At 66.7% G+C, this 57088-nt stretch carries 52 protein-coding genes and 1 pseudogene (1 of these 53 cut by a window edge); 22 read left to right on the top strand and 31 right to left on the bottom strand.

Annotation, left to right across the window (positions count from 1 at the left end; all coding sequences use genetic code 11):
- A protein-coding gene (locus ACQP0C_RS03705) for a VOC family protein (RefSeq protein ID WP_433730546.1) crosses the window boundary here: on the bottom strand, positions 1-466 show its 5' portion. It extends 17 nt beyond the left edge of the window; 466 of the gene's 483 nt are visible here — the first part of the coding sequence; it begins with the start codon at positions 464-466; its stop codon lies off the left edge, out of view.
- Positions 467-576: 110 nt separating this feature from the next.
- Positions 577-984 (bottom strand): VOC family protein, encoded by a 408-nt coding sequence (locus tag ACQP0C_RS03700; protein WP_433730544.1) that lies wholly within the window; start codon positions 982-984, stop codon positions 577-579.
- Between the two features lie 58 nt (positions 985-1042).
- On the opposite strand from ACQP0C_RS03700, the gene ACQP0C_RS03695 reads away from it, so the two are divergent.
- The gene (locus tag ACQP0C_RS03695) at positions 1043-1504 is read left to right on the top strand and encodes a MarR family winged helix-turn-helix transcriptional regulator (protein WP_433730542.1); all 462 of its coding nucleotides are present in this window, start codon (positions 1043-1045) and stop codon (positions 1502-1504) included.
- A gap of 180 nt (positions 1505-1684) precedes the next feature.
- On the opposite strand, the gene ACQP0C_RS03690 is transcribed toward ACQP0C_RS03695, so the two are convergent.
- Positions 1685-3175 (bottom strand): MDR family MFS transporter, encoded by a 1491-nt coding sequence (locus ACQP0C_RS03690; protein ID WP_433730540.1) that lies wholly within the window; start codon positions 3173-3175, stop codon positions 1685-1687.
- A 132-nt stretch (positions 3176-3307) separates the two neighbouring features.
- Here ACQP0C_RS03690 and ACQP0C_RS03685 point away from each other — a divergent pair, with 132 nt between their 5' ends.
- On the top strand, positions 3308-3892 hold the full coding sequence (locus ACQP0C_RS03685; RefSeq protein WP_433730538.1) for a TetR/AcrR family transcriptional regulator: 585 nt from the start codon (positions 3308-3310) through the stop codon (positions 3890-3892).
- Positions 3893-4592: 700 nt separating this feature from the next.
- A complete protein-coding gene (locus ACQP0C_RS03680; RefSeq protein WP_433730536.1) occupies positions 4593-5069 on the top strand; it encodes a DUF1772 domain-containing protein in 477 nt (158 codons plus the stop codon).
- 167 nt (positions 5070-5236) lie between these two features.
- On the opposite strand, the gene ACQP0C_RS03675 is transcribed toward ACQP0C_RS03680, so the two are convergent.
- Positions 5237-5794 (bottom strand): TetR/AcrR family transcriptional regulator, encoded by a 558-nt coding sequence (locus tag ACQP0C_RS03675; protein ID WP_433730534.1) that lies wholly within the window; start codon positions 5792-5794, stop codon positions 5237-5239.
- 39 nt (positions 5795-5833) lie between these two features.
- Between ACQP0C_RS03675 and ACQP0C_RS03670 the strand changes: the two genes are divergently transcribed.
- The 3 genes from ACQP0C_RS03670 (at position 5834) to ACQP0C_RS03660 (ending at position 9885) form a co-directional block, all read left to right on the top strand.
- Positions 5834-7078: a KasA/KasB family beta-ketoacyl-ACP synthase gene (locus tag ACQP0C_RS03670; RefSeq protein WP_433730532.1), complete on the top strand. Its 1245-nt coding sequence runs from the start codon at positions 5834-5836 to the stop codon at positions 7076-7078.
- A 91-nt stretch (positions 7079-7169) separates the two neighbouring features.
- Complete coding sequence (locus ACQP0C_RS03665; RefSeq protein WP_433730530.1) at positions 7170-7961, top strand: thioesterase family protein; 792 nt, start codon at positions 7170-7172, stop codon at positions 7959-7961.
- Between the two features lie 412 nt (positions 7962-8373).
- A complete protein-coding gene (locus ACQP0C_RS03660; RefSeq protein WP_433730528.1) occupies positions 8374-9885 on the top strand; it encodes an SH3 domain-containing protein in 1512 nt (503 codons plus the stop codon).
- Positions 9886-9933: 48 nt separating this feature from the next.
- On the opposite strand, the gene ACQP0C_RS03655 is transcribed toward ACQP0C_RS03660, so the two are convergent.
- Together ACQP0C_RS03655 and ACQP0C_RS03650 are read right to left on the bottom strand one after the other, a co-directional pair.
- Complete coding sequence (locus ACQP0C_RS03655; RefSeq protein WP_433730526.1) at positions 9934-10341, bottom strand: VOC family protein; 408 nt, start codon at positions 10339-10341, stop codon at positions 9934-9936.
- A 76-nt stretch (positions 10342-10417) separates the two neighbouring features.
- A complete protein-coding gene (locus ACQP0C_RS03650) occupies positions 10418-11065 on the bottom strand; it encodes a TetR/AcrR family transcriptional regulator (RefSeq protein ID WP_433730524.1) in 648 nt (215 codons plus the stop codon).
- Between the two features lie 85 nt (positions 11066-11150).
- Between ACQP0C_RS03650 and ACQP0C_RS03645 the strand changes: the two genes are divergently transcribed.
- The 3 genes from ACQP0C_RS03645 to ACQP0C_RS03635 all read left to right on the top strand — a co-directional run bounded on the left by ACQP0C_RS03645 (position 11151) and on the right by ACQP0C_RS03635 (position 14301).
- Positions 11151-12290, top strand: coding sequence for an epoxide hydrolase family protein (locus ACQP0C_RS03645; protein WP_433730522.1), 1140 nt, complete (start codon positions 11151-11153; stop codon positions 12288-12290).
- A gap of 83 nt (positions 12291-12373) precedes the next feature.
- Positions 12374-13510, top strand: a complete 1137-nt coding sequence (locus ACQP0C_RS03640; RefSeq protein WP_433730520.1) for an epoxide hydrolase family protein — start codon at positions 12374-12376, stop codon at positions 13508-13510.
- A gap of 167 nt (positions 13511-13677) precedes the next feature.
- A complete protein-coding gene (locus ACQP0C_RS03635; protein WP_433730518.1) occupies positions 13678-14301 on the top strand; it encodes an NAD(P)-dependent oxidoreductase in 624 nt (207 codons plus the stop codon).
- 123 nt (positions 14302-14424) lie between these two features.
- Here ACQP0C_RS03635 and ACQP0C_RS03630 read toward each other — a convergent pair.
- Positions 14425-14679, bottom strand: a pseudogene (locus tag ACQP0C_RS03630) (GTP-binding protein); the annotation flags it as partial.
- A gap of 161 nt (positions 14680-14840) precedes the next feature.
- On the opposite strand from ACQP0C_RS03630, the gene thiD reads away from it, so the two are divergent.
- Positions 14841-15683: a bifunctional hydroxymethylpyrimidine kinase/phosphomethylpyrimidine kinase gene (thiD, locus tag ACQP0C_RS03625; protein WP_433730516.1), complete on the top strand. Its 843-nt coding sequence runs from the start codon at positions 14841-14843 to the stop codon at positions 15681-15683.
- Between the two features lie 188 nt (positions 15684-15871).
- On the opposite strand, the gene ACQP0C_RS03620 is transcribed toward thiD, so the two are convergent.
- Entirely contained in the window at positions 15872-16594 is a 723-nt protein-coding gene (locus ACQP0C_RS03620; protein ID WP_433730514.1) for a TetR/AcrR family transcriptional regulator, read from the bottom strand.
- 264 nt (positions 16595-16858) lie between these two features.
- On the opposite strand from ACQP0C_RS03620, the gene ACQP0C_RS03615 reads away from it, so the two are divergent.
- Positions 16859-18166: a glycosyltransferase gene (locus tag ACQP0C_RS03615; protein ID WP_433730512.1), complete on the top strand. Its 1308-nt coding sequence runs from the start codon at positions 16859-16861 to the stop codon at positions 18164-18166.
- On the top strand, positions 18163-20250 hold the full coding sequence (locus tag ACQP0C_RS03610; protein ID WP_433730510.1) for a glycosyltransferase family 39 protein: 2088 nt from the start codon (positions 18163-18165) through the stop codon (positions 20248-20250). The genes ACQP0C_RS03615 and ACQP0C_RS03610 overlap by 4 nt, the downstream gene beginning before the upstream one ends.
- Positions 20251-20343: 93 nt before the next feature.
- On the opposite strand, the gene ACQP0C_RS03605 is transcribed toward ACQP0C_RS03610, so the two are convergent.
- Positions 20344-21126: an SDR family oxidoreductase gene (locus ACQP0C_RS03605; RefSeq protein WP_433730508.1), complete on the bottom strand. Its 783-nt coding sequence runs from the start codon at positions 21124-21126 to the stop codon at positions 20344-20346.
- Between the two features lie 189 nt (positions 21127-21315).
- Between ACQP0C_RS03605 and ACQP0C_RS03600 the strand changes: the two genes are divergently transcribed.
- Both ACQP0C_RS03600 and ACQP0C_RS03595 read left to right on the top strand, forming a co-directional pair.
- Positions 21316-21777, top strand: coding sequence for a hypothetical protein (locus tag ACQP0C_RS03600; RefSeq protein WP_433730506.1), 462 nt, complete (start codon positions 21316-21318; stop codon positions 21775-21777).
- A gap of 40 nt (positions 21778-21817) precedes the next feature.
- A complete protein-coding gene (locus ACQP0C_RS03595) occupies positions 21818-22849 on the top strand; it encodes a hypothetical protein (RefSeq protein ID WP_433730504.1) in 1032 nt (343 codons plus the stop codon).
- 188 nt (positions 22850-23037) lie between these two features.
- Here the strand turns inward: ACQP0C_RS03595 and ACQP0C_RS03590 are convergent, their stop codons facing one another.
- The 7 genes from ACQP0C_RS03590 to ACQP0C_RS03560 form a co-directional block, all read right to left on the bottom strand.
- Complete coding sequence (locus ACQP0C_RS03590) at positions 23038-23652, bottom strand: TetR/AcrR family transcriptional regulator (RefSeq protein WP_433730502.1); 615 nt, start codon at positions 23650-23652, stop codon at positions 23038-23040.
- A 4-nt stretch (positions 23653-23656) separates the two neighbouring features.
- Positions 23657-24466: an enoyl-CoA hydratase family protein gene (locus tag ACQP0C_RS03585; protein ID WP_433734423.1), complete on the bottom strand. Its 810-nt coding sequence runs from the start codon at positions 24464-24466 to the stop codon at positions 23657-23659.
- Positions 24467-24557: 91 nt separating this feature from the next.
- A complete protein-coding gene (locus ACQP0C_RS03580) occupies positions 24558-25718 on the bottom strand; it encodes an acyl-CoA dehydrogenase family protein (protein ID WP_433730500.1) in 1161 nt (386 codons plus the stop codon).
- Positions 25715-27943, bottom strand: a complete 2229-nt coding sequence (locus ACQP0C_RS03575; protein ID WP_433730498.1) for a biotin carboxylase N-terminal domain-containing protein — start codon at positions 27941-27943, stop codon at positions 25715-25717. Before ACQP0C_RS03575 ends, ACQP0C_RS03580 begins: the two co-directional genes overlap by 4 nt.
- Positions 27944-28046: 103 nt before the next feature.
- Complete coding sequence (locus ACQP0C_RS03570) at positions 28047-29645, bottom strand: acyl-CoA carboxylase subunit beta (RefSeq protein ID WP_433730496.1); 1599 nt, start codon at positions 29643-29645, stop codon at positions 28047-28049.
- Positions 29642-30844, bottom strand: a complete 1203-nt coding sequence (locus ACQP0C_RS03565; RefSeq protein ID WP_433730494.1) for an acyl-CoA dehydrogenase family protein — start codon at positions 30842-30844, stop codon at positions 29642-29644. Before ACQP0C_RS03565 ends, ACQP0C_RS03570 begins: the two co-directional genes overlap by 4 nt.
- Positions 30841-32553, bottom strand: a complete 1713-nt coding sequence (locus ACQP0C_RS03560) for an acyclic terpene utilization AtuA family protein (protein WP_433730492.1) — start codon at positions 32551-32553, stop codon at positions 30841-30843. The genes ACQP0C_RS03565 and ACQP0C_RS03560 overlap by 4 nt, the downstream gene beginning before the upstream one ends.
- Positions 32554-32710: 157 nt before the next feature.
- On the opposite strand from ACQP0C_RS03560, the gene ACQP0C_RS03555 reads away from it, so the two are divergent.
- Positions 32711-32854 (top strand): hypothetical protein, encoded by a 144-nt coding sequence (locus ACQP0C_RS03555; RefSeq protein ID WP_433730490.1) that lies wholly within the window; start codon positions 32711-32713, stop codon positions 32852-32854.
- A 324-nt stretch (positions 32855-33178) separates the two neighbouring features.
- On the opposite strand, the gene ACQP0C_RS03550 is transcribed toward ACQP0C_RS03555, so the two are convergent.
- From ACQP0C_RS03550 to ACQP0C_RS03535, 4 genes are all read right to left on the bottom strand, one after another.
- On the bottom strand, positions 33179-33943 hold the full coding sequence (locus tag ACQP0C_RS03550) for an adenylate/guanylate cyclase domain-containing protein (protein WP_433734422.1): 765 nt from the start codon (positions 33941-33943) through the stop codon (positions 33179-33181).
- 526 nt (positions 33944-34469) lie between these two features.
- Positions 34470-35228 carry an ABC transporter permease gene (locus ACQP0C_RS03545; protein WP_433730488.1) on the bottom strand — a complete coding sequence of 253 codons (759 nt, stop codon included), beginning with the start codon at positions 35226-35228 and terminating at the stop codon, positions 34470-34472.
- Positions 35228-36172 carry an ABC transporter ATP-binding protein gene (locus ACQP0C_RS03540; protein WP_433730486.1) on the bottom strand — a complete coding sequence of 315 codons (945 nt, stop codon included), beginning with the start codon at positions 36170-36172 and terminating at the stop codon, positions 35228-35230. The genes ACQP0C_RS03545 and ACQP0C_RS03540 overlap by 1 nt, the downstream gene beginning before the upstream one ends.
- Positions 36173-36454: 282 nt before the next feature.
- Positions 36455-36790, bottom strand: coding sequence for a hypothetical protein (locus ACQP0C_RS03535; protein ID WP_433730484.1), 336 nt, complete (start codon positions 36788-36790; stop codon positions 36455-36457).
- Between the two features lie 348 nt (positions 36791-37138).
- Between ACQP0C_RS03535 and ACQP0C_RS03530 the strand changes: the two genes are divergently transcribed.
- On the top strand, positions 37139-37690 hold the full coding sequence (locus ACQP0C_RS03530) for an XRE family transcriptional regulator (protein ID WP_433730482.1): 552 nt from the start codon (positions 37139-37141) through the stop codon (positions 37688-37690).
- Positions 37691-37883: 193 nt separating this feature from the next.
- On the opposite strand, the gene ACQP0C_RS03525 is transcribed toward ACQP0C_RS03530, so the two are convergent.
- The 4 genes from ACQP0C_RS03525 to thiO form a co-directional block, all read right to left on the bottom strand.
- Positions 37884-38141, bottom strand: a complete 258-nt coding sequence (locus ACQP0C_RS03525) for a hypothetical protein (RefSeq protein ID WP_433730480.1) — start codon at positions 38139-38141, stop codon at positions 37884-37886.
- A gap of 354 nt (positions 38142-38495) precedes the next feature.
- Positions 38496-39248 carry a thiazole synthase gene (locus ACQP0C_RS03520; protein WP_433734421.1) on the bottom strand — a complete coding sequence of 251 codons (753 nt, stop codon included), beginning with the start codon at positions 39246-39248 and terminating at the stop codon, positions 38496-38498.
- A gap of 31 nt (positions 39249-39279) precedes the next feature.
- Entirely contained in the window at positions 39280-39498 is a 219-nt protein-coding gene (gene thiS, locus ACQP0C_RS03515; protein WP_355189674.1) for a sulfur carrier protein ThiS, read from the bottom strand.
- Positions 39495-40592: a glycine oxidase ThiO gene (gene thiO / locus ACQP0C_RS03510; RefSeq protein ID WP_433730478.1), complete on the bottom strand. Its 1098-nt coding sequence runs from the start codon at positions 40590-40592 to the stop codon at positions 39495-39497. Before thiO ends, thiS begins: the two co-directional genes overlap by 4 nt.
- 56 nt (positions 40593-40648) lie before the next feature.
- Between thiO and thiE the strand changes: the two genes are divergently transcribed.
- Entirely contained in the window at positions 40649-41356 is a 708-nt protein-coding gene (thiE, locus tag ACQP0C_RS03505; protein WP_433730476.1) for a thiamine phosphate synthase, read from the top strand.
- 562 nt (positions 41357-41918) lie between these two features.
- On the opposite strand, the gene ACQP0C_RS03500 is transcribed toward thiE, so the two are convergent.
- The gene (locus ACQP0C_RS03500) at positions 41919-42626 is read right to left on the bottom strand and encodes an NUDIX hydrolase (protein WP_433730474.1); all 708 of its coding nucleotides are present in this window, start codon (positions 42624-42626) and stop codon (positions 41919-41921) included.
- A gap of 114 nt (positions 42627-42740) precedes the next feature.
- Here ACQP0C_RS03500 and ACQP0C_RS03495 point away from each other — a divergent pair, with 114 nt between their 5' ends.
- The 3 genes from ACQP0C_RS03495 to ACQP0C_RS03485 are packed head-to-tail and all read left to right on the top strand — an operon-like array spanning position 42741 to position 47484.
- Positions 42741-44123, top strand: a complete 1383-nt coding sequence (locus tag ACQP0C_RS03495) for a hypothetical protein (RefSeq protein WP_433730472.1) — start codon at positions 42741-42743, stop codon at positions 44121-44123.
- Complete coding sequence (locus tag ACQP0C_RS03490) at positions 44120-45100, top strand: glutamate ABC transporter substrate-binding protein (protein WP_433730470.1); 981 nt, start codon at positions 44120-44122, stop codon at positions 45098-45100. The genes ACQP0C_RS03495 and ACQP0C_RS03490 overlap by 4 nt, the downstream gene beginning before the upstream one ends.
- 5 nt (positions 45101-45105) lie before the next feature.
- A complete protein-coding gene (locus ACQP0C_RS03485) occupies positions 45106-47484 on the top strand; it encodes a serine/threonine-protein kinase PknG (RefSeq protein WP_433730468.1) in 2379 nt (792 codons plus the stop codon).
- Positions 47485-47769: 285 nt separating this feature from the next.
- On the opposite strand, the gene ACQP0C_RS03480 is transcribed toward ACQP0C_RS03485, so the two are convergent.
- The gene (locus ACQP0C_RS03480; protein WP_433730466.1) at positions 47770-48987 is read right to left on the bottom strand and encodes an acetate kinase; all 1218 of its coding nucleotides are present in this window, start codon (positions 48985-48987) and stop codon (positions 47770-47772) included.
- Positions 48988-49137: 150 nt separating this feature from the next.
- Positions 49138-51210 carry a phosphate acetyltransferase gene (gene pta / locus ACQP0C_RS03475; RefSeq protein WP_433730464.1) on the bottom strand — a complete coding sequence of 691 codons (2073 nt, stop codon included), beginning with the start codon at positions 51208-51210 and terminating at the stop codon, positions 49138-49140.
- Between the two features lie 94 nt (positions 51211-51304).
- Between pta and ACQP0C_RS03470 the strand changes: the two genes are divergently transcribed.
- Positions 51305-51808, top strand: a complete 504-nt coding sequence (locus tag ACQP0C_RS03470) for a nitroreductase family deazaflavin-dependent oxidoreductase (RefSeq protein WP_433730462.1) — start codon at positions 51305-51307, stop codon at positions 51806-51808.
- A 616-nt stretch (positions 51809-52424) separates the two neighbouring features.
- On the opposite strand, the gene fgd is transcribed toward ACQP0C_RS03470, so the two are convergent.
- Positions 52425-53435, bottom strand: coding sequence for a glucose-6-phosphate dehydrogenase (coenzyme-F420) (fgd, locus tag ACQP0C_RS03465; protein WP_433730461.1), 1011 nt, complete (start codon positions 53433-53435; stop codon positions 52425-52427).
- Positions 53436-53941: 506 nt separating this feature from the next.
- Between fgd and ACQP0C_RS03460 the strand changes: the two genes are divergently transcribed.
- On the top strand, positions 53942-54697 hold the full coding sequence (locus ACQP0C_RS03460) for an HAD-IIA family hydrolase (protein WP_433734420.1): 756 nt from the start codon (positions 53942-53944) through the stop codon (positions 54695-54697).
- 32 nt (positions 54698-54729) lie between these two features.
- Here the strand turns inward: ACQP0C_RS03460 and ACQP0C_RS03455 are convergent, their stop codons facing one another.
- From ACQP0C_RS03455 to ACQP0C_RS03445, 3 genes are all read right to left on the bottom strand, one after another.
- Positions 54730-55182, bottom strand: a complete 453-nt coding sequence (locus ACQP0C_RS03455) for a MarR family winged helix-turn-helix transcriptional regulator (protein WP_433730459.1) — start codon at positions 55180-55182, stop codon at positions 54730-54732.
- Positions 55179-55811, bottom strand: a complete 633-nt coding sequence (locus tag ACQP0C_RS03450) for a DJ-1/PfpI family protein (protein WP_433730457.1) — start codon at positions 55809-55811, stop codon at positions 55179-55181. Before ACQP0C_RS03450 ends, ACQP0C_RS03455 begins: the two co-directional genes overlap by 4 nt.
- A 255-nt stretch (positions 55812-56066) precedes the next feature.
- Positions 56067-56513: an RpiB/LacA/LacB family sugar-phosphate isomerase gene (locus ACQP0C_RS03445; RefSeq protein ID WP_433730455.1), complete on the bottom strand. Its 447-nt coding sequence runs from the start codon at positions 56511-56513 to the stop codon at positions 56067-56069.
- Between the last annotated feature and the right edge of the window lie 575 nt (positions 56514-57088).

Genomic DNA, 57088 nt, shown 5'->3' with positions numbered 1-57088 from the left:
CGTAGGCCTCGCGCATGCCCTGCAGGTCGATCTTCTTCATCCCGAGCATGGCCTGCATGGCGCGGTTCGCCGCCGCCCGATCGCTACTCGCGAGCAGGGCATCGGCTGCCACGGGCCAGATCTGCCATGGCACGCCGTATTTGTCATTGAGCCAACCGCATTCGATCTCCTGGCCGCCGTCGGCCAGCAGCGCCGCCCAGAGCCGGTCGATCTCCTCCTGGCTGTCACAGTTGACCAGCAGCGACATGGCGTGGGTGTAGCGGAAGTCGCCGCCGCCGTTGATCGCGGTGAACTTTTGGCCGTTGAGTTCGAAATCGACGAGCATGGTGAGTCCGGCTTCGCGTGGCCCGACTTCGCCGTAGGGCAGCACCTTGGTGATCTTCGAATCCTCGAATAGCGAACAGTAGAATTCGGCGGCCTCCTCGGCCTGGGTGTCATACCAGAGATTGGTGACGATTTTCTGCATGACGGTCCTCCCGATCGGTGTGGGTACCTGCACAGGTGCAGACGTTCGAGGGAGCATGGATTCATCGCCGGGCGGCGAGGTGTTTCGGGAGAAAGTCTCCCACCGCAGGGTCAGTAGGACTGGAGTTCGATCAATGTGCCTTCCGGATCGCGCAGATGCGCGGTCCGCAGCTTCGGCCCCCACTCCGGACGATCCACCGCCCCGGCGACCAGCGTCGCGCCGTTGCGCAGGCACAGTGCGACACCCGCGTCGACATCGGCGACCCGGCACACGAACATCACCGCGTCTTGGGCGGGTGCCGTGGTCACCGGCAGGTCGGTGGTGCCGGCGACCTGGGCCATGGCAGCGCGGTCGAAGAGCACCAGCACTGCCTGGTCGTCCACATCCCAGTTCGCGTACGGGCCCGCCGCGGTGCCCTTGATCAGCTTCGCGTCGACCAGCTCCGGGAGGACGGCGCGGTAGAACTCGAAGCATTCGGCGAAGCGGGTGACGAGCAGTCTCGGGTACAGGGCGTCCACGACATCTCCTATTTAGTAGGTGCGAACCTATCGTAGGACTGGCCCTATAATTTGTCGCATGGAATCCGCGCGGACCCTGCCGCCGAGCCTGCTCGGGCTCGACACCTACCTGCTGTCACGTGTCGGCAAGGTCGCGCGCGGCAGATTCGCCGATCGGCTCGCGGCGCGCGGACTTCGGTTGTGGCATATGGCCGTACTCGCCGCGCTGGCCGATTTCGGCCCGCACGTGCAGCGCGATCTCGGGATCCGACTCGATATCCACCCCAGCGATGTGGCGAAGATCGTCGATGAACTGGCCGGCGCCGGTCAGGTGGAACGCACCCGCGACCCCGCCGATCGCCGCCGCATGTCGGTGCGGATCACCAGGTCCGGTCGGGCGGCGCTGCGGGCGCTCGACAAGGAGGCCCGCCAAGTGCGCGAGGAGATTCTCGCACCGCTCAGCCGGGACGAACGAATCGCCTTGTCGGACATGATGCGTCGACTGTTCGAGCACACCCACCCGGACGCCGTCACGGACTGACACTGGGCGCGGGGTCCGGCGACAGTGGTTTCAACCGGGGATCGCGCCGTGGCACACGCGCCACCGCAGCCGACGGGTACGACGCCCTACCGCACCCGACGGACACTACGCCCACACACCGCAACCGACGAGCACTACGCCCGCCCGATCCCGGTGTGATCGAGCGGGCGTCGCACCGCATCAGGCCGCGGTCTGCTTCTCCGACCCAACCTGCGCCGGCCCGCCTTGCGCAGCCGGTTCAGAAGCCTTGCCGCGCAACGGAACTTCCTCGATGAACCAAGCGATCACGAAACCGAGCGCACAGATCACCGAGGCGGCCAGGAAGACCTGCCCGACGCCAGCAGCGAAGGCGTCCAGATACCCGGGCCCGTCAGCGGGCGCATGTCCGTGCAAGGCCCTGGTGAACAGGGATCCGAAGGCCGCGACGCCGATTGATCCGCCGAGGGTGCGGAACAGGGTGACCGCGCCGGATGCCGCGCCGATATGCGATATCTCCACGCTGTTCTGCGCGACGGCGGTGGACAGCTGCATCGAGAAGCCGAGTCCGGCTCCCATCAGCGCCATCGCGAATCCCGTTGCCAACCACCCGGTTTCGGCATCGACGGTGGCCAGTAGTACGGCACCCGCGGTGAGGAACACGCCGCCGAGAATGAAGAAGATCTTGTACTTTCCGGTGGCGGTCATCCGCTTGCCGACGAGCTGGGACACGATGAGCAAGGGGATCATCATCGGCAGCAACAGCAATCCGGAGTTGGCCGCCGAGGCACCCTGCACGGTCTGCTGGAACAGCGGCAGATACAGCACCGATCCGAACATGATCACGCCACCGACCAGCGCCGTCAGCGCGGCCAGGGGCAGATTGCGAGTACGGAAGATCCCCAGCGGAATCACCGGATCGACGGCTCGCCGCTCGATGACGAGGAAGGCGGCAAGAGCGGCCACCGCGAGCACGGCGAGTCCGATGATCCGGGCCGAGAGCCAGGCGTAGTCGACACCGCCCCAGGTCGCGATCAGCACCAGCGCGGCGATCGCGGTAGCGAGCGTGAGGATGCCCGCGTAGTCGATGGTCACCTTCCTGCGCGCGACCGGAAGCTCGAGCCGCCACCACGACCAGGCGAAGGCCACCAGGCCCAGCGGGATATTGATGTAAAAGGCCCACCGCCAGTCGAGTCCGTCGGTGATCACACCGCCGAGCAGCGGTCCGCCGATGGTGCCGACGGCCATCGTGGTGGCGGTCATGCCCTGGTACTTTCCGCGTTCGCGCGGCGGGACCAGCGCGCCGATGATGGCGAACGCGGTGACGGCGATGCCGCCCGCGCCGAGACCCTGCAGTGCGCGGAATCCGATCAGCGCCGACATCGACCACGATGCGCCCGCCAGCACGGAACCGATCAGGAATACGCCGATGGCGCTGAGGAATACGGTCTTTCGGCGGTACAGGTCGCCGAGTTTCGCCCATACCGGCGTCGAGATCGCCGATAGCAGGGTGTATGCGGTCACCACCCAGGCGACCTGGGACAGTCCGCCCAATTCACGCACGATCGTCGGCATCGCGGTGCCGACGATCGCGTTGTCCAACATTGCCAGCAGCATCGCCAGCAGCACCCCGGCCAGCACCGGTCGGATCGATCGCGTGGGCGCGGTTCTCATTTCGGTCATTTCTGCGGACATGGCCGCTCACCTCCTTCGGGGCTTGTCATCGGCAATCCGGACCGCCGACCGATCCAGAAAAGCACAGTCGCTACAAAAGTACAACTGCTCCGACTTTGGTACCGATAGCCTAATAGGGGTAGAGTCGCCGATATGACCGCGACGACCGGACGCCGTGAGCGCAAGAAGGCCCAGACGCGACAGGCCCTGGCCGACGCCGCGCTGCAGCTGTTCACCGAACGCGGCTATGACAATGTCGGCGTCCGGGAGGTCGCCGAGGCGGCAGACGTATCACTGAGCACGCTGTTCAAACATTTCCCCAGCAAGGAATCACTGGTCTTCGATCTGGACGCGGATATCGAGGCCGACCTGGTCGCGGCCGTCCGTGATCGGCCCTCGGGACAACCGGTCATGCACGCGCTGCGCGACTATCTGATGCGAACCCGCACCACGCGCAGTGATGATCCCGGCATCGCCGCCTTCCATCGCCTCGTCGACTCGACGCCAGCACTGCGCGAGTACGCGCACCAGATGCTGCTGCGGCACGAGTCCGCACTCGCGTCCGCGATCGCGGCGGCGAGCGGCAAACCGGAGGGTGATCTCGCGGCCGCAGGTCTGGCGCACTTCGCGCTGGAAAGCTCCAAACTCGCCAGCGCGCAGGAGGATCCGCCGCGGGCGCTCGCGGAGCTGTTCGACCTGCTCGAAAACGGCTGGGGAGCAGACACCGCCGGTCGGTGACCTGCTGCGGCACGAGTCCGCACTGACGTCCGCGATCGCGGCGGCGAGCGGCAAATCGGAGATGGTCGCGCGGCCGCAGGTCTGGCGCACTTCGCCTTGGAAAGTTCCAAAGTCGCCAGCGCGCAGGAGGATCCGCGCCGGGCGCTCGCGGAGCTGTTCGACCTGCTCGAAAGCGGCTGAGGAGCAGCGTTGGCATCCAGTGGCCCGAGATACCTTGGGCACCAACCAGGCTGCGAGCACGCCGCCCGTCGCGACAATGCCCGCCGAGAGGCGTGGCGTGGCCCGTCAGTGCCCACATCGAAGGTGCGCCTCGCGCTGCGGAGGATTTGATCGCGCATCGAATCATCCGGGTCAAGGGCGTTTCCGCCGCACCTTCAGGCTCCGCGCGTCCAGACGCCGGCACCCAGACTCCGCACCTCCGGATTCCGCGCCATCAGACTCCCCGCCTCCGGCTTCCCGCATCCAGACTCCCCGCCTTCAGGCTCCGCGCCGACGCACTGCACCCCCTCACAAGGCAGCAACTCCACAGACATCGACCCGCGCCCGCCCTCGGCGTCCAGCCAGCATTCACCGGACGATCAGCTAACAAGCGACCGAGTTGGGGTGTGACATGAGCACGCATCGACGGCGACCGGTTGACCTACAGATCTAGCGCTGCTAGATTCTCTAACAACGCTACGAGAACAGAACGGAAGCCATCATGATCACCACCGCCATTCAGGTCATCGCCATCGCCTCGGTCCTCGCGAACGCCGTCGTCTACGGCACCGATGCCTGCTTCGCGCTGATCACGCGTTCGGTGTACGACAAGCTGGACGACCGGACCGTGACCATTTCGGCGGGCTGGGGCCACTACTACGGCGATCGCCGGATGCCGATCGTCGGCATCGGCGGCGTGGTAACCGCCGTTGCGGCAACGGTTCTCGCGGCCATCGGCGGTCACGCCGCAGCGGCGATCGCGGCGGGTATCGCCGTCATCGCGCTGGTGACCTGGCTCGGGATCTACGTTCGGGTCGCGAAGCCGGTGAACACCCAGCAGACCGCCGCAGCGCAGTCCGGCGTCATTCCGTCGAATGCGCGCGCGCTGCAGGAGAAGTGGAACAGCGTCATCAACGGCCGAGTCGCCCTCCAGTTCATCGCCGTCGCCGCACTCTGCGCCGCTATCGCCCTCGCCTGATACGCCTTATCGAAGCCCTGTGTGGGCCGCACATCCAAATGTGCGGCCCACACAGGGCTTTCGCTGATGTATGGCCCGACGATGACCTCGGCGGCCCAGCCGGACCCGAGGCATTTCGACTTCGATTGCACGGTCGGCCGGGCTGCCGCCATCTCGAAATGCGTTGCCTAGCGTATGGTTTGGTCGATCAACAAGCGCGCGGCCCGGTCCGTTCGCTCGATATCACCGGTGATCAGCCGATCCTGAATAATGCCGCGCAGACCCGAAACCAACAGTGTGGCAACGGCTTCCGGGTCATCAATGGTCTCGATCCGGCACAGCGCATCGGTGAGCGTGCCGATAAAGGTCGCGATCGCGGCATTCGCGTATTCGCCATAGGGACTTCCGGGCGCACACGCCGCGCCGAGTACCTGCAGCAGCACGCGCACACTCGTCGTGGCCTCCCCCGCGATATTCACCGAGCAGAATGCGCCGAGCCGCTCGCGCAGCGCAGCCGCATCGGTGACATCGGCGAAGACGGCGGCGATATCGGGGCGCTGCGTGGTGAGCGCTTGGACCAGCAGCTCCTCCTTGGTGTTGAAGTAGTGGATCAGCATGCGGGAGCTGGTGCCGAGTTCGGCGGCGAGCGGGCGCAGCGACAGATCGCCGAGACCGCGTTCGGCGATGTACTCGACGACACCGGCCAGCAGGTCGGCGCGTTTCGCGTGGTCGAGGGGGCGAGCCATGAGTTGACTGTAGCGATTGGTACAGGTATTCATGACATCGTGACTGTAACAATCGCTTCAGAAACTCGGCCATCGGTCGTGGTCACCGCGGTCGCCGCGACCACATCGCTGGCCGATGACATCGACGCGACCTGGTCCGGCCTGCTCGCCGGACGCAGCGGTATCGGCAGGCTCACCGACGATTTCGTCGCCGAATACGACCTGCCGGTCCGCATCGGCGGCAAGTTGACCTCACATCCGGGTGCGCAACTGACCCGGGTCGAACAGCGACGCCACTCCTATGTCGAGCAAATGGCCCTGGTGCTCGGCCGCCAAGTGTGGCGCAGTGCGGGCACACCCGAGGTCGAGGGCGAACGGCTCGCGGTGGTCATCGGCACCGGCCTCGGCGGCGGCGATGCGCTGATCAATGCCGTCGACTCGATGCGCGACGGCGGCTACCGCAAGGTGTCGCCGATGTCGGTGCCGATGGTGATGCCGAACGGCCCGGCCGCCACGGTCGGACTTGAAATCGGTGCCAAGGCCGGGGTTTTCGCGCCGGTATCGGCCTGTTCGTCCGGTTCGGAGGCGATCGCGCACGCATGGCGGCTGATCACCACCGGCGAGGCCGATGTCGTGGTCGCGGGCGGCGTCGAGGGTCATATCGATGCGGTGCCGATCGCGAGCTTCGCGATGATGCGCGCGATGAGCACCCGCAATGACGAACCGGAGCGGGCATCGCGGCCGTTCGATCGGGATCGGGACGGCTTCGTCTTCGGCGAGGCCGGCGCGCTGCTGGTGCTGGAATCCGAGCGGCATGCGCGGGCGCGCGGCGTGCGGATCCATGGGCGCGTGCTCGGCGCGGGGATCACCTCCGACGCCTACCACATCGTCGCCTCGGAACCGGACGGCATCGGCGCCGCCCGTGCCATGCGCAAGGCAATAAGCACTGCCGGACTTCAGGTTTCGGATATCCAGCACGTCAACGCGCATGCCACCTCGACATCGATCGGCGATGCGTCGGAGGCCAATGCCATCACCGCCGTCACGCCCGAGGCATCGGTCTACGCACCCAAATCCGCACTCGGCCATTCGATCGGCGCGGTCGGGGCGCTCGAATCCATCCTCACCCTGCTGACGCTGCGCGACCAGATCGTCCCGCCCACACTGAATCTCGACAATCGCGATCTGGCGATCGACCTCGATATCGTCGCGGGCGCACCCCGCGCGCAACACATCGACTTCGCACTCAACAACTCCTTCGGCTTCGGCGGCCACAATGTCGCCCTCGCCTTCGGCCGGGCATAGCGAGCGCCCGGCCGGTTACCGTGGAGTAGCGTCGAAGCAAATCGTTAACCGGACGAACAACCCGGGCAGCTTCGATGGACGGGACAACGACGTGGCCGACGCCTTCTACACCCCAGATCCGACGGATCCGAATCGGTTCGTCTCGACCGAGCTGACCCGCGGCCCGTGGTCACCGGACGCCCAGCACGCCGGACCGCCCTCCGCGCTGCTCGGGTACGCGATCGAGCGTTGTGAGCCACGGGCCGGATTCCAGGTCGGGCGGGTTGCGGTGGAGATTCTCGGGCCGGTTCCGCTGGAACCGCTGACGGTGGCGACGCGGGTGGCCCGCCCCGGCCGCAGCGTCGAGCTGATCGAGGCGACGCTGTCCACCGATCGCGGGCCGGTGCTGCGGGCGAATGCCTGGCGCTTCAAACTCGCCGAGCCGGAACTCGAACTGCCCGAACAGATTCGGCCGACCGGCGCGCGTCCCGGCCCCGATCAGGGTGTGTCGTCTCCGTTTCCCTCCGATCAGCCGGTCGGCTTCCACAGCGGCATCGATTACCGCTTCGTGACCGGCTCATTCGCCGAACCCGGCCCGGCGATCTGCTGGATCCGGCTGCGGTATCCGATCGTCGCCGGAACCACCCCGAGCCCACTGGAACGCACACTCGCGGCGGCGGATTCGGGCAACGGCGTCAGTTCGGTGCTGGACTGGTCCCGATACCTGTTCATCAATACCGATCTCACGGTCACGCTGCACCGACAGCCGGTCGGCGAATGGGTCTGCCTCGACGCCGCCACCTATCCGCAACCGCACGGCATCGGCTTGGCGGAGTCGGCACTCTTCGATGAAAAGGGCCCACTCGGCCGCAGCACCCAAACCCTGTTCCTCGGACCGCGCTAGCGTCTGCGCGGGCCGAAGTCCGCGGCCGACGCCGACGCTCGGCGCACGCCGTCGAATCGGATTGCGCGGCAGCCGAGAGTGCGGCGATGTGGCACGAACTTCGCAGGTCGAGACCGCCGGTCGGCCTGTTGCTGAGCAATCGCCGCATGTGAAACCATAAATGTGATTCGGTCGACCCGAGAACTCTGATGACTGGACACCCGGCAGCAAACCGCGCACCGCGGACACCGGGCCCGGCGACCGACACCACTCGCGCAATGGTTTCCGGTCCGGGTCTTGCTGGCTTATGTGCCCTACTCGGGCTGCTTCCGGCCGCGCCACTGCTGGCCTGGGCGTACACGCTGGGACCTTTCCGAATCTGGTTCTGGACGCCTTCGCGCAGCGCCCCGGACGCGGGAAGGAGTTGAATCCGATGCGTTTGCGGCTGACCCAGGACCAACTCGCCGCGGCCTTGTCCATCGCCGGGCTGCAGCCAGGGCCGCGTTCCGCGCTGCCGCCGACGACCCTCCCGCACGACCCGGCGGCGGAGCTGCGGGACACCGGACTGCTCGAGGAAGACGGCCGACTCATCGAATCGGCGACGGCAGCGTTGCGAATCGCCGCCGATCCCGCCCGCACCGTTGTCATCACCGCCAACCGCGCCGGGCAGGCCGGCTGGAAGTCGGTGCTGCTGCTACACGGGGACGAGGACGACACCTTCGTCATGCAGGCCGGGATCGGCGACGACGGCTTCGAATTCGCCGTCGTGCCCGGGCTCGCCCAGGCCACCGCACAGGTGGACGAACTGCTCGATCTCACCTCCTACGGCCCCGGAGCCTTATCGCCCCCCATCGACCTCGATCTCATCGCGTTCGCCGCCCTGCTCGCCGCCACCGACACGGCCCAGGAGGCCCGCCTGGCCGGGGTCGTGGGTCGAAAGGTCACGCCCGGACCGCCCGAGCTGCGGGCGCTCGAGCTGGAGGAGCAACTCGCCAAGGGACTTGCCGGCGACGACACCCGCTGGGCCCTGCCCGCCGCCCAGGGAGCCGCACCGGTGTCACTCACGGCGGCGGCCGGTCGGATGACGGAGGGGCTGGCCCGGCTGGCATTGCTCGGTCTGGTCCGACTGGAGGCGCTCGGTAGCTACCGATTCACCGATGCCGGGACCGCAGTGGCGCGGACGTTCGGTCAGCTATTGACGACGGGCAGCATTGCCGTGTTCACCGGTGCGGCATCGGAAGCGGCCGCACTCGCCCACTTCACGGTGTTCCGTTCGACCTTCACGACGCGGTTCGCGTTCTGGAGCGAGCTGGCGACGCGAAACCCGCGCGTGGAATTGTTCGAGACCACAGTGGATGTCGCACTCCGCGTGGTGCACGACGTGCTCGACCCTGCGGTGGTCACGTTCGCCGGTGGCACAGCGGCATTCGACGCGGCCTGCGCACCCACCGAGGCCGTGCCGGTGGTCGAGCGCGGCGGCGAAGCGGCGTGGCATCCGACCCACCAGGTGCCCGGCAACGGCATGCCGGCGTGGGGCACACCCGATCCGTCCCGGCCACCCGTCGCCCACATCGACCCCTACGTCGAACTCGCGATCCTCGAACGCGCCGGGGACTGGGCACATATCGCCTGCAACAACGGCTGGACCGGCTGGGTCGACGGGCGCGCCATCGAACCCCTCACGGCCCCCGCCGCGGCACCCTGGTACCCCACCCACCAGGTACCCGAGGGCGGAATGGCCGCGTGGGCTTCGCCGGATCCGAGATTCGGACCCATCACCAGTATCGATCCCGGCGTCGAACTCCAGATCCTCGAACGCGCCGGGGACTGGGCACATATCGCCTGCAACAACGGCTGGACCGCCTGGGTCGACGGCCGCGCGATGCAACCCCTTACACTGCCCCGCGCCGCGCCAAGGACACCCACCGACAACAGGCGCGTCTGATGTCTCGGTCGTCAGGACAAGCCGTGAAAGAGCAAGGGGCCGAACGCGTCAGGGGCGAGTCGAGATCTGCTGGACGGCCCAGCCGTTGCCGTCCGGATCGCTGAAGAAGCAGAAGCCGACATTGTCGAGCGGGTCGGGCATCGGGGTCGGGTTCGTGCCGAGGACCTGGACATCGCTGACCTCGACACCGCGTTCGACCAATTCGGCGTGGGCTTTACGAATATCGGGAACGACGAGTTGCATGCCCTGTATCGAGCCCGGTTCCATCTGCGGGACCGCGCCTTTGCCGATCACGATGGAGCAGCCGGAGCCGGGCGGGGTCAGCTGGACGATACGGACGTCATCGCCGATTTCGATGTCGTGGTCGAGGGCGAAACCCAGTTTGTTCGAATAGAAGTCCTTGGCCCGGTCGATATCGGAGACCGGCACGATCACGACCTCGAGCGTCCAGTTCATTGCACATCCCTTCGCTGTGGTGGACAGGGGTATTCGTAACAGTGCAGACGGCGCGCCAGGGCCGAATTCATCGGCACTACTTGCGCGGTCGCCAGCGCCAGGCGAATTCACCCGGCTGCGGTGGTGGACCGGGCAGCTCGCCCTTTTCCGAAAGGCCCGCGATCAGCATGGCCAGTACCCGCCTGCGCAGCTGTGCGGTTCGGACCTGATCCGGCAGGGCGATGGCCGCGCACGATTCCAGGATGAGACCCAGATCGCTGGCATTGGCATCCTTGCGCAGCCGACCGGAGGCATGCGCGCGACGCACCAGTTCCTCGGTGACCGCACCCGAATGCGTGATGTCCGGAAGTATCGAGTCGTCCGGGGTGAAGGTGCCGGCCAGATGCACGGCCAGCGAGTGCACGTCGGCATCGACCACGCGTTCCAGGAATCCGACCAAACCGCGCCAGCCATCCGAATCCTCCAGTGCGGCATCGGCTTCCGCGTTGTAGCGGCGCAGGCCCTCGTGGCAGAGGGTGCGCAGCAGCACCTCCTTGCTCGGATAGCGGCGATAGAGGGCGCTGATTCCGACACCAGCGCGTTCGGCGACGGCGGCGATCGGCGCGTTGGCATCAGCCAGGAAGACCGCGCGGGCGGTCTCCAGGATGAGTCCGTCATTGCGGGCGGCCTGGGCCTTGCGGCCCGGCAGACCCTTCTGAGCTGGGGCGTCGGTTGTTTTCGGCATGGGTTCAGACTAGCACTTGAAACGGAATGATCCGTTCTGCTAGTCTTCAAACAGAACGAAACATTCCGTTTCACAAGGAGTAGCGATGACCCACTCGGCACCCACCACCACCGCCCTCGACGGAGGCGCTGCGCGCCGCTCGTCCCAAATCACCCCCTTCACCATCAACATCGACCAGGCCGACCTGGACGACCTGCAGGACCGGCTGGCCCGCACCCGCTGGGCGGATCAGATCCCCGGGTCGGATGACACCTACGGGGTGAGCGTCGAGCGCGTGCGGCATCTGGTGAACTACTGGCGCGACGGATTCGACTGGCGCGAGGTCGAGGCGAAGCTCAATGCGTACCCGCAGTTCACCACCGAGATCGATGGCCAGAACATTCACTTCCTGCACATCGAGTCGCAGCGGGACAACAGCTTTGCGCTGATCCTGACCCACGGCTGGCCGGGCACCTTCGTCGAATTCCTCGGCGTCATCGAGCCGTTGACGGCGGCCGGATTCGATCTGGTTATCCCGTCGGTGCCGGGTTACGGATTCTCCGGTCCGACAACCGAATCCGGTTGGAACGATCAGCGCATCGCCAAGGCCTGGGCCGAGCTGATGCGGCGGCTCGGGTACACCAACTACGGTGCGGTCGGCAATGACGGGGGCGCGCAGATCTCGCCGGAACTCGGTCGAGTCGCGCCGGACAATGTTGTCGCCATTCAGGTTTCGCAGGTGTACTCGTTCCCGTCGGGTGATCCGGCGGAACTGGCCGACCTCACCGAGGATGAGCAGCAATCACTGGCGACGCTGGATTGGTTCGTCAAGAACAAGATGGGCTTCAATATCCTGCAGTCGCAGCAGCCGCAGACGCTGGCGCACGCGCTGATGGATTCGCCGACCGGTCTGGTCGGCTGGAACAGCCAGCTGCTGGGCCCGGATCTGGACGATGAGTTCGTGCTGACCAATATCGCGATCCACTGGCTCACCGGCACCGCGGGTTCGGCCATCCGGCACTATTTCGAGAAGGCCAAGGCCCAGCAGCCGACCGAGCCGACCACGGTGCCGCTCGGGCTGTCGGGATCCAACGGCGACTTCCACGGAATCCGCCGGTTCGCCGACCGCGATCACACCAACATCGTGTCGTGGCGCACCCACGACGTGTACACCCACTACCTGCACCACGTCGCCCCCGCGCTGATGGCCGGTGAGATCACCGAATTCTTCGCGCAGTACCGCTGACGCCCGATGCCGTTCCGTGCGGCACCGCATCGCCGATGCGGTGCCGCACGGATATCGCCTTCCCATCGACCGAGGAGATTGCCGTGACTGCTATCCGTCCCTTTACCATCGACATTCCCCAAGCCCAGCTCGACGACCTGAACGACCGACTCCGCCGCACGCTGTGGCCGGACGAGCTGCCGGGAGTCGGTGATTCGTACGGCGTGCCCAAGGATCGGGTTCGCGGCCTCGCCCAGTACTGGCTGGAGCACTTCGACTGGCGGGCGCTCGAGGCGAAGCTGAACGCCTACCCGCAGTTCACCACCGAGATCGATGGCGAGAACATCTATTTTCTGCACATCCGGTCGTCCCGCGAGGATGCGCTGCCGGTGATCCTGACGCACGGCTGGCCGGGCTCGGTGCTCGAATATCTCGACATCATCGAACTGCTGACCGAGCCGGCATCGGCCGACGACCCCGCCTTCCATGTGGTGATCCCCGCACTGCCCGGCATGGGCCTGTCCGGGCCGACGCACAGCACCGGTTGGACCATGCGCCGGGTCGCACGGGCCTGGGTCGAGCTCATGGATCGACTCGGATACCAGCGCTTCGGCGCAATCGGCAACGACGGCGGCTCGATGGTTTCACCGGAGATCGGCCGACTCGTCCCCGATCGGGTAATGGGTGTGCATGTGACACAGCTGTTTTCGTTCCCGTCGGGCGATCCGGCCGAGTTCGAGAACATCTCGACCGAGGACCTCGCGGCGCTGGCGCACCTGAAGTGGTTCCAGGACAACAAGATGGCCTTCAACCTCTTCTGCGCGCAGCAGCCGCAGACCTTGGCGTATGCGATTTCTGATTCGCCGGTGGGTCTGTTGGGTTGGAACGCACAGCTTTTCGGCGAAAGCCTGGATGCCGAATTCGTGGTCGGCAATGTCGCCCTGTACTGGTTGACCGGCACCGCGGGATCGTCGGTGCGGTTCTACTACGAACAGGCGCACAGCACCGAGCGGCCGTCCGAGCCGACGACGGCGCCGACCGCGCTGGCGATGTTCAGGGGCGATTTCCAGTCGATGCGGCGCTTCGCGGAGCGTGATCACAGCAATATCGTCAGTTGGAACTCCTACGATTCGGGCTCGGTGGTCGGCGGCCCGAACGATGCCGCGGGCCATTTCGCCGCGCATGAGGCGCCCGAGCTGCTGGTCGGCGATATCCGCCAGTTCTTTGCGAAGCTCAGCTGACCGGAAACCGCTGCTCATCGGCCCGCGTTCCCCGTACCGGAACGCGGGCCGCGCCGCGTAGACCCACTCTTATGTCTGCGAGACTCACGACCATGGTTCGTCTCACTCTCCGTTGATGTACTGGATTCACCAACAGCTGAACAGCTTTCAGAGTCAAGGAGAGAACAATGCGGATTGCAGTCTTCGGAGCCACCAGCACCGTCGGTCGTCTGGTCGTCGAGCAGGCGCTCGCACAGGGGCATGAGGTCACCGCCTTCACCCGCAATGCGGCCAGCGTCGGGCAGCGGCACGAGCGGCTGCACATTGTCGAGGGCAATGTGCTGGACACGAATTCGGTCGAACGGGCGGTCGTCGGCCAGGACGCGGTGCTCATCTCGCTCGGCGCGGGCCGCAAGGGCGTCATCCGGGCCGAGGGCACCCGCGCGGTCATCGAGGCGATGAACCGGACCGGCGTCGAGCGCCTCATCTGCCAGACCACCCTCGGCGTCGGCGACAGCCAAGGAAACCTGAACTTCCTCTGGAAGTACGTGATGTTCGGCATGCTGCTGCGCCAGGCCTATGCCGACCATGTCGAGCAGGAGGAATGCGTCCGCGCCAGCAACCTGGACTGGACCATCGTCCGCCCGAGCGCCTTCACCGACGGCCCCCGCACCGACGCCTTCCGTCGCGGCTTCGGCGCCGACGAAAAGGGCCTGTCGCTCAAGATCGCCCGAGCCGATATCGCCGCGTTCATGCTCGAACAGCTCACCGATGCCACCTACACCCACCGGGCCGCCGGCATCTCCAACTGAGCCGACATTGCCGGTCGAACTCGGCGGGTTCCGCGCAACCGACCAGAAACCCACGCCCCGATCCGGTGCGTGGGTTTCTGCCGCTCAGTGGTGGTCGTGGCGATTGCCCCAGGTGGGGAACGGGTCGAGGAGGGCGGTGGATCTCGTGCGCGTATCACCGTCGCCGGCTTGCAGATTCCGCTCGGCGAGCGCCTGGTCGCGGGCGATCTCGGCGAGGAAGGTCGAGGCGTCCACCACCGTGACCATGGTGTCGAGGCGGGCGATATCGCCGAGTTTGTAGCCATCGTCGAATTCCCAGTCGAAGGTCGCGGCCACCGGCATCGGCTCGGAGATTCCGGTGGATTCGATGACCAGTTGATCGAAGCGACCCGCCCTTGAAGTGGTCACACATTAATGATAATGGTTTTCATTTAGAGGTTGGCGGAACCAGTGGAAGGTGAGGGGCATTCGAACGATCGGCATCGGCCATGCACCGCAACGCTGGGGCAGCCCGCACCGGAATGGCGAGGTCGGTGCGGCCGCTGAGTAGGGTCTGGGATGTGAAATTCCTGCCGCTCGTGCCCGACGGGCAGACTCCGGTTCGTGTCCTCACCATCGCCGGAACCGACTCCGGGGGCGGCGCGGGTATCCAGGCCGATTCGCGGACCATGGCCCTGTGCGGCGTGCACGCGTGTGTGGCGGTGGCCGCGGTGACGGTGCAGAACTCGGTCGGGGTGAGCGGGTTCCATGAGATTCCGCCGCAGATCGTGGCCGATCAGGTGCGCTCGGTGGTCGGGGACATCGGGGTCGGGGCGGCCAAGACCGGGATGTTGGCCTCGACCGCCATTATCGAATCCGTCGCGGCGGTCTGCCAGGAGGTGGGGATCGGACGGGACCGGACGCCCCTGGTGGTCGATCCCGTCGCGGCGTCCATGCACGGCGATGCGCTGCTGCACGCGGAGGCGCTGGACGCGGTGCGGCATACGCTGATTCCGCTGGCCACGGTGGTGACACCGAATCTCGACGAGGTGCGGCTGATCACCGGCATCGAGGTCACCGATGACAGCTCCGCGCGGCGGGCGGCGCAGGCGCTGCACAAACTCGGGGCGCAATGGGCGGTCGTCAAGGGAGGACATCTGCGGTCCTCCGAGGTCAGCACCGATCTGCTCTTCGATGGCGATCGGTTCCTGGAGTTCACCGCGCCGCGGATCAGCACCGGGAACGACCACGGCGGTGGTGACACCCTCGCCGCGGCCATCGCGTGCGCGCTCGCCAATGGTTACTCGGTGCCCGATGCGGTCGAGTTCGCCAAGGATTGGACCTACCGCTGCTTGGCCGCGTCCTATGACCTCGGTGCAGGTCATGGACCGGTTTCCCCACTCTGGCGGCTCTCTGCGAGTTAGCTGTCCACCCGTCGTGTCAGTGGACGGATTCGCGTCCGAAACCTGTCGGTGGGTGGGTACATACTGGGGGCATCGCAGGCACCGTTGGCCTCAACGAAGCGGTCGACGAGAACAATGTCGTTCGACGTGGCTGCGGAAGCCGACCGCCACTGGCGCGCCCGCGGTCGGCACCGCCGGTGGTGTGCAAGTCACTCGCTGGAAAACGCATGGTGCAGCGGCAGATCCGGGTCCATGCTGATGCCGTTCAGCCGCGCATTGGCCTCGGCCAATGCGGAGATGATCTCGGCCAGGTAGGCGACGAACTTCTCGATCGGCATGGTATGCGCCTGGAGCCGGTTCGCGCCCAGCCACCAGTCGGTGGCCGAGGCCACCGCGCCGAAGATGGAATAGTTGACCAGCTCGACACTGGACACCTCGACGGAGCTGTCGGTGAACAGTCCGGCGAACAGATCGGCCGCCCGCTTGGCCGATTGCCGAGCCGACTGCAGCGCGCGCTCGGAGTCATCGGCCCGCCGGGTGAAGTGGCTGTGCAGCATGAAGCGGAAGACATTCGGATGCTCGGTCACCACGAGCACATATTCGGCCGCACCACGCCGGATCACCTCGCGCGCCGAATCATTGGCCAGATCGACGCTGGCAACGATCCGCTCCCACAGCATGTCGCGGACCCGGTCGACAATGGCGTTGTAGAGATCGGTCTTATCCTCGAAGTGCCGATACAGCTTGGGTTTGGCCGCACCGGCCTCCTTCGCGATATCGCCCATACTGACCTCGGGCCCGAACCTGTCGAGCGCCCGGAACGCCGCATCGACGAACTCCGCCCGAACCTTGCGCCGATGCTCCCGCCACCGCTCGGTCCGAGCATCCACCCGCTCAGGCGGCACCTCACCCACGCCCCGCCCACTACGCATCACACCCCCGACGGTACCAACACCCCACCCCACCTCGACCAACCCTGCCTCAACGGTCGACCGAGCAACCTCGACGAATGATCACCATGCACGCACGCTGGCAAACGTCGAGAGCACCCTTGCACCAGCGCATTCTCGAGAATGGGTAGGTGGGGGCTGCTGCGGCTTGGGCTTGGGGGTGTGGGCTCGGGTAGGCAACAGTCCCCAGGAATCTCACAGCCAGGGCCCAGCTGGGCTCCAGCGCGGTTGGCGAGGGTGGTCACCATGACCGAATCGACGACCGCCGCGCACCGGGCGGATATGACCGAAACGGTGATCACGCCCGTGCTGGACGTCGTGATCCCCGTCTACAACGAAGAGGCCGACCTGGGCATATGCGTGCGGCGGCTGCACGCCTACCTGCGAGACGGGTTTCCGTTCCCGACCCGGATCACCGTTGCCGACAATGCGAGCACCGATGACACCATGCAGGTCGCGCAACTGCTCGCCGATGAGCTCGACGATGTGCGAGTGGTGCATCTGGACGCGAAGGGGCGGGGCCGCGCACTGCGCGCGGTGTGGGAGCACTCCGACGCACAGGTCGTCGCGTATATGGATGTGGATCTGTCCACGGATCTGAATGCGCTGCTGCCGCTGGTGGCTCCGCTGATCTCGCGGCATTCGGATCTGGCGATCGGCACCCGGCTCGACGCGTCGTCGCGGGTGGTTCGCGGACCGAAGCGGGAGTTCATCTCGCGGTGCTACAACCTGATCCTGAAAGCCTCACTGCAGGCGCGGTTTTCGGATGCGCAGTGCGGATTCAAGGCGATGCGCACCGATGTCGCGCGCCAGCTGCTGCCGCTGGTGCAGGACGGTGAATGGTTCTTCGATACCGAACTCCTGGTGCTCGCCGAGCGCGCGGGCCTGCGCATCCACGAGGTGCCGGTCGATTGGATCGATGATCCGGACAGCCGCGTGGATATCGTCGATACGGCCCGCAAGGATCTGCTCGGGGTGTGGCGCTTGCTGCGCGGTCTGACGACCGGTGCACTGCCGCTGGAGGAGCTGCGGCGCGCGGTCGGACGCGAACCACTGGTTCCGGGTGTGCCTTTGGGGATGGTCGGGCAGGTGGTGCGGTTCGCGATAGTCGGCGTGATTTCCACGCTCGCCTATATGCTGCTGTACCTGGTGTTGCAGCCCATGACCGGTGCCCAGGTCGCGAACTTCCTCGCGCTGCTCAGCACCGCGATCGGCAATACCGCCGCCAATCGCGCCTTCACCTTCGGGGTGCGCGGGTCGACCGGCGTCGTCTCGCATCAATTCCAAGGGTTGCTGATATTCGGCTTCGGCCTGCTGATCACCAGTGGATCGCTGTTCGCCCTGCATCGCTGGGCCCCGGGCGCGGCCGTCCACCTCGAACTGTTCGTCCTAGTGGTGGCCAATCTGATCGCAACCCTCATCCGGTTCGTCGGTCTGCGTTGGGTATTCCGAAACCCCACCGGCGCAGTCGACAACCGATCGACCGCGCCGGATGCGGTCACGGAGCCGATGCTGCGCGCCACGAAGGCGACGATCGATGGAGTTCGCCGATGACAGCGACGCTGACGCCACCGGCTACCACGCCCCTGCCCGAACCACCGCCGAAGCAGCAGATCCGCTGGGAATACCCGGCATTGGCCGCGCTCCTGATCGGCACCGGTATCGCCTACCTGTGCAATCTCAGCGCCAACGGCTATGCGAATTCCTTCTATTCCGCTGCGGTACAGGCGGGCTCGAAGTCCTGGAAGGCCTTCTTCTTCGGCTCCTCGGACGCGGCCAACTCGATCACCGTCGACAAACCACCGGCCTCACTCTGGCTGATGGAGCTTTCGGTGCGGGTCTTCGGGCTGAATTCCTGGAGCATCCTGGTACCGGAGGTGCTGCTCGCCATCGCCTCGGTGGCACTGGTGTGGGCGACGGTGCGCAGGCCCTTCGGCCCGGCGGCCGGGCTCATCGCCGGACTCGTGCTCGCGGTGACTCCCGTCGCGGTGCTGATGTTCCGGTTCAACAACCCGGATGCGCTGCTGGTATTCCTGATGGTTGCGGCGGCCTGGGCGATGACGAGGGCAATCGAGGACGGGCGCATCCGCTGGCTGGTGCTCACCGGTGTGTTCATCGGCGTCGGATTCCTGACCAAGCAATTGCAGGTGCTGCTGGTGGTGCCCGCGCTGGCGCTGACCTATCTCATCGCCGGTCCGCCCAAACTCGGCAAACGCATTCTGCACCTGCTCGCGGCGGGCGCGGCCATGCTCGTCTCGGCCGGCTGGTGGCTGCTCGCGGTCGAGCTGTGGCCGGCATCGTCACGGCCGTGGATCGGTGGGTCGCAACATAATTCGATCCTCGAACTCACCCTCGGCTACAACGGGCTCGGCCGGTTGAACGGCAACGAGCACGGCAGCGTCACCCCTGGCCGGGGCGATATGCCGCCCGGTGGCGGTGGCGGCGGCGGGGGCATGTGGGGCAGCACCGGGATCACCCGGCTGTTCGAACCCGCACAGGGCGGTCAGATCGCCTGGCTGATCCCGGCCGCGCTGGTCGCGCTGGTCGCGGGAATCCTGTTGCGCGGCAAGGCCGCTCGCACCGATGGGCAGCGCGCTTCGCTGATCCTGTGGGGCGGCTGGCTGCTGGTGACCGGACTGACCTTCAGCTTCATGGCGGGCATCTTCCACCAGTACTACACGGTGGCGCTGACCCCGGCGGTCGCGGCATTGGTGGGCATCGGCGCGGTGCAGCTGTGGCAGCAGCGGCATCGACTGTGGGTCCGGCTGTTCGCGGCACTCGCGGTCGGCTCGACCACCGCGACCTCCTGGATGTTGTTGTCGCGCGACTCGAACTTCGTGCCGTGGTTGCGCTGGACGATGCTGGTGGTCGGCGCGCTCGCGACCATCGCGGTGCTGTTGCCCGCACCGCGCAAGCTGGCGTTGGTCGCGGCGCTGGCCGCCGCCTTCGCCGGATTGTCCGGACCCGTCGCGTATTCCGCCCAGACCATCGCGACCTCGCATGAAGGCGCGATCCCGTCGGCGGGACCGAACGTCGCGATGATGTTCGGTCACCGACCCGGCGATGCCGGATTCGGCGGGCCCGGCGGCATGCCCGACGGACGAAATGCTGGCGGACGCAATGCGAATGGCGCACGCGGCACCGCACCGGGCATGAACGGCACCATGGGCATGCAACCCGGCGGCCACCCGGGCCAGCTGCCCGGCGGCGCGAACGACACTGCGGGCCAAGGTAATCCGATGATGGGCGGCCCGGCGGGTGGATTGCTCGGCGCGAGCAGGCCGAGCGATAAGGTCGTCGCACTACTGGAAAACAATGGCACCGACTACACCTGGGTCGCCGCCGCCGTCGGCTCCAATAGCGCCGCCGGATTCCAGCTGGCCACCGAACTGCCCGTCATGCCCGTCGGCGGCTTCAATGGCAGCGATCCGTCGCCGACGCTGGATCAGTTCAAAGAATTTGTCGCCGACGGGAGGATCCACTACTTCATCGGCAGCGGCAACCGCGGCGGCGAGGAAGGCGGTTTCGGTCCCGGTCGCTCCGGCACCGGAGCCGAGATCAGCAAGTGGGTCCAGGAGCATTACACCGCGACGGAGGTCGACGGCGTCACCCTCTACGACCTGACGACCGCCCACTGATCCACTGCGGAAAAGTGATCCGCCCGGTGCACACGCACCGGGCGGATCGTTTTCGGCGGCTCGGACACCACATCGGAGTCGCCGAAGCTCAGGCTACTTCGCCGCGGGCTCGGTCGCGTCGACCCATTCCGCGAAGGTCGGGCCCGCGAGGACCGCGTGCGGGCTGGCGAGCAGGGTGCCGTTCTCGAAGATCTCACGGTCGGCGTTGTCCGGGTCGCTCACCTCGCGGATCTCGGCCGGAGTGCCCCGGCGCGCGGCCAGCAGCGCAGCCGCGCTCGCCATCGTCTCCGCACGTGGACCAGCGATTTCCGGGAACGGGCCAGCCGAAGACTCCGGCAGCGGGTGCACGGCGAGATCGACCAGCGCCTCGGCAACCGAACGGGCCGCAACCAGTTGGGTTTTCATATTCGCGACGTAGGACACCTCCCCCTGGGTGCCCCACTGCATCATCACCTCGACCAGTTCATGGAACTGGGCGGCGCGCAGGATCTGTACCGGCAGTGGACCTTCGAGCAGCGCCTGCTCGTGGACGAGCTTGGCGGCGTTGTAACCGGCCACGGTGTTGTCGATGCCGATGATGGAGACCACGACCAGACGCTCGACACCGGCCTTGTGGCCCGCCTCGTGCAGGTTCTTCGCCGAAGCGGTGAAGAATTCGGTGGCGATGTCCTTGTCGGCGGACGGCGTGCTCGACGCGTCGATCACGACATCCACCCCTTCGAGCGCGTCCAGCAGACCCGCCCCGGTCTCGATATCGACACCGTTGGCCCGGGAGAATGCCACGACCTCGTGTCCCTGCTCGTTCAGCACATCCACCACATGACGGCCCAGCCGTCCGGTCGCTCCGGCCACTGCGATCTTCTTGGTGTTCGACATGATCCCTACTCCTGATTCGCTGCGTTGTCCGCGTTCACAGAGACGACGACGCAGGGTGGACGGGTGTGACATGCCATGGTGGAGCCGCGGCTCGAGATACCTTGACCGGTTTCCTCGAAATCCTCTTAATGCGGCATTCATCCGAAACTCTTTCGCGCACCGCGAACTCCGGGAATGATGGTCCAGCGCGTGACGACTCCGTCGGGCCACGGCCGCCATCAGGTCATGCGCCAACTCCTAGCCATCAGGACAACTGTGAGAAGTATTTCGAGATTCGCCGTCACCGTCATCGGCACGTTGGTCGCGATCGCGCTCGCCGTCGGATTCGTGTCCACCGCATCGGCCGCACCGGTCGAATCGCCCGAACCGGCCGCTCCGGTGACCGTGACCGCACCGATCGCCGCGGCAGCCGAACCAACCCCGCAGGCCACCCTCATCGACGGGTGCCCCCTGCCGCCCGGCGATACCATCGAGGTCCGGACGCTGGTCGGCGGCCTGCTCGGCGCCACCATCGGAGGCATCGCCGGTCTGCCCATCTTCATCGTCGGCGCGATCCCCGGACTGGTCATCGGTGGACTCCTCGGCGTCCTCATCGGTTCCACCTCCTACGCGGTGGACGAGAGTCACATGCAGCAGGCGGGGCTGTGCTGACAGCGAATTCCCGTTGACGGCAAGCTGTTAGCTTGCGGGTATGAGTTCGACCACCGATCGATTCATCGACGCCGTCTTCGATTTCGAGCGCGCGGTGCACGCGCAGGACCCGCAGGAACAGCAAGAAGCTCATATGGAGATGCATCGCCTGTACCAATCGGCGACTCCACAAGAGCTCGCACAGGGCGGAAAGCGGCTCGCCGACCTGCTGTCCGATGTGCAGTCGGGACCGCGGGCGAGTATCGCGGTCCTCATCGGCGCGTGCGTCGAGGGTGGCGCAGACCCGGTCGCATGTGCGCCTCGTGTACTCGGCAACCTCGCGAAAACCCTCGACAACGCCAAGGAATTCGCCGAGATGTGGGCGGCGGCCGATGTCGGCGACGCACCCGACCCGGAACAGGTCGAGCTGGACCCGGAACTGTTCGAGGTCTTCGGATTCGACCAGACGCTGTCGTGGTGGACGCTGGACGACTGGAACCGCGCGGGTCTGGCCATGTTGCAGCACAAGTCGGTGCGGCAGAAGTTCGGGCAGGCGGGTCGCGACATCATCCGCGAGCGTCACGACGCGCTGGGCGAAATCTCCGCCCGGTGGGACAAATGCCTCGGATACGCGCTGATCGTGCTGGACGACGAGCCGCTCATCGTGCTGCACCGCGAGACCGGCACCGGCTACGCGATGCGGATGACCGGCATCGGTGACAACTTCCAACTGCACACCCTGCTCGCCGATGCGCTCATCGGCGGTGGGCATATTCCTGGTGCAGCGCCGACGGCGGAGGCGGTCGCCATGTGCCGCGATATGCCCGGCATGGTGCACACCACCGGATCGTTCAATCTGGTCGCGCCGGACGGCTCCTGGATCTGGAACGAGGGCACGCCCTGGGATATCCCGGTGGTCGACGGCACCCGCCTGCTGGTACTGGATCCGCCACCCTACCAACGCAATTGGCCAGCTGGACGCTTCTTCCCGAATATGGTCGGCGACCTGACCCTGGAGCGAGCACTGACTCCCGAGGAGACGGCCACCTGGTTCCGGCACGTATCACCGGACAAAGGCCCGGCCGAGGACTAGCGCTCGTGGTGATGCGGTGGCGGTCGATGTCGCCGACCCACTCGACGTGACGATCAGCTGGAATCAGCTCGATGTCGGCCTGGACTGATATCTGGTAGTCGTTCCCAGCGCAGTCGACACCGGCCGGTGTTCGTGCCGGATTGCTGCAACGATTCCGCGTGCTCGAGAGGGATGTCAGGACCGGCGGGTCAGCGTGGGGCTTCCAATGCGGTGTGCAGTGTGGCCGCCCATTGCGCCACGATCTGCTTGCGGCGGGCCGAGTCATCGGTCAGCACATCGGCCAGGCCGAGCCCGCGTGCCAGATCGAGGGTGGCCTGGACGAGATGGTGCGCGACCGGATCGGAGTCGTCCACACCGAGCGCCTCCACCGCACGCCGATGCGAGATGCGACCGAATTTGGCTTCCAGCGGGACGATTCGCTCGCGCAGCGCCGGATCGGCCGCCGCATGGGTCCACACCTGCAGCGCCGCCTTGAACAGCGGACTGGTGTAGGACTCGACCAACCCGGCCACCACCGCCTCGGTGCGGCCGATCCCTTCGTCCACGGCGGTCACCGCCTTGCCCTCGACCTTGGCCTGCTGGGTGCGACTGTCGAACATGTACTCGAGTGCGGCGGTGATCAGATCTTCCCTGGTCGGAAAGTGATGCTGGGCCGCACCACGCGACACCCCCGCCCGTTCCGCGACGACCGCGACCGTGGCCGCCGCCCAGCCCATTTCGGCCAGGCAGTCGATGGTCGCCTCGAGCAGGCGCTGCCGGGTGGCTCGGCTGCGGTCCTGCTTGGGTTCGTGGGGTGTCACCATGGCGCTATTGTGCCCAGCTCGGTGGCCGGCGCTGCAAGAAGGCCGCCATGCCCTCGTGCACCTCGGGGGTGCCGAAGAAGCTCGCCGAACGGGTGGCCAGCTCCTCGGCGGAGCTGTCGAACTCGGCCAGGATGGCCGCGTTGACCAGTCGCTTGGCCTCGGCGAGACCCTGCGGTGAGCCCTTGCGCAGCTCCGCGCACAGCCGGGCCGTCTCCGCCACCGGATCGTCCGCGGTGACCGTGACAAGACCCATCTGCTCGGCGACCTCCGCGCCGAACTTCTCACCGGTCAGGTAGTACCGGCTGGCCGCACGCGGGCTGAGCCGTGGCAGCAGGGTCAGCGAAATCATAAACGGCGCCAACCCGATTCGCACCTCGGTGAGGGCGAAGCTGCTGGCGGGACCGGCCACCACGATGTCGCACGCGGCGACGATGCCCATGCCGCCCGCGCGCACATTGCCATCGATCCTGGCAATGATCGGCTTGGGCGTTTCGACGAGTCTGCGCAGTACGCCGATCATTACGCGCGTGCGTTCATCGGCGGCCACTGCCGGATCGGCATTGCTGGCCTCGCTGAGGTCGGCGCCCGCGCAGAAGGTATTGCCGGTGTGCGCGAGCACGATGCCGCGCACGGCGGGGTCGGCCGCCGCATCGTCGAGGCCTCGCAGCAGCTCGGTCACCAGCCGCGAGGAGAGCGCATTGCGGTTGTGCGGTGAGTCGAGGGTGAGCGTGGCGAAGCCATTGGCGACCTCGTAGCGCACATACAGTGCGGTGTATGTCTGGGGCCCGCCCGTCTCCCGGCCACCGCCGCTCATCGAGTCGCGATGCGACGCTGAATTCATCGAACCTCCTGTAGGGCCGCCCCTGCCCTCGTCGCCCGGCATCGGGACGACGAGGGCGAGAGTGTCAGTAGGACTTGGGCAGACCCAGCGAGTACTGGGCAACGAAATTCAGCACCATCTCGCGGCTGACCGGGGCGATGCGACCGATGCGGGCGGCGGCGAGCATGGCGGCCAGACCGTACTCCTTGGTGAGGCCAGCGCCGCCATGGGTCTGGATCGCCTGATCGAGCGCCTTGATACTCGCCTCGGCCGCAGCGTATTTCGCCATATTCGCGGCTTCGGCGGCACCCATCTCGTCGCCGGCGTCGTAGAGGGTCGCGGCCTTCTGCATCATCAGCTTGGCCAGTTCCACCTCGACCTTCACCGCCGCGAGCGGATGCGAAATGCCCTGGTGCGCACCGATCGGCGACTTCCACACCGTGCGCTCCTTGGCGTACTCGACGGCGCGTTCGATGGCATAGCGGCCCAAGCCCACGGCCATAGCCGCACCCATGATCCGCTCCGGGTTCAGACCGGCGAACAGTTGCATCAGCGCGGCATCTTCCTTGCCGACCAATGCGTCCGACGGCAGCCGCACGTCATCGAGGAACAGGGTGAATTGGTGGTCGGGCTCGATAATGTCCATTTCCTGCGGCGTCTTGACGAACCCGGGGGCATCGGTCGGCACGATGAACAGCGCGGGCTTGAGCTTGCCGGTCTTGTGATCCTCGGTGCGCGAGACGATCAGCACCGCCTCGGCCTGGTCGACGCCGGAAATGAAGATCTTGCGGCCGTTGAGGATCCAGTCCTCGCCGTCGCGGCGCGCGGTGGTGGTGATCTGATGTGAATTCGATCCGGCGTCCGGTTCGGTAATGCCGAAGACCATCTTGCCGCTGCCGTCGGCGAGTTTGGGCAGCCACAGCTGCTTCTGCTCGTCGGTGCCGTATTTGGTGATGATGGTGCCGCAGATGGCCGGTGAGACCACCATCAACAGCAGGCCCGCACCCTGGGCCGCCAGCTCCTCCATGACCAGCGAGAGCTCGTACATGCCCGCACCACCGCCGCCGTACTCCTCCGGCAGATTCACGCCGAGGAAGCCGAGTTTGCCCGCCTCATCCCACAATTCGGTGAGCGGTTCGTTCTTGCGCGCCTTCGGCAGCACGTAATCGCGGTAGTTGTACTTCGCGGCGAGCGCGGCCACCGCGGCCCGCAGCGCCTTCTGCTCGTCGGTTTCGATGAAACTCATTGGTTCTCCTGGATTTCGGTGGGATCGACGACGGCGAGTACGGCGCCGACATCGACCTGCTGGCCGACAGTGACATTGAGGGCACTGAGCACGCCTGCGGCGGGCGCGGAGATGGTGTGCTCCATCTTCATCGCCTCCAGCCACAGAATCGGCTGGCCCTGTTCGACGGCGCTGCCGACCTGCGCGCCGATCCGGATCACGCTGCCCGGCATGGGCGCGAGCAGCGAACCGTGTGCGACCTGATCGGCCGGATCGCTGAAGCGCGGCAGTCTGCGCACCGAGACCGGTCCGAGCGGCGAATCCACGCAGACCAGATCCCCGTAGCGGGCGATATCGAATTGCCGACGCACCAGCCCGCGTTCGCCCGCAACCGCGAGCACTACCCGATCGGGCCCGGCTGCTACCAGTTCGAGGCCGTCATGACCGTCCACCGTGACGCCGGTGCGGGTGAAGCGGTAGCCGATGTCATGTGTTCCGCTGGTACGGCTCTCATACGACTTGTGCAGCGACTGCGACGGCAGGTTGCGCCAGCCCGCCGGCAATCCCGCGCCGACCCTGGCCGCCTTGCGATTGGCCGCGGCATCCGCGAGTGCGGCGGCCACGATCGACAGCGATTCATCGGCGTCCGAGACCAGCGGCGCGGACAGCGCGTCCAGTCCGTGAGTGTCGAAGAAGGCGGTATCGGTGTCTCCGGCGAGGAATGCGGGGTGGCGCAGCACACGGACCAGCAGGTCGCGATTGGTGACCAGACCGTGAATCTTGGCGCGCTGCAATGCCGTTGCCAGCAGTCGTGCCGCCTCGGCACGGGTCTCGGCGTAGGAGATGACCTTCGCGAGCATCGGGTCGTAGTGCACACCGACAACCGAACCGTCGACCACACCGGTGTCCAATCGCACACCCGGCCGGTCGAGTACGTCGAATTCGGTGCGCACCGACGGGATTTCGAGTCGGTGCACGGTGCCGCTCTGCGGCTGCCACTCGTGCGCCGGATCCTCGGCGTAGAGCCGGACCTCGATCGAATGTCCACGCAGCGGTGGCGGGGCAGCGGCCAATGCACCGCCCGCCGCGACCTCCAGCTGCGCCCGCACCAGATCCAGTCCGGTGGTGCACTCGGTGACCGGATGTTCCACCTGCAGACGGGTATTCATCTCCAGGAAGAAGAATTCGCCCGCCTCGTCGGCGAGGAATTCCACGGTTCCGGCGCCGGTGTAGCCGATCGCACCGGCCGCCAGCTTGGCCGCCTCGAACAGCCGCTCGCGCATGCTCTGTCCATCGGCCACGCGCGCGGGCCCTGCGTGGTCACGCTCCGCTACCGCCTCCGGGCCTGACGCGCGCATGCCCTGTCCATCGGCCACGCGCGCGGGCCCTGCGTGGTCACGCTCCGCTACCGCCTCCGGGCCTGACGCGCGCATGCCCTGTCCATCGGCCATGCGCGCGGGCCCTGCGTGGTCACGCTCCGCTACCGCCTCCGGGCCTGACGCGCGCATGGCGTCGATCCGCTCCACCAGCGGCGAGGGCGCCTCCTCGATCACCTTCTGATGGCGGCGCTGGATCGAGCACTCGCGCTCGCCCACCGCCCAGATGGTGCCGTACGTATCGGCCATGACCTGGACCTCGATATGTCTGCCGGTCTCCAGGTACCGCTCGCAGAACACCGTCGGATCGCCGAAGGCGGATTCGGCTTCCCGGCGCGCGGCGGCGATCTGGGGTTCCAGATCGGCGAGGTCGCGCACCACGCGCATGCCCCGACCGCCACCACCGGCGGAGGCCTTGATCAGCACCGGCAGCTGCGCGGCGGTGACCTCGGCCGGATCGAGTTCGGCGAGTACCGGAACACCGGCGGCGTCCATCATCTTCTTCGAGGCGACCTTCGAGCCCATCTGCTCGATGGCCTCCACCGGTGGGCCGATCCACACCAGTCCGGCCGCCTGCACCGACCGTGCGAATTCGGCATTCTCGGAAAGGAATCCGTAACCGGGGTGGATGGCATCGGCACCGGTGGCCAGGGCCGCCTCGATGATCAGCTCACCGCGCAGATATGTCTGCGCCGGAGCGTTTCCCGGCAGGCGCACCGCCGCATCGGCCTCCGCGACGTGCGGTGCCGCGGCATCCGCGTCGGAGTAGACCGCGACCGTGCCGATGCCCATGCGACGGCAGGTGGCGAATACCCGGCGGGCGATCTCACCTCGATTGGCGACCAGAACATTCGTAAGCCCACCCGTCACCCGGCCACCGCCCCTCACGGAATCGCTATGCGATGCTGGCCCACCCGTCACCCGACTGCCGCCCCTCACGGAATCGCTATGCGATGCTGTCATTGTTCGGCCCTCACATCCGGAAGACGCCGAAGCCCTCGGCGCCCTTGACAGGGGCATTGTGGATGGCGGACAAGGCCATTCCCAATACCGTGCGGGTATCGCGGGGATCGATCACGCCGTCGTCGTAGAGCCGCCCGGACATGAACATCGGCAGCGATTCGGCTTCGATCTGCGCCTCGACCATCGCGCGCATCCCGGCATCGGCCTCCTCGTTGAACGCAATGCCCTTGGCCTCCGCGGCCGCCCGGCCCACGATCGAGATCACACCGGCCAGCTGTGCACCGCCCATAACGGCGGATTTCGCACTGGGCCAGGCGAAGACGAATCGCGGGTCGTAGGCGCGACCGCACATGCCGTAGTGCCCCGCACCGTAGGACGCACCCATCAGCAGCGAAATATGCGGCACCTTCGAATTCGAGACCGCATTGATCATCATCGCGCCGTGCTTGATGATGCCCTTCTGCTCGAATTCCTTACCGACCATGTAACCGGTGGTGTTGTGCAGGAACAGCAGTGGCGTATTCGATTGGTTGGCAAGCTGGATGAACTGGGTCGCCTTCTGCGACTCCTCCGAGAACAGCACACCACGCGCATTGGCGAGAATGCCGACCGGATATCCGTGCAGCTCCGCCCATCCGGTGACCAGACTGCCGCCGTAGAGCGGTTTGAACTCGTCGAAATCCGAACCGTCGACAACGCGGGCGATCACTTCGCGCGGGTCGAACGGAATCTTCAGATCGGACGGGACGATGCCCAACAGCTCTTCCTGGTCGTAGCGCGGCTCGATCACCTCGGCGCGCGGCGCCGGCCCCTGCTTCTGCCAGTTCAGCCGCTTGATGATGGAGCGACCGATGCGGATCGCGTCCTGTTCGTCGACCGCCAGATAGTCGGCCAGACCCGAGACGCGCGCATGCATATCCGCACCGCCGAGCGATTCGTCATCGGACTCCTCGCCGGTGGCCATCTTGACCAGCGGCGGTCCGCCGAGGAATACCTTGGAACGCTCCTTGATCATCACCGTGTAGTCGGACATGCCGGGGATATACGCGCCACCGGCCGTGGAATTGCCGAAAACCAAAGCGATGGTCGGGATTCCGGCCGCGGATGCCCGGGTGAGATCCCGGAACATCTGCCCGCCGGGTACGAAGACTTCCTTCTGCGTCGGCAGATCCGCGCCACCGGATTCGACCAGGCCGATCACCGGTAGTCGGTTCTGCATGACGATATCGTTCATGCGCAGGTTCTTGCGCAGTGTCCACGGATTCGAGGTACCACCGCGCACGGTCGGATCCGGTGCGACGATCATGCATTCGACGCCCTCGACAATGCCGATTCCGCACACCACGCTGGCGCCGACATGAAAGTCGCTGCCCCATGCGGCAAGTGGGCACAGCTCCAGGAACGGTGAATCCTCATCGATGAGCAATTCGATGCGTTCGCGCGCGGTCAGCTTGCCGCGCTTGCGATGCCGGGCCAGCTTATCCGGACCGCCACCAGCGATGGCCTTGGCGAATTCCGCCTCGACCTCGCCGAGTTTGGCGGTCATGGCCTCGGCCGCGGCCGCGTATTCCGGCGACGCGGTATCGAGGGTGGTTCGTAATGTCGTCAAGACTGGTACCCCAATCGTTTCGCGGCCAGGCCGGTAAGAATTTCCGTCGTGCCGCCCCCGATGCCGAGAATGCGGATATCGCGGTACTGCCGCTCGACCTCGGATTCGCACATATAGCCGAGACCGCCGAAGAGCTGCACGGCCTGGTTGACCACCCATTCGCCCGCCTCGACGGCGGTGTTCTTGGCGAAGCACACCTCGGCGATCAGGTCGGTTTCCCCATCCGCGCTGCGCCGCACCACATCTCGGGTGTAGACCCGGGCCACATCGATGCGGCGGGCCATTTCGGTCACCGTATTCTGCACGGCCTGCCTGCTGATCAGCGGTCGGCCGAACGTTTCTCGATTGCGCACCCATTCCAGGGTCAGATCCAGGCAGCGCTGCGCTTGCGAATACGCCTGCACCGCGAGGCCGACGCGTTCGCTGACGAAGGCGCCCGCGATCTGATAGAAGCCGGAATTCTCCGGGCCGACCAGATTCGCCACCGGCACCCGGACATCCACGTAGGACAGTTCCGCGGTATCGGAGGCCCGCCAGCCCATCTTGTCGAGCTTGCGGCTGACGGTGAATCCCGGCGTACCCTTCTCCACCACCAGCAGCGAAATCCCGCCGGAGCCGGGGCCACCCGTGCGCACCGCGGTCACCACGAAATCGGCCCGCACGCCCGAGGTGATGTAGGTCTTGGCGCCATTGACAATGTAATGGTCGCCATCGCGGCGCGCGGTGGTGGTGAGATGGCCGACATCCGAGCCGCCCCCCGGTTCGGTAATGGCGAGCGAACCGATCTTCTCCCCGGCCAGGGTCGGGCGGGCGAAGCGCTCGATCAGATCCGCATTGCCCGAGGCGATAATGTGCGGCACCGCGATACCGCAGGTGAACAGGGAGGCGAACAGACCACCGGAACATCCGGCCTGGTGCATCTCCTCGCAGACGATCATGGCATCGATGCCGTCACCGCCGGAACCGCCCGCGGATTCCGGGAATTGGATGCCGAGCAGTCCGAGCGCTCCAGCCTTCTTGTGCAGTTCGCGCGGGATCTCGCCATCGCGCTCCCAGTCGTCGAGATACGGGAGAACTTCCCGCTCGGCGAAACCTCTTACGGTGGAGCGCAATTCGCGCCGCTCGGGGGTATGCCAGGGATGCCCACCCGTCGCCCGGCCACCGCCCCCGGTCGAATCACTTCGCGATACTGAATTCACAACAGCTCCAGTGGTATGTCGATATGACGCGAGCGCAGCCATTCGCCGAGCCCCTTGGCCTGCGGATCGAATCGGGCCTGATAGGCCACCCCCTGTCCGAGCAGACCTTCGATAATGAAGTTCACGGCACGCAGATTCGGCAGCACATGCCGGGAGACGGTCAGCGGCGCGGCCTCGGGCAGCAATTGCTCGAGCCGCTCGACCGTGAGCGCGTGCACCAGCCAACGCCACTGTTCATCTGTGCGCACCCACACGCCTATGTTGGCATTACCGCCCTTATCGCCACTGCGGGCCAGTGCGATCGTGCCGAGCGGAGCGCGGCGAGTTTCGCTGGCGGGCAACGGTTCCGGCAGCTCGGGTTCGGCGACCTCGGCCAATTCCCTGGTATCCGAGGCCGGTTCGATATCGATGCGGGTGCCCTGCGGCAGCACCGCCGCATGCGGCACCTCGGCGGCGTCGACGAATCCCGGCGTGTACACACCGTACGGCGATCCATTGCCGGGCAGGCTGGTGAAGTTGGTCCCCGGATAACTGGCCAACGCCAGCTCTACCGCGACATTGGAGAAGCCACGACCGACCTTGTTCGGATCCGGATCGCGAACCACACAGCGCAGCAGCGCGCTGGCCTGCTCCTCGGTTTCGGCATCCGGCCGGTCCAGGCGCGCCAGTGTCCAGGTCAGCTCCGCGGGCCGCACCGGCAGCCAGGACTCCAGTTGTCGTTGTGCGAGTGCGGCTTTCGCCTCGATATCGAGTCCGGTGAGGACGAACTCCATTTCATTGCGGAAGCCGCCGAGCGTATTGAGGGAGACTTTCAGCTGCGGCGGCGGGGCCTCGCCGGTCACACCGCTGATCAGCACCCGATCGGGGCCGTCGGGACTCAGCTCGATGCTGTCCAGCCGCGCGGTGACATCGGGCCCCGCATAGCGCGCACCCTGGATCTCGTACATCAGCTGCGCCGCAACGGTATCCACGGTGACCGCGCCGCCGGTGCCCTGATGTTTGGTGATGACACTGCTGCCGTCCCTGCGCACCTCGGCGATCGGGAAGCCGGGACGGCCCAGATCGGCCAGTTCGGTGAAGAACGCGAAGTTGCCGCCGGTGGCCTGGGTACCGCATTCGATGACATGTCCGGCCACCACCGCACCGGCCAATTGGTCGTAATCGGTTCGCCCCCAACCGAAATGGGCGGCGGCGGGGCCGACGATCACCGAGGCGTCGGTGACCCGTCCGGTGACCACGATATCCGCGCCCGCGTTCAGACATTCGACAATGCCCCAGGCACCGAGATAGGCATTGGCGGTCAGCGGCGCACCGAGGCCGAGTTCGCCCGCCCGGCCGAGCAGGTCGTCCCCCTCGACATGGGCGATCTTGGCGTCCAGACCGAGATCCGCGGCAACCTTGCGCAGCTTCTCCGCCAACCCGGCCGGATTGAGCCCGCCCGCATTGGTGACGATCTGCACATTGCGTTCCAGCGCCAGCCCGAGGCAGTCCTCGATCTGCCGGACGAAGGTCTTGGCATAACCGAGGCTCGGATCCTTCATCCGGTCGCGGCCGAGGATCAGCATGGTCAGCTCGGCGAGATAGTCCCCGGTGAGCACATCGAGCTGCCCGCCATCGAGCATCTCCCGCATGGCACTGAGCCGATCACCGTAGAACCCGGAACAGTTGCCGATTCGGATCAGCTCCGGATCGGCGGCCAGCATACTCATCAGCTGGAAGGCCCTCCTGTGCGGCGAACCGTCCCGGCCCGCCGCGTTGCGCCGCCGGTGGAGTCCGCGTTCCTGGTCCAGCATCACACCCGATCCAGAAAAAAGCAAGCACGCGTGCTTGTTAATTGCCATAAGCCGCGCGAGGCAGAATGACCACATGCCCTCCGTCATCCTTTTCGCGCTGGCCGGGTTCCTCCTGGGCGGGGCCTACTCCACCTGGAACACCACTCGGCCACTCGCCATCACCCTCGCGGTACTCGGCATCCTGGCGGCCACCGGTGCGGCGCTCTGGTTGATATAGACACATCCAGCGCCGAACGTCAGCCATAAAGCCTCCCCCACGGAGCGAGTCTTACGAGCGACCGTTCGCGGCCCGTCTCGCGTCCGAGCCGCCCAAGCGCATGCACCCCAAGCCGCAAGCCCCAACCACTGGGCAGGCATACATCCAGCACCGAACGCCCGCCATAAAGCCTCCCCCACGGAGCGAGTCTTACGAGCGACCGTTCGCGGCCCGTATCGCGTCCGAGCCGTCGAAGCGCATGCGCCGCAGGCGCGAGTCTCGACGGCTCGGACGCGAGACAAAAGGGGGCCGCGAACACGCAGCGCCGCAGGCGCTGCCAACAACTCAGCCTTTCGACAGGCGGAAGATCCGCAGGTCCTCGGGTACGCCACTCAGTGGCGCCGCGAAGAAGCTGCGGCGGTACGGCTTGACCGCGAACCCGAGTTCCCCCAACGTCTCCGGCGCCAGCGACTGCAACGTGGCCTCCGACAGCATGGTGTTGCCATTGCCTCCGGCCTCCATCACCCGCGCGGCGATCGTGACATCGACTCCGAGCCAGTCGCCGCCGATCTCGCGCGGCGTGCCGGTGTGCAGGCCGATGCGCATCTGCGGCCGATAGCCGTGCACATCGACCTCGGCCAGATTGCGCTTGGCCTGCACGGCGGCGCGCAATGCGCGATCGGCCGAGGTGAATACGGCCATCACACCGTCGCCCATGCGCTTGACCACCTGACCGCCGCGATCGGCGATCGGCGGTTCGATGGCCTTGGCTACCACCCGCAACAGCTCGAGGGTTGCCTCATCGCCCGCTGAGAGCGACCAACTCGAGAAGGCCACCAGATCGGTGAACATCACAGTTATTTCTTCGCTACCGCGTCCGCGGCCGACACGCTTGAGCATGGCCTGCCAGACCTGCAGTGCGCCGAAGCCGATTTCCCTGGCCGCGCTCGGGGTATCCCCGACCAACTTGTCCGCCGCACGCGCAACTGCACGTGCACCACCCGGACCCGAAACCGACAGTGGGTCACCGAAAGACGGGTCACCGGGCAGCTGTTCGCGCGCCTTGCGCAGGGCACCGATGAGGTCCGGCCGCTGGTTCGCCGCATTCATCAGCGCGGAGAGCTGCCCACGACGAAATCCCGAACCGGAACGCCGCGGTGTGTCGTCCTCGTCGGCGGGCACCAAGGGTATGGACACCTCGGGCGCAACGCCACCCTCGTCCTCCGGCTCCGACGCGGGCTCTGTACCGCCGGAAGGTGTTTCGGTCACGCCCCGAGCGTATCTCAGCCGACCAACCGTCGGCGGGTTACTTATTACCGCCATCGCCACCCCTAGATCAGACTCAGCGGGCACTTCAGCGGGTCCACCGATAGATAACTCACTGGTTGCTGTTCCCGAGCGTAACGAGCCGCGCTGCCGGATGGAAGCGACGCGAATCACAGTTTTCTGGATATTCACAATGCCGCCCGGATTGTCCCGAAATACGCATCGACCCGGTGCGGAAGGGGATTCACACACCGGGTCGATGGCACCGTCCGCCGGGCAGTGGCGAACGGTGCACGGGGCGCACGGACCTCCCGACAAGGTCGGCGCCCAGCACCCGAGTGGCGAGGGAGGGCAACTCGGGTAGCCGATATCAGGCGTCGCGCTGGTTGACCACGAAAAGCGCGGCACCGAAGACGATCGCGACGAAGACGGCGAAGTAGAGCAGGCTGCCCCACGGTCCCCAGTGCCAGTTCGCCGTCGATTCGGTGGCGCTGTAGAAGTGGCTGGCGTTCGCGAAAGGCAGGAACGGCTGCACATTGCGCCCGAAGCTGCCGAAGGCGCCGAGCAGCGGCTCGATCAGCAAGGGCCACAACACGATCAGCGAAATCGCCGCGGCCGACTGCCGCACCAGCACACCGATGCCGACCGCGAGGAGCACACTGAGCAGCGCGTAGATCGGTATGCCGTAGATCTCGCGCCAGGCATCGCCGCCGGACAGCGTCAAATTGCTGCTCGCATCGCCGCCGACCGCCTTGGCGATCGCGAAGGCGGCGAAGGCCAGCACGATGGTGAGCACCGCGCCGTACACCCCGACCAGACCGGCCTTGGTCGCGATCACCTTCGCGCGGTGCGGCGTCGCCTGGAAGGTCGTCCGGATGATGCCGAAGCGGTATTCACTGGTCACTGTCAGGGTGGCCATGATCATCAGGACCATTACGCCGAAGCCGCTGATCCCGCCGACCGCCGTGGCGACGGTCAGATCCAGTGCGTTCTCCTTGCCCGATGACGAGCGGGCCACGGCCGCGAACAGCGCGGCCAAGCCGAGGGCGAGCACCACCACAATGGCCGAGCACCACCAGGGCGACCTGGTCGAGGTGAGCTTGATTCGTTCCGCTGCCAGCACGCCCATCAGAGCGCACCTCCCATCACCTGATCGAAACCTTCACCGTGGTACTGCACCGCGCCACCGGTCATCCGCATGAAGGCCTCCTCCAGCGAGGCCCGCTGCGGCGCCAGCTCGAACAGGGTGATGTCATTGGCGCCCGCGAGTTTGCCGACCGCGTCGCTGGTCACCCCGGCGACCACCAGTGCGGCGCCGTCCTGGCCCGCGCCGTCTTCGCGGACGGTCAGACCGTTGGAGGTGAGCAGGCTGCGCAGCTGCTCGAGCTGCGGACTGCGCACGCGCACCGACTGTTCCGAGGCGCGCTCGATGAATTCCTGTGTGGTCGAATCGGAGATCAGCTGACCGCGGCCGATGACGACCAAATGCTCTGCGGTCTGGGCCATTTCGGAGAGCAGATGGCTGGAGACCAGCACCGTCCTGCCCTCGGCCGCCAGCCGCTGCATGAAACGGCGGATCCAGAGAATGCCCTCCGGGTCCAGGCCGTTCACCGGCTCGTCGAACAGCAGCACCGGCGGATCGCCGAGCAGCGCACCGGCCAGGCCGAGCCGCTGCGACATACCGAGGGAGAAGCCGCCCGCGTTCTTGCCCGCCACCTCGGACAGGCCGACCAGCCGCAGCACCTCGTCCACGCGGGACATCGCGATGCCATTGGAGGCGGCCATCCACTGCAGATGCGCGCGGGCCGAACGGTTGGGATGCACCCATTTGGCATCCAGCAGCGCGCCAACGGCGCGCAGCGGATGGTCGAGCTCGTGGTAGGGCTTGCCGTTGATCAATGCGGTGCCCGCGGTGGGCTTGTCCAGGCCGAGGATCATCCGCATGGTGGTGGATTTACCGGCGCCGTTCGGCCCAAGAAACCCTGTCACCTGTCCGGGTCGAACGGTGAAGGAGAGATCTTGAACCGCGACGGTCTGCCCGTAATGCTTGGTCAGGCCTCTCAGCTCGATCATGGTGACCAGCTTTCCTCATCGCGCGGCCACGCGCGTCATTAAATGGTGCCTAGTTCAATCATCCTCGAGGATGACGATCGGCCCCGAGCCGCATCAGGGAATCCCCCTGACCGATAGCCCCGTTAACGGGCCGGTGCGGCGGGTGTCCGAGCGGCCCGTCGTTGAACAGGATCTACTCGTCGTCCTCGTCATTGCGGTCCTCGGTCGGCCAGCACACCGCGCCGACGAGCACCGCCAGCGGCAACCCAGCCGCCACAGCCAACTCCAACACAACCGTGCCGCTCATCGCGGCTGCCCGGTAGGTGCGACCGCCCAACGATGGAACGATAGTCGTGGCAGCACGATCTCCACATCGGCCACACTCATAATCGCGTTCACCGCAAGCACATTCAGGTGCTCGAGCGACGGCGCGATCACCGCATCGACATCAGCACAGCGCACTTGGTCGACCAGCGGAAGCGACGACAGCTCCGGCGGCCAGATCAGCGCATAGCCCAGCCGCTGCGCCAGCCGCCGCACCTGCGCCGCATCCCAGTCCGCCGCAGAACTGATATCGAGGTCGACCCATCCCAACGCGGTCGGCTCATCTCGCATCGCATGTACCCCCTCATTCGACATGGTGGGCACCCGCCGCCGAGGTGCCGAAAGCGTCGACTCGACGGCGGGGCCATCCTCAGCGTCCGTCGAACCGGCATGGCGAAGCGACGACGCAAAAGACGTCAAACCACACCTATTTAGGGCGACATTCCGGCGTCATTGCTCTAGCGTGTCGTCATGGGGACTGCACCGAACCTCGCACTCCGCGCGGCCCGCAACGCGCGGCGGATGAGCCAAGACGATTTGGCGCGCGCCCTGCGGGAAGTCGGTTGCGCGAGCGCGACCAAGCGACTCGTACAAAGATGGGAAGCCGGGACCACCCTCAACCCACGGCCGTCACACGCGCGCGCCCTCGAGAGAGTGATGAAAATGCCAATCGAGTCATTGGGATTCGGTTCGGTCGAGCCGGGCCGGTCCCTATCCAGCGACGACGAGAACGGGCACGTGGTCGACTCCCCGATCGGCCAAGTACCCCACGAATCCGCTACCGCGACACCACGACCGGCGAACGGGAACTACAACGGGATCTGGCTGTCGAGGTACGAGTACTACTCGTCCGGGCGTAACGCCACCTTCACTGCGGTTCACCACGTCGTGGTGTTGCAACACGATGACGCGTTGACCGTGCGCAGCCTGCCCGAGTCGGCAATCTCGTCCATGGAAATGGACCTGACCATCGACGGGAACGTCGCAACGGGCACCTGGACCGAGCGCACCGCCCCTGATGGCTACTACCGGGGTGCCAAGTACCACGGCGCCATCCAACTGCTGATCGAGCTGACCGGCACCCGGATGGCAGGGAAGTGGATCGGATTCGGCAAGTCCTTCGACATCAACTCCGGCCCGTGGGAGCTGATCTTGCAGGACCGCTCGACATCCAAGGCGACGATCGAGGCATTCTCCCGGCCGCCGGAGGCATGAGATCTTGCGGGATCCCGCACTATCTCGGCCCCCAAGGGAGAGCAATAGTGAGCACCCTCGGGGGGTGCCAGCCTAAGAGACTTCCCCAGCTTGGGGGAAGGTCTCTCTGCGTTCGGCGGGCTATTCAGGTTCGAGTACCCCGCGCTATATACCCCTGCGAGTGCCGGACCTGAGGCGATGGGTTATCTCCGGCTCAGCCGGCCGGTGAGGAGGCTTGGGCCCAGAAGCCCTTGGGGATGCGATCGGCTTGGCGGCCCAGGTGACCGGCGTGCACGGCGTCGCGCATGGCGGCGGCCATCCGGCGCAGAGTCTCGATCCGGGTGTCATCGCGCCGACCCTGCTCGATCTTGCGGACCAGCGACACGAGACGTTCGAAGCCTGCGCGAGCTCCCGCCTGCGTCAGTCCGCGCCGCTTCCGAACCGACCGCACGCGTTCGCCGAGATCCGCCATGATCCGAGACTACGGACATGTCGATGCGGCCGCACAGGTACGTGCGGCTTCCGCCGCTCGCTCGGCGCATAATCACCCGCTATGCGAAGGGCTCAATCCTTTGCGACAGAGCGGGATTCCCTCCGCCCAGCACGCCTTGGTATGCGATCCCAGTGCACGCATACGCAGTGACTACCACGCACAACGTCTAGCATGTGCGAGGTAGTGACCCGCTATGCGAAGTACTCGATCCTTTGCGACAGAGTGGGATTCCTCGTCGGCTCAGGCGTCACCAGCGCTCGAGGGCACCTACTTGCGGATACCGCCGAGTCGTGCGGCGAGTGCCAGGGCCCGAGGCGGCGGGGTTCCCGCGACTCAGCGGGCCGGTGAGGAGGCTTGGGCCCAAAAGCGTTTGGGGATGCGCCCCGCGCGGCGGGCGAGGTGGCCTGCGTTGACCGCATCCTTCATCGCCGCCGCCATGAGGGCGGGTTGCTTGGCGCGGGTGACGGCGGTGGCGAGCAGGACGGCCGAGCAGCCGAGTTCCATGGCCAGCACAGCATCGCTCGCGGTGCCGATGCCCGCGTCGAGGATGACCGGCACGCCTGCGCCAGCGACGATCATCTCGATATTGTGCGGGTTGCCGATGCCGAGTCCGGTGCCGATCGGGGCGCCCAGCGGCATGACGGCGGCGCAGCCCGCGTCCTCCAGTCGGCGGGACAGAATCGGATCGTCGGTGGTGTAAGGCAGTACGACGAATCCTGCGTCGACCAATTGTTCTGCCGCGGTGAGCAATTCGATCGGGTCCGGGAGCAGGGTGCGCTCGTCGGCGATCACCTCGAGCTTGACCCAGTTGGTGTCGAGCGCCTCGGCCGCCAGCTGTGCGGTGAGCACGGCCTCGGCGGCGGTGCGGCAGCCAGCGGTATTGGGCAGCGGCATGATCTCGAGGCGTTTGAGCAGGTCGAGGACGCCGGTGCCGCCGACCGTGTCGACCCGGCGCATGGCGACCGTGGTCAGTTCGGTGCCCGAGGCGAGCAGCGCCTCCTCCAGGACGGCGAGGTTTTCCGCGCCGCCGGTGCCCATGATGAGGCGGGAGCCGAACTTCTTGCCCGCGATCTCCAGTGCGCCGATTTCCGCCGGGGCGCTGGCGTTTTCCGGTGCGTCAGCCACCCTGGACCGCCGTCAGCACTTCGATCTGCCAGCCGCGCCCGACCGGCTCGTCCCAGCGGGACTTCGGGAACACCGCACCGTCCACCGCGAGCGCGACGCCCTTGGACGGCAGCCCGAGACGATCGAGAAGTTCACGCACCGTGAGCGATCGGTCGAATTCGTGGTCCTGTCCGTTCACGGTGACACCGATGGGGACCGAGATCGAGGTCATCGAACTCCTCCTGCAGATGTGGCGAGCGACGGCGGGTGCGCCGTCGAAAAACGATGGGGGTCGGCGGCTTTCGCGTCATCGAGGATGATGCCGTCGAGCAGGCTCAGCACCGCGTCGACGGTGAGCGGGACCGCGAGCATGCCATTGCGGCCGTGACCGGTGGCGGTCACGATCCGGTCGGTGAGCCGCCCGATCAACGGCAGATTGTCGGGGGTGCCCGGCCGGGATCCGGCGCTGGCCTCGGCCAGTTCGTATTCGCCGATGCCCGGCAGCACCGCCTCGGCATCGGCGATCAGATCGCGGACCCCGGCGACGGTCACCGTCGTATCGAAGCCCGCCTCGTATTGTGTTGCGCCCACAACGATTCCGTCGGCGCGCGGCACCAGGTAGACCTGCCTGCCGTGTACCCGTGCGCGGATCACCCGCCGCGGCGGCGGTGTCGCGCCGGGTCGATGACGCAGGCGCAGGATCTCGCCCTTGACCGGACGGACCGGCAGCTGCGGCCACAGCCGCGCCGAGGCCGCGCCGGCGGCGAGCAGGATCTGATCGTGCGCCAGCGCGTCCAGTGACCCGACCGCTTCCGCACGCATGTCGACTCCAGCTGTCCCGCAGGCCTTTTGGAGCCCGATGAGCAATTGCCGATTGTCGATCGCGGGCTCGGCGGCGGCGCGCAGACCGGCACGCACGGTGCGCGCGAGCGCGGGCTCCAGCGCGCGGACACCGGCCCGGTCCAGCACCTCGAGTTCGTGGCCGTGGCCGCCGACCCATTCGGCCACCGTGCGCAGATCCGCGGCGTCGGCGCCGTCCAGCGCGACGGTCAGGGTTTCATCGGCCACGAACACCGATACCTCGGTCGTGGATTCGAGCCGGGCGGCGAATTCGGGCCAGCGCGCCAGCGAGGCGGCACCGAATTCGAGGACCAGATCCTCCCCCGGCCAACCCTCGGACAGCGGTGCGAGCATTCCCCCGGCAACCCAGGACGCTCCGGATCCGACGGCGGGATCGAATACGGTGACCGACCATCCCGCCTCGGCCGCCCGCCAGGCGGCGGCGAGTCCGATGGCGCCGCCACCGACGACGGCCAGAGTCCGCATGATTCCACCTGCCTTACTATTTTCATCCCCACGGTAGCGCGACTACGGTCGAGCACGTGCAACCCTCCCACCAGTACCGGCCCCTGCCGCCCAGGGAGCGTTTGGCTACCGCCCGGCTGTATCTCTGCACCGACGCCCGCAGAGAGAAGGGCGACCTGGCCAGGTTCGCCGAGGCGGCGCTCGCGGGCGGTGTCGACATCATTCAGCTCAGGGACAAGGGATCACCCGGTGAGGCGAAGTTCGGCCCGCTCGAGGCCAAGGCCGAAATCGGCGCGCTGGCCGAGCTGAAGGCCGCGGCCCGCCGACACGGTGCGCTGGTCGCGGTGAACGACCGGGCCGATATCGCCTTCGCCGCCGGTGCGGATGTGCTGCACCTCGGCCAGAACGATCTACCGCCCTGGTACGCGCGGCGCATCCTCGGACCCGATGTGGCGATCGGGCGCTCGACGACCAGCCGGGCCCAAGCCGGACTCGCCGCGGTCGACGAGCACATCGACTACTTCTGCACCGGCCCGGTGTGGGCGACACCGACCAAGCCCGGACGTCAGGCCGCTGGCCTGGACCTGGTGCGTTCCACCGCCGACGCCCATCCGACCCGGCCGTGGTTCGCGATCGGCGGCATCGATGCCGAGCGGCTACCCGAGGTGCTCGCGGCGGGAGCCGAGCGCGTTGTGGTGGTGCGAGCGATCACCGCGGCCCGCGATCCGGAGGCCGCTGCGCGTCAGCTGAAGTCCGCCCTGTTGCAGAACGCTCACCTCGGCTGAGACGCACTCAACCCGATCCAGTGCGGCGATGATGTTCGATTCGGCCAACTCGCGGAGGATGATCTCGAGCAGACACTGCTCGCCAACGCTCAACGCGCCCAAGACCCACCGAAAGCGCGATCTCCCAGCCCGGCACTGCTCATCGCCCGACACGACCGACTCGCGGGCAACGACCTCGAGCCGACACCGCTCACGAACACTCAACGCGCCCGAGACCCGCCAAAAGCCCGATCTCGCAACCCGGCACTGCTCATCACTCGACACGACCGACTCGCCGACCGCGACCTCGAACCGACACCGCTCACGAACACTCAACGCGCCCGAGACCCGCCAAAAGCCCGATCTCCCAGCCCGGCACTGCTCATCACTCGACACGACCGACTCGCCGACCGCGACCTCGAACCGACACCGCTCACGAACACTCGACGCGACCGAAGCCTGCCGAGCACGCTCTCATCGCGACATCGCTCCGGGCTCGACCGCAGGTCCGTTCTGCGGTGCGCGCGGCTCCGAGGCTGCAGTTATTTCCACGGCGTGTACCCGGAACGCTGCAGCCGATGCCTCAGGACAGCACTTGAATCCGGGTGAGCGACAGGATCGGATCGGCCGGGGCGGTGTCCGGATGCGCGTCGGGCAGCCCGACAGGGGTCGAATGCAGCTCCGGGTCGACAATTCGGGCGAACGTGCCCGGCCCGTCCAGTTCGGCGTGCAGCCAGACGAATCCCTGGTCGGCCAGGTCGACGGTGCGCGGCAGGACGGCCGCGACCGCATTGGCGTCATCGACATATACATCGTCGAGGCAGACGCGCGCCGGAGCCGCACGCAGCGCCGGCCAGGAAGCGGCGAATCCGGGGTGCAGCGGATGGCCGTCGACCTCGTCCTCGGGAACCCAGGCCAGCGCACTGCTCTCCCGGTTGCGACTGGTCGGCAGCGTCATCACGGCATCGGCCACCACGGTGACGTAGGTCCAGCCGCTCAATGCGGTCGCGGTGACCCGCTCGGCGCGCACGCGCACATCGCCGGGACGGATACCCGCTTCCTCCCATGCCTCGCGGACCGCCGCGTGCACCGGGGTCTCGTGGCTGTCGCGGGCGCCGCCGGGCAGCGCCCAAGTGCCGCCCTGATGACTCCACGGCGCACGGTGCTGCAGCAACACCGCCGAACCGCCGCCAGCGAGCGGCGCCCGCAACAGCAGTCCGGCAGCGCCGAAGCGGCCCCAATGCCGCTGTCCGTCCGGACCGCGGGACCAGCCGTCACCGTCACCACGCATCTGGTTACCATCCTCATCCAGCCGTGGCGGATGTATTGCACACGCCACGGCGCCGGTAAGACCACAATAAGCTCGCAGCAGGAGCACACGTGCGCACCAACTGGGGAGGTGGAGATGGCAGCGCTCGAATCGACGACGGCACCACAGCCGACGGCGGTCACCGCGGATACCGCGCCGGAGCGGCTCGACGTGCCGCGAGAGGCCGGGCTGCGCGCCCATCTGGACCTGACCAACCTACGGTCCTTCGCGCTGTCGACGCCCGGTCGGCTCATCGCCATCGGCTTGCTGCTGATCGGTCTATGTCTGGGCGCCGGCATGATGACCGCCGCGACGGTGAGCGATCGTCAGCAGGCATTGGACACCCTGCTCGACGAAACCGAGCCGGACGCGAACTCCTCCCATCACCTCTACACCTCACTGTCCATCGCGGACGCCGCCGCGAGCACGGCGTTCATCTCCGGCGGCCTGGAACCGCAAGCCGTGCGCGACCGCTACAGCCAGGCGCTCGGCGAAGCGTCCGCGGAGCTGGTGACGCAAACAGGCCACGCGGCCGGACAGGCCACCGGCAATGACGATCCGGATACCCGGCTGCGTGCGGGCATAGCCACCGGCCTGCCGGTCTATTCGGGTCTGATCGAGACCGCCCGTGCGAACAATCGCAATGGCTATCCGGTCGGCGCGGCGTATCTGAGCGAGGCGTCGAATCAGATGCAGACCGTCCTGCTGCCGATGGCCGCCCAGCTGCAGAGCCATCGCTCCGATGCGGTCAGCGCGGCCCAGCGCCATCACGTCCAGCCGCCATGGCCCGCGATCGCCATGGTGATCCTGGCGCTCGGCACGCTGGTCTGGGCGCAGTTCGATCTGTCGAAGCGCTGGCACCGCGTGCTCAATCCGGGACTGCTGCTCGCCTCCGCCGCGATGCTGATCCTGTTGGCGTGGACACTGACCGCCGGATCGGTCTCGGCGGCGGAGATGATCGGCGGGCGGGACAATGGAGCGGTGCCCGCCTCCCGATTGACCGAGAGCCGGATCTTGACCCAGCAGGCCCGTTCGGCAGAGACGCTGAAGTTGGTGCGTCGCGATGCCAGCGGCGACTACGACCGGACCTATGAGGCCAGCGTCACCCGGCTCAACGAGCTGCTCGGCGGCTATCCCGATGACGCGCCAGCGGCCGGTGAGATCGCCAATGCCCGCGCGGCACTCGGGCGTTGGCGGGCGGCTCATCAGCGGATGACCGACGCACTGGCGCACGGCGATTTCACCGGGGCGGCGACGGTGGCGACCGGACCCGGTTCGGCCGATGCCGCGGCGCAGGTGGACGCACTGGACCGCGCACTCGGCCAGGGTCTGGACGAGACCCGCGATACCTTGCGCGACAACATCTCCGGCGCGGCGCTCGCGCTGGACTTCCTGGCACCGGGTGCCATGGTGCTCGGCATTCTCGCCGCGGCCTATGTCGGCCTCGGTATCTGGCCACGACTTCGGGAGTACCGGTGAACCGGGCGCGCGGACTGCTCGCCGCGCTCGCCGCGACGGCCCTGCTCGCGGGTTGTACCAGCGGCTCGGACGCGACGATCACCCCGAAGACCGTCAAGTACACCGAGCCACCGCTGCCCGCCCAGGCCGTGACGATACCGACGGATGCACCGGTCGCGCCGGAACGCGATGCACTGTGCGGCGATCCGACCGCCAGCCTGCGGCCCACCGGTGCTGGCGCGAGCGCCCACGGCCCGACCATCGACGCGATCCGAGCCCGCGGTCGCCTGGTGGTCGGATTGGACACCGGCAGTAACCTTTTCAGCTTCCGTGATCCCGTGAGCGGCAGCATTGTCGGCTTCGACGCCGATATCGCCAGGGAGGTCGCCCGCGATCTGTTCGGCAGTCCGGATCAAATCGAATACCGCAGTCTCGGTTCGGCCGAGCGCGAGACCGCGCTGCAGAATCACAGCGTCGACCTGGTCGCCAAGACCATGACGATCAACTGCGACCGGCGCCAGCGGGTCACCTTCTCCACCGTCTATCTGCAGTCGTATCAGCGCGTGCTCGCGGTGAAGAACTCCGGTATCCGCACGCTGGCCGATCTGGCTGGTAAGCGGGTGTGCATCGTCTCGGGCACCACCTCGCTGGACCAAATGCGTCGCAGCCAGCCCGCCGCGACCATCCTCACCGTGCCCACCTGGGCCGACTGTTTGGTCGTCCTGCAGCAGCGCCAAGTCGACGCGGTCAGCACCGATGACGCCGTCCTCGCGGGACTGGCCACACAGGACTCGTCCTACACCGAACTGGTCGGCCCCAGCATCAGCTCCGAGCCCTACGGCATCGGAATTCCCAAGGGCAACGACGACCTCGTCCGCTTCGTCAACGGCACGCTGGAGCGCATCCGCAACGATGGCACCTGGGTCCGGCTGTACCAGCAATACCTCACCACCCTCGGCCCGGTCCCAGCACCACCCGCGGCTACCTATCAGGACTGACGGCGATGGCGCCCCAGCACGATGTCCCTTCCGAGGATTCCCCCGATTCGACCGAGACCGAGCACAAGGAACCCGCCGAGCAGACCCCGGAGTCGGTTGTGCACTACCACGCATCCGCCGAGCCGATCTGGCGCGAACCCAGGTCCAGCGAAACCGGTCGCCGCGACCACGTGGCCGCCGAACTCACCGTCGGCGCTTGGAACCCACCCGCGGAACCGACCTCCGCCGCGACCATCCGCACCTCCGGTCGCAACGTCCGCACCGCGCGCTCCCGGCCGACGACACGCAAACTCGGTGCCGGACTCGTCGAGATCCCAGCGGTCCCGCCCGCCGATCCACGGACCGCGGTACTCGTCGATCCCGTTGTCTCCGAGGGCAGGCGCTACTGTTGGCGCTGCGGCAGCCCGGTCGGCCGCGCTACCGCGATCCGACCGGCGACGACCGCGGGCACCTGCCAAACCTGCGGCGCACCATACGATTTCCGCCCGTCACTGCACGAGGGCGATATCGTGTCGAGCCAGTACGAGATCCAGGGCTGCATCGCGCACGGCGGGCTCGGCTGGGTCTACCTCGCGATCGACCGCAATGTCAGCGATCGCTGGGTGGTCCTGAAGGGTTTGCTGCATGCGGGTGACACCGAGGCACAGGCGGTGGCCGTTGCCGAACGGCAATTCCTCGCCGAGGTGGCGCATCCCAGCATCGTCAAGATCCACAACTTCGTCGAGCACACCGGCCCGGACGGCGAGTCGGTCGGCTACATCGTCATGGAGTACGTCGGCGGTCGCTCACTATGCGACATCCTCGACACCTACCTGCGGCCGGAGCGCATGCCGGTCACCGAGGCCATCGCATATGTGCTGGAGATCCTGCCCGCGCTGGACTACCTGCATTCGATCGGGTTGACCTACAACGACCTCAAACCCGACAACATCATGATCACCGAGGATCAGGTCAAACTCATCGATCTCGGTGCCGTCGCGACCATCGGCGCGTACGGAAATCTGTACGGCACCCGGGGATTCCAGGCACCGGAGATCGCCAGGACCGGACCGACGGTGGCCACCGACACCTTCACCGTCGGGCGGACGCTGGCCGTGCTGACGCTGCGCATGCCGCGGGAGCAGGGGCGCTACCTCGACGGCATTCCGGACCCCGCCGACCAGCCGATACTGCAGCGCTACGAGTTCTTCTACCGCGCACTGCTGTGTGCGACCGATCCGGATCCCGCGCGCCGCTTTCCCTCCGCCCGCGCCATGTCCGCCCAATTGGCCGGAGTGCTGCGCGAGATAATATCCATGGAGACCGGCGCCGAACATCCACAGCTGTCCACAGTTTTCAGTCCACAGCGTGGCAGCTTCGGCACCGAGGAGTTGATCAGCCAGACCGACGCCTATGCCGACGGCATCGCCAGGAGCAAACTGCTGCGCGCGGGTGAAGTGGCCACGGCCCTTCCGGTTCCGCTCATCGATCCCGTCGACGCCACGGTCCCGGTGCTCGCGGCCGCCGCGCAGGCGGAGCCACGGGATGCGCTCGCCGCTTTGCAGGAGGCCAGGGCGCGCGCCGCGGCCGATCACGACATTGCCCCGAACGTAATGGATCTGGAGCTGACCCTGGCGGAGGCCCGGCTGCGCCTCGAACTCGGCGAATCGGCCGTGGTTCGGCGGATGCTGTCGCGGGTGGCCGCCGGCCACGACTGGCGCATCGACTGGTATCTGGGCCAGGCCCAGCTGCTGGAATTGGATTTCGAGCAGGCCTACACCAGTTTCGATGCGGTGCTCGAGGTGCTGCCCGGCGAGATAGCACCCAAGCTCGCCCTCGCCGCCACCGCGGAACTCGTACTGCAGCACTGGGATTCCGAGGATCCGCAGCAGTGGCACGCCTACGCCGAGAAGTTCTACAGCACCGTTTGGCGCACCGACCACGCGGCGGTGAGCGCCGCCTTCGGCCTGGCCAGACAACTCGCGGTGGCAGGCCGCTGCGACGACGCGGTGCGCGCGCTCGATGAGGTACCCGCCGCCTCGCGGCAGTACACCACGGCCCGGATGACCGCCGTATTGCTGCTGCTCACCGCGGTGCCGATCGCCGAGCTCCCCGAATCCACCCTGCACATTTCGGCCTCGCGCATTCTCGACCTGCCGATCGGCGAAGGCCGCGCGACCCAGATGCGGGTGCTCGTCCTCGGCACCGCCCTGGCGTGGCTCCAGGCCGGCAACTCACCGAGAAGCGACGAAGCGACTCTCTTCGGCGCCCCCTTCACCGAGCGCGACCTGCGCGCGGGCATCGAAGCCGGACTGCGTGCCCTCGCCCGCACTGCCCCGGGCCGCAACCACCGCTACGCACTGGTCGACCTGGCCAATTCGATTCGCGCCAAGACCTGGATGTGAAGACCGCGCACAAAATAAAACCCGGCCGGGAGGGAAGGCCGGCCGGGCTCGGATCCAGGTTCGCGGAGCAGTCGGCGTACCGATGAACCCCGGGTTCCGCGTGCGTCCCGCCCGCCCCGGGGGCAGCCGGAGCGGACACATCGAGAGTGGCGAGGGCATCGCGGTCCCGATGACGGCGGATGGTCCGCCCGGTTTCGGTGTCCGGCGCGAACCTGATCCGACACCCATACTGACCGATCGAGTGTGAGGATTTCGTGAGGTTTTCCAGAGCCCGGTCCCGCCGCCTCAGTCAGCGTCCTGAGCTGCGACAACGCGTTGCGCAGCGCGGGCGATCGCCAATTCCTCGTTGGTCGGCACGACCAGTACGGCCACCTCGGCGCCGGGTACGGAGATATGGCGGGCCGTGCGTTCCCCGGCGGTGTTGCGAGCCGGGTCGACCTCGATGCCGAAGCGGGACAGCCCGGCCAGCGCGTCGGCACGGACCTGCGGACTGTTCTCGCCGACTCCGGCGGTGAAGGTGATGGCGTCGACGCCGCCCAGTTCGATCAGGTACGCGCCGAGGTAGCGGCGTAGCCGGTGGATATAGACGTCGTAGGCCAGGCGGGCCGCGGCGTCGCCCGCGTCGATGAGCCGCTGCAGTTCACGGAAGTCGTTCACACCGGACAGGCCCTTGAGTCCGGAGTCGCGGTTGAGCATTTCGTCGATCTGGTCGATATCCATATGCGCCGAGCGGACCAGATGCGCGATGATCCCGGGATCGAGATCCCCGCCCCTGGTACCCATTACCAGCCCCTCCAAGGGCGTGAACCCCATGGTGGTGTCGATCGGGCGGCCGCCGCGAATCGCCGAGGCCGATGCGCCATTGCCGAGATGGAAGACGATCTGATTCAGCTCGGCCGGATCCCGCTCGAGCAGCGCGGCAACCCGGCCGCAGACGTACTCGTGCGAGGTGCCGTGGAATCCGTACTTCCGAATGCCTTGCGCGGCAGCAATTTTCGCGTCGATGGCATAGGTTTTTGCGGCATCGGGCAGGCCGTGGAAGAAGGCGGTATCGAAGACCGCGACCTGCGGCACGCCCGGCAGCAGTGCACGCGCGCTCTCGATACCCGCCACATTCGCCGGATTGTGCAGCGGCGCAAGCGCAGACAGGTCGGATATCGCCGCGACCACGGCATCATCGAGCAGCGTCGGCCGATAGAACACCTCGCCGCCGTGCACCACCCGGTGCCCGACCGCGCGCACACCCGCGGCGGCCAGATCATGACCGGTCTCGGCGAACATATCGAAGACCAGCCGCAGGCCTGCCGTGTGATCGGCGATCGGCCCGCGATGTTCGATGGTCCGGCCATCGACCTTGTGCTCGATCCCGGCATTCTCCTCGCCGATCCGATCGACCATGCCGGATGCGGCGACCACACCCGAGTCCGGATCGAGCAGTTGGTATTTGATCGACGACGAACCGGAATTGATCACCAACACCAGGTCATCGGCACCCTTGGTCATGATGCCTCCTGCATCTCGCGCGTTCCCCGCACGCTGTCGGCAACCACGGCGGCGGCCGCGTTCTTCCGCATCATGCCGCGCGTGTGTCGCGAGCCACTGGTGTGAGATCGGCGGGGTGCCGAGGTGCTCGCATCGAACGACCGCACCGGGTCAGCCCTCCTGCGCCTGGATCGCCGTGATCGCAACGGTATTCACGATATCGGCGACCAGCGCACCACGGGACAGATCATTGACCGGCTTGCGCAGCCCCTGCAGCACCGGGCCGATCGCGATCGCACCGGCACTGCGCTGCACCGCCTTGTAGGTGTTGTTACCGGTGTTGAGGTCGGGAAAGACGAAAACCGTTGCCCGCCCCGCCACCTCGGAGTCGGGAAGTTTGGTGGTCGCGACGGTGGGTTCGATCGCGGCGTCGTACTGGATCGGGCCCTCCACCAGCAGATCCGGTTCGCGCTCGCGCACCAGTTTGGTCGCGACCCGCACCTTGTCCACATCCACGCCACTGCCGGATTCACCGGTCGAATACGACAGCATCGCGACGCGCGGCTCGATGCCGAAGCGGGCCGCGGTGTGCGCCGAGGAGATCGCGATATCGGCAAGCTGCTCCGAGGTCGGGTCGGGGACGACCGCGCAGTCGCCATAGGCGAGCACCCGATCGGCCAGACACATGAGGAAGACGCTGGAGACAGTGGCCACCCCGGGCACCGTCTTGATGATCTCGAAGGATGGCCGGATGGTGTGCGCCGTGGTGTGCGCGGCACCGGACACCATGCCGTCGGCAATGCCCCTGTGGACCATCATGGTGCCGAAATACGAGATATCGGCCATGGTTTCGCGAGCGCGCTCGAGCGTCATGCCCTTGTGCTTGCGCAGTTCGGTGTACTCCGCGGCGAATTCGTCGAGATAGCCCGAGGTGCGCGGATCGAGTACTCGCGCGGCCGAGATATCGACGCCGAGTTCCGCGGCGCGGGCACGCACCGCCGTCTCATCGCCGAGGATCATCAGATCCGCGATCTTGCGCTGCAATACCCGACCGGCCGCGCGCAGGATGCGGTCGTCGTCGCCCTCGGGCAGCACAATGGTCTTGCGATCGGCCCTGGCGCGTTCGATCAGCTGATATTCGAACATCTGCGGTGTCACCACCGAGGTGTCCGGAATCTCTATGTGCTGCAATAACTGCGACGCGTCGACGTGCTGTTCCATCAGCGCCAGCGCGGTATCGACCTTGCGCGGACTGCCCGCCGACATCCGCCCGCGGGTGCGGTAGGCGGCGCTCGCGGTGTCGTAGGTGCCCAGTTCGGTGGTGAGGATCGGCAGCTTCGGTTTGAGGCCGCTCATCAGTCTGGCGATCGCCGGATGCGGCAGCATGCCACCGTTCATGATGATGCCCGATAGCGACGGAAAGCCTTCCGCCTCATGCGCATTCACCACACTGAGCAGTACGTCGGAGCGGTCGGCCGGTGCGATCACCACGACACCGTCGACCAGCCGCTCCAGAATATGTTCGGCGGTCATGCCGCCGACCATGACCTGCAATGCCTCGCGCTGCAGCAATTCCACATCGCCGCTGTACATTTCGCCGCCGATCGCGGTGCACAGCTCGGCCATGGTCGGCGAAATCAGCAGCGGCACCTCTGGCAAGGTCCACGACGGCACATCGAAGCCGCCCAGTGCCGCGCAGACCTCGTCCAAATGCGCCGGATCGCAACGGTTGGCGATAATGGCCACCAGATGCGCATGTTCGAGCGATAGTTCGAACGCGCACAGCTCGGCCAACTGTTTGACCTCGTCCGGTGTGCGGCCCGAACCGCGCACCACCAGCAGCACGGGCGCGCCGAGGTTCACCGCGATGCGGGCATTGAAGCGCAGTTCGCTGGGGCTGGCCACGTCGGTGTAGTCGCTGCCGACGATCACTACCGCGTCACACAACTTCGCGACGTCATGGAAGCGCATGACGATCTCGCTGATCGCGGCATCCGGATCCGCGTGCACCTGCTCATAGGTGACCCCGATGGCCTGTGTGTAGTCGATATCGGCGGTGCTGTGCTCGAGCAGCAGTTCCAGGATGTAGTCCGGTTCGGTGGTCGAGCGGGTGATCGGCCGGAAGACGCCGACCCGGGCGGTGCTCGCACAGAGCATCTGGAGCATTCCGAGCGCCACCGTCGATTTTCCGGTGTCACCCTCCGGAGATGCGATGTACACAGCGGATGGAGCGGATTCGGCCATATCCGAGAGCTTAGTGAACCCGCGGCTACCTCGATGGTCGAGCGAGATCGCGATCACGAATGCTGTTCGCGCCGTGCCCGGATATAGTCCGGGCATGGCTGAGCCGTTCCCGAACCGCCAATGGGGTTCGAACACCAATCTTCTCGCCCGCGCCGCCACCAAGTTCGCTGCCACCAAGCCCGGTTCGTGGGTCATCCGGCAGATCACGCCGCTGGATCGGGCCGTGCTCGAGCGCACCGACGCCAAGTACACGGTCCTCGGCCCGATCGGCGCACCGGTCATCCTGCTGACCACCATCGGCCGCAAATCCGGCCAGCCGCGCACGCAACCGCTGCTCTATGTGCACGACGGCGACACGCTGTACGTGATCGGCAGCAACTTCGGCCAGGAAAAACATCCGGCGTGGTCGGCCAATCTACTGGCGAATCCGAAGGCCACCGTCGCCATTGCGGGTCAGCGCCTTCCGGTCCGGGCCGACCTGGTCGAGACCGGCAAAGACGCCATATTCGCCCGCTTTGTCGAGGTCACCGGCGCATACGACGCCTACCGCTCCCGCACCACCCGCGACCTACGCATCTTCGCCCTCACCCGGACCTAGCCCCGGCCCGCACCCTCTACACCCGCACAAGCCCGGGAGCGAGCGCGAAGGCTGAGAAAGAGCGCGGGTCGCACGACCTGCACTATCCAGTGCGGTGAGCACACCAGCTCAAAAAGTCACACATTCTCGGCACGCCCAATCGACCGGATGGCACACGGCCACACCCTGTGTACCCCCGCACAGGTGTTAGAGCGATCGCGAAGGCCGACAGCGGGTACGGGAATCCCGCGACCTGCGCGCTATCCAGCGGGGTATGCACGGCAGCCCAGGGAGCCACACGTTCTCGGCGCGGCCAATCGACCGGATGGCACACGACCGCACCCTGTGCACCCCCGCACAGGCGTTAGAGCGATCGCGAAGGCCGACAGCGGGTACGGGAATCCCGCGACCTGCGCGCTATCCAGCGGGGTATGCACGGCAGCCCAGGGAGCCACACATTTTCGGCGCGGCCAATCGACCGGGCCGAAAGACAGCCGCACCCTATCCACCTCGCACAGGTTTCAGAGCGATCGCGAAGGCCGACAGCCGGTACGGGATCGCCGCAATTTGCGCTGCGGGGGTCGGGCGGCGCGCGTTCTCGGCGCGCCCATGGAAGCGGGCGCGCCGAGGCGGCGGCTCAGCCCAGTGCGCGCAGGCGCGGGGCCAGGTCGCGCTGGAAGAGGTCCAGGAAGCGGCGCTGGTCGTGGCCGGGGGCGTGGAAGACCAGATGGTTGAGGCCCGCGTCGAGGTAGGGCTTGATCTGCTCGACGGCCTGGTCCGGATCGCTGGCGACGATCCAGCGCTTGGCGATCTGCTCGATCGGGAGGGCGTCGGCGGCGGCCTCCATTTCGATCGGGTCGGTAATGGAGTGCTTCTGTTCGGCGGTGAGCGACAGCGGTGCCCAGAAGCGGGTGTTCTCCAGTGCCAGTTCGGGATCGGTGTCGTAGGAGATCTTGATCTCGATCATCCGGTCGATCTGCTCGACGGTGCGACCGACCTTGGCCGCGCCCTCGGCGACGGCGGGCATCAACTTCTCGGTGTAGAGGTCCATACCCTTGCCGGAGGTGCAGATGAAACCATCACCCGCGCGTCCCGCATAGCGTGCGACCAGCGGTCCGCCCGCCGCGATGTAGATCGGGATGCCGCCCTTGGGCACGTCGTAGATCGAGGCGCCGACGGTCTTGTAGTACTCGCCGTCGAAGTCGGTGCGCTCGCCGGTCCACAGTGCGCGCATGAGATCGACCGATTCGCGCAGCCGAGCGAAACGCTCCTTGAACTCGGGCCATTCGCCGGTGTAGCCGGTGGCGATCTCGTTGAGCGCCTCACCGCTGCCGACACCGAGCATGATGCGGTCCGGATACAGACAGCCCATGGTGGCGAAGGCCTGCGCGATGACGGCGGGGTTGTAGCGGAAGGTCGGGGTGAGCACCGAGCTGCCGAGTTGGATGCGCTTGGTGCGCTCACCGACCGCGGCCATCCAGGCCAGCGAGAACGGTGCGTGCCCGCCCTTGTGCCGCCACGGCTGGAAATGGTCGCTGACCGTCGCGCTGTCGAGGCCGTGCTCCTCGGCCAGCACCGCGATTTCCACCAGTTCCCGCGGCCCGAACTGCTCCGCCGACGCCTTGTATCCGAGCTTGAGATCACCCATATGCGCCACTCCTGTCGCTTCGCTCAACGGGTGGTACGGGAGGTTCCGCACACCGTCGGCCGCATGCGTCCCGCGACCGCATCCCGGTACAACCGCAAGGGCGACACGGGAGTTCCCGCATCTCGATCGACCTACCTGGGCGCTGCGCGATCGGTTCTCACACGGCCTCCCTCGACCATAGTCAGCGCGGCTCGATCGGTGTGCAGGGTCACACCAACTCGACTGCGGGCCCGCATCAAGAGCGGCAAGTCACGCAACCTATGGACAGTGATTCGCTCTCGCATAGCGAATAGGCATCGCGCACAACCCACACCGTGTGCGGGATGCCAAGTGGCTGTGCGGCAGCAGACTCGCACGCTCGAGTGCGCACCGCGCTGGTGGGGTGGACGCGGTGGTTGGTGTGGGGATGGTCGCATCGGCTTGGTAGTCGCGCGGTGGGCTGGCCGGTAGCCGACAATTGACTCGTGACTACAGCGGCTGAACCGATCCTGTCCTACCTCACCGATATGGATGGCGTACTGGTGCACGAGGACCATCTGGTGCCGGGTGCCGATAAGTTCCTCGCGGAGCTGCGGGCCAATGAGATCCCGTTCCTGGTGCTCACCAATAACTCCATCCGCACTCCGCGCGATCTGCAGGCCCGCCTGCGCCACACCGGGCTCGATATCCCGGAGGAGGCGATCTGGACCTCGGCGCTGGCCACCGCGACCTTCCTGAACGACCAGCGCCCCAACGGAACCGCCTATGTCGTCGGCGAATCCGGACTCACCACCGCACTGCACGAAATCGGTTATGTGCTGACCGATAGCGACCCCGACTACGTGGTGCTCGGCGAGACCCGCACCTACTCCTTCGAGGCGATCACCACCGCGATCCGCCTGGTCGAGCGCGGCGCGCGGTTCATCGCCACCAATCCGGACGCGACCGGCCCGTCCCGCGACGGCCTGCTGCCGGCGACCGGTTCGGTCGCCGCGCTGATCACCCGCGCGACCGGCAAGGAGCCGTATTACGTCGGCAAGCCGAACCCGCTGATGATGCGCTCGGCACTGCGCCGGATCGGCGCCCACTCCCAGTCGACCGTCATGATCGGCGACCGCATGGATACCGATATCGTCTCCGGCCTCGAGGCGGGCATGCGAACCGTCCTGGTCACCACCGGCATCTCCACCCGCGCATCGATCGAGCAATTCCCCTACCGCCCGACCCTGGTCGTCGATTCGGTCGCCGACCTGGTCGGCCGCACCGACAAGCCCTTCGACTGATCCGGGCGGCGGCGCAGAGCCGCGACTGGAGTTCAGGTTTCGTCGGTGATGGCGTCCAGGGCGGCGGAAAGTCGGGTCATGACCTGGACGGTCAGGGTGAACTGGTCGGGGCCGAGTTCGTCGGCGAGGCGTGCGGCGAGGATCGCGTGCTGCGGGTTGATGCGTTTGATCGCATCGCGACCGGCCTCGGTGACCGCGACGAGCTTCGCGCGCCGGTGCGCCGGATTGGGCCGATATTCGGCAAGTCCCTTGTCCACCAATAGGTCCGCGATGCGCTGCACACTCTGGCGGGTGATGCCCATCGCGCGGGCGATCCCGGCGACCGGCAGCGGTCCGCGCAGCACCGCGCCGAGCACCTGCCACCAGGCGGCGGTCAGCCCCGCCGGACCGGCCAATTCCTCTGCGATGGTGAGGAATTGACCGTTCAGCCGGAACGAGGTGATCGCCGCGGTGCTGAACAACTCTTGTTCGGGCGTATCGCTCATGTCTGCGACGATGCCATCTCGTATTCGGCGAGTTCGGCGTAGCCCGTCGGATCGCTGTGCCCGTACAGCCGGTACCAGGCATCGAGGATGCGCGGCTCGTAGACGCCGAGCAGGTCGAGCACCTCGCGGGCGAATTCGAAGGGCGCCATCGCACTGGCCGTGATCACGTTATCGCCGGTCACGGCGGGTTCGGCGACGTAATGCGCGGTACCCGAATATCCGCTGTACCGAAGGACTTCCACCGCATTGCTGGTGTGCGCCCGGTCATCGAGCAGGCCCTCCTTGGCCAAGGCGAAGGTGGAGCCGCAGATCGCCGCGACGGGTACTCCCGCGTCGACGAACTCCCGCGCCTTGTGCGCGAAGGGCGCCAGTTCGTCGCCGGTCATCCACAGATCGGCCCCCGGCAGGATCAGCATCGCACTATCGGTGGGAGCGAGATCGGCGAGCGCCATATCCGGCACGATGCGTACTCCCGCCATTGTGGTGATCGGATCCAGCGTCGGCCCAACGGTCCGTACCCGGAACGTCCCCGGCGCGATCTGCCAGCGCGGATTGTTGATATGCGCGGTCGCGGCACCGACCTCCCAGTCGGCGAGCGTGTTGTAGACGGCCTGGTGGACTGTTCTCATTGCCATGACAGTATGCTGCCATATTTGACAGCATACTGTCAAACATGGCACGGCATCAGCCGACCTCGAGCTAAGTCGCCGAGGGCGAACCGATGATCGAGCTGGTTACTGAGTGGATCGAGACAGTGGTCGTCGCGGCACCGGGGATCGGTTCGCCTGGAACTCGACGTGATGGCCGAACGACCGCACGGCTGCAATGCGGATCTCGGGCGGCCGGCCGATCGTTGGTGCGACGGTGCAGGCGGCCAGGACCGATCAGTGACCGCGTTCGATCTTCGACAGATGAGCGATGTTGGCGCGGTCATCCGGATCTGTACTCGGCTCGCCGCCGAACCAGGCGTCCAGAATCTCCGTCAGCACCGCACTGGAGGTCGAACGCAGGCTCAGCGCAAGCACATTCGCGTCATTCCACTTCCGCGCACCGGCCGCCGTCACGGCGTCACCGCACAGCGCGGCCCGGATCCCCGCGACCTTATTGGCGGCGATCGACGCACCCGTCCCGGTCCAACAGCACACGATCGCCTGCTCGGCCCGCCCCTCGATCACATCGCGCGCCGCCGCTGCACTGGCCCAGGCCCAATCGTCCCGCTCGGTATCCGATAACGCCCCGTGCACCAGGGTCTCGAACCCCCGCCTCTCCAGATCCACAACGAGCTGCTCGGCCACACCCACCCGCTCGTCCGCCGCAACCGAAATTCGCATACCCCAAGCGTAATGAGGCAGACCTCCACATAACGACGTAAAGCCCGGCGACCGGCCGACATCCTCAGACCGCGCGCTCATCGCCGACAGCCACACTTTCGGCACAACCCCCGACGCAGGCCCGGCAGCGCAACAAGCCGACAGCCATTCACCCGCAGGAACGAGACCTGGGCCCGCTCATCGCCAACAGCCACAGCTTCAGCAAACACTCCACCCTGGCCCGACGACACAACGAACCAACAGCCATCCATCCGCACGAACCGGCAAAACACCCCCGCTTGCCCGGCCGCGCAACGAGCCAACAGCCATGCATCCACAGAACCGGCAAAACACCCTCGCTTGCCCGGCCGCGCAACGAGCCAACAGCCATGCATCCACAGAACCGGCAAAACACCCTCGCTCGCCCGGCCGCGCAACGAGCCAACAGCCATGCATCCACAGAACCGGCAAAACACCCTCGCTCGCCCGGCGGCACAGCGCGCCAACAGCCATGCATCCACACGACCGAGACCCGGCCCCGCTCCTCGCCAAGTGTCACACCGTCGGCAAAGCACCCCACCCCGGCCCGACGACAC

Origin of the sequence: Nocardia sp. CA-129566, from assembly GCF_050956075.1 — a bacterium.
Taxonomy (GTDB): domain Bacteria; phylum Actinomycetota; class Actinomycetes; order Mycobacteriales; family Mycobacteriaceae; genus Nocardia.
This window is presented reverse-complemented; position numbering and strand designations above follow the sequence as displayed.

Coding starts and splice junctions, on each gene's coding strand:
- ACQP0C_RS03560 (WP_433730492.1), bottom strand. CDS start 32,553: ATGAGTATGCTGGCCGCCGATCCGGAGCTGATCCGAATCGGCAACTGT.
- ACQP0C_RS03675 (WP_433730534.1), bottom strand. CDS start 5,794: ATGGCTCGCCCCCTCGACCACGCGAAACGCGCCGACCTGCTGGCCGGT.
- ACQP0C_RS03615 (WP_433730512.1), top strand. CDS start 16,859: ATGACCGAATCGACGACCGCCGCGCACCGGGCGGATATGACCGAAACG.
- ACQP0C_RS03690 (WP_433730540.1), bottom strand. CDS start 3,175: ATGTCCGCAGAAATGACCGAAATGAGAACCGCGCCCACGCGATCGATC.
- ACQP0C_RS03480 (WP_433730466.1), bottom strand. CDS start 48,987: ATGACCAAGGGTGCCGATGACCTGGTGTTGGTGATCAATTCCGGTTCG.
- ACQP0C_RS03445 (WP_433730455.1), bottom strand. CDS start 56,513: ATGCGAATTTCGGTTGCGGCGGACGAGCGGGTGGGTGTGGCCGAGCAG.
- ACQP0C_RS03620 (WP_433730514.1), bottom strand. CDS start 16,594: ATGCGTAGTGGGCGGGGCGTGGGTGAGGTGCCGCCTGAGCGGGTGGAT.
- ACQP0C_RS03450 (WP_433730457.1), bottom strand. CDS start 55,811: ATGAGAACAGTCCACCAGGCCGTCTACAACACGCTCGCCGACTGGGAG.
- ACQP0C_RS03540 (WP_433730486.1), bottom strand. CDS start 36,172: ATGATCGAGCTGAGAGGCCTGACCAAGCATTACGGGCAGACCGTCGCG.
- ACQP0C_RS03585 (WP_433734423.1), bottom strand. CDS start 24,466: ATGAGCGGCGGTGGCCGGGAGACGGGCGGGCCCCAGACATACACCGCA.
- ACQP0C_RS03605 (WP_433730508.1), bottom strand. CDS start 21,126: ATGTCGAACACCAAGAAGATCGCAGTGGCCGGAGCGACCGGACGGCTG.
- ACQP0C_RS03525 (WP_433730480.1), bottom strand. CDS start 38,141: ATGGCGGATCTCGGCGAACGCGTGCGGTCGGTTCGGAAGCGGCGCGGA.
- ACQP0C_RS03645 (WP_433730522.1), top strand. CDS start 11,151: ATGACCCACTCGGCACCCACCACCACCGCCCTCGACGGAGGCGCTGCG.
- ACQP0C_RS03610 (WP_433730510.1), top strand. CDS start 18,163: ATGACAGCGACGCTGACGCCACCGGCTACCACGCCCCTGCCCGAACCA.
- ACQP0C_RS03655 (WP_433730526.1), bottom strand. CDS start 10,341: ATGAACTGGACGCTCGAGGTCGTGATCGTGCCGGTCTCCGATATCGAC.
- ACQP0C_RS03500 (WP_433730474.1), bottom strand. CDS start 42,626: ATGCGTGGTGACGGTGACGGCTGGTCCCGCGGTCCGGACGGACAGCGG.
- ACQP0C_RS03545 (WP_433730488.1), bottom strand. CDS start 35,228: ATGGGCGTGCTGGCAGCGGAACGAATCAAGCTCACCTCGACCAGGTCG.
- ACQP0C_RS03650 (WP_433730524.1), bottom strand. CDS start 11,065: ATGCCGAAAACAACCGACGCCCCAGCTCAGAAGGGTCTGCCGGGCCGC.
- ACQP0C_RS03595 (WP_433730504.1), top strand. CDS start 21,818: ATGAGTTCGACCACCGATCGATTCATCGACGCCGTCTTCGATTTCGAG.
- ACQP0C_RS03695 (WP_433730542.1), top strand. CDS start 1,043: ATGGAATCCGCGCGGACCCTGCCGCCGAGCCTGCTCGGGCTCGACACC.
- ACQP0C_RS03685 (WP_433730538.1), top strand. CDS start 3,308: ATGACCGCGACGACCGGACGCCGTGAGCGCAAGAAGGCCCAGACGCGA.
- ACQP0C_RS03660 (WP_433730528.1), top strand. CDS start 8,374: ATGCGTTTGCGGCTGACCCAGGACCAACTCGCCGCGGCCTTGTCCATC.
- ACQP0C_RS03455 (WP_433730459.1), bottom strand. CDS start 55,182: ATGAGCGATACGCCCGAACAAGAGTTGTTCAGCACCGCGGCGATCACC.
- ACQP0C_RS03535 (WP_433730484.1), bottom strand. CDS start 36,790: ATGTCGAATGAGGGGGTACATGCGATGCGAGATGAGCCGACCGCGTTG.
- ACQP0C_RS03580 (WP_433730500.1), bottom strand. CDS start 25,718: ATGAGTTTCATCGAAACCGACGAGCAGAAGGCGCTGCGGGCCGCGGTG.
- fgd (WP_433730461.1), bottom strand. CDS start 53,435: ATGGGTGATCTCAAGCTCGGATACAAGGCGTCGGCGGAGCAGTTCGGG.
- pta (WP_433730464.1), bottom strand. CDS start 51,210: ATGGCCGAATCCGCTCCATCCGCTGTGTACATCGCATCTCCGGAGGGT.
- ACQP0C_RS03680 (WP_433730536.1), top strand. CDS start 4,593: ATGATCACCACCGCCATTCAGGTCATCGCCATCGCCTCGGTCCTCGCG.
- thiO (WP_433730478.1), bottom strand. CDS start 40,592: ATGCGGACTCTGGCCGTCGTCGGTGGCGGCGCCATCGGACTCGCCGCC.
- ACQP0C_RS03635 (WP_433730518.1), top strand. CDS start 13,678: ATGCGGATTGCAGTCTTCGGAGCCACCAGCACCGTCGGTCGTCTGGTC.
- thiS (WP_355189674.1), bottom strand. CDS start 39,498: ATGACCTCGATCTCGGTCCCCATCGGTGTCACCGTGAACGGACAGGAC.
- ACQP0C_RS03495 (WP_433730472.1), top strand. CDS start 42,741: ATGGCAGCGCTCGAATCGACGACGGCACCACAGCCGACGGCGGTCACC.
- ACQP0C_RS03555 (WP_433730490.1), top strand. CDS start 32,711: ATGCCCTCCGTCATCCTTTTCGCGCTGGCCGGGTTCCTCCTGGGCGGG.
- ACQP0C_RS03470 (WP_433730462.1), top strand. CDS start 51,305: ATGGCTGAGCCGTTCCCGAACCGCCAATGGGGTTCGAACACCAATCTT.
- ACQP0C_RS03550 (WP_433734422.1), bottom strand. CDS start 33,943: ATGAATGCGGCGAACCAGCGGCCGGACCTCATCGGTGCCCTGCGCAAG.
- ACQP0C_RS03485 (WP_433730468.1), top strand. CDS start 45,106: ATGGCGCCCCAGCACGATGTCCCTTCCGAGGATTCCCCCGATTCGACC.
- ACQP0C_RS03530 (WP_433730482.1), top strand. CDS start 37,139: ATGCCAATCGAGTCATTGGGATTCGGTTCGGTCGAGCCGGGCCGGTCC.
- ACQP0C_RS03590 (WP_433730502.1), bottom strand. CDS start 23,652: ATGGTGACACCCCACGAACCCAAGCAGGACCGCAGCCGAGCCACCCGG.
- ACQP0C_RS03460 (WP_433734420.1), top strand. CDS start 53,942: ATGGATGGCGTACTGGTGCACGAGGACCATCTGGTGCCGGGTGCCGAT.